This is a genomic window from Bacteroidales bacterium (assembly GCA_013314715.1).
Classification (GTDB): domain Bacteria; phylum Bacteroidota; class Bacteroidia; order Bacteroidales; family GWA2-32-17; genus Ch61.
The window spans coordinates 1-53,519 of sequence record JABUFC010000023.1; the positions used below are offsets into that span (position 1 = coordinate 1).

Annotated in this window: 46 protein-coding genes and 1 tRNA gene; 24 read left to right on the top strand and 23 right to left on the bottom strand. The window is 33.7% G+C overall.

Annotated features, from left to right (window positions below):
- Positions 1-1,101, top strand: a 1,101-nt coding sequence (locus HPY79_06785; GenBank protein ID NSW45500.1) for a glycosyltransferase, incomplete at its 5' end; no start/stop codon positions are given.
- Positions 1,094-1,681: a D-sedoheptulose 7-phosphate isomerase gene (locus HPY79_06790; protein ID NSW45501.1), complete on the top strand. Its 588-nt coding sequence runs from the start codon at positions 1,094-1,096 to the stop codon at positions 1,679-1,681. The genes HPY79_06785 and HPY79_06790, both read left to right, overlap by 8 nt.
- 83 nt (positions 1,682-1,764) lie before the next feature.
- On the opposite strand, the gene HPY79_06795 is transcribed toward HPY79_06790, so the two are convergent.
- The 8 genes from HPY79_06795 to HPY79_06830 all read right to left on the bottom strand — a co-directional run bounded on the left by HPY79_06795 (position 1,765) and on the right by HPY79_06830 (position 11,465).
- Positions 1,765-3,174, bottom strand: coding sequence for an adenosylhomocysteinase (locus HPY79_06795; protein NSW45502.1), 1,410 nt, complete (start codon positions 3,172-3,174; stop codon positions 1,765-1,767).
- A 75-nt stretch (positions 3,175-3,249) separates the two neighbouring features.
- A complete protein-coding gene (locus HPY79_06800; protein ID NSW45503.1) occupies positions 3,250-6,144 on the bottom strand; it encodes a hypothetical protein in 2,895 nt (964 codons plus the stop codon).
- A gap of 2 nt (positions 6,145-6,146) precedes the next feature.
- A complete protein-coding gene (locus tag HPY79_06805; protein NSW45504.1) occupies positions 6,147-6,617 on the bottom strand; it encodes a T9SS type A sorting domain-containing protein in 471 nt (156 codons plus the stop codon).
- 85 nt (positions 6,618-6,702) lie between these two features.
- Complete coding sequence (locus tag HPY79_06810; GenBank protein ID NSW45505.1) at positions 6,703-7,209, bottom strand: hypothetical protein; 507 nt, start codon at positions 7,207-7,209, stop codon at positions 6,703-6,705.
- Positions 7,210-7,341: 132 nt separating this feature from the next.
- Positions 7,342-8,427 carry a redox-regulated ATPase YchF gene (gene ychF / locus HPY79_06815; protein ID NSW45506.1) on the bottom strand — a complete coding sequence of 362 codons (1,086 nt, stop codon included), beginning with the start codon at positions 8,425-8,427 and terminating at the stop codon, positions 7,342-7,344.
- 38 nt (positions 8,428-8,465) lie between these two features.
- Complete coding sequence (locus tag HPY79_06820; protein ID NSW45507.1) at positions 8,466-9,719, bottom strand: ABC transporter permease; 1,254 nt, start codon at positions 9,717-9,719, stop codon at positions 8,466-8,468.
- 211 nt (positions 9,720-9,930) lie between these two features.
- Positions 9,931-11,133 (bottom strand): pyridoxal phosphate-dependent aminotransferase, encoded by a 1,203-nt coding sequence (locus tag HPY79_06825; GenBank protein ID NSW45508.1) that lies wholly within the window; start codon positions 11,131-11,133, stop codon positions 9,931-9,933.
- Between the two features lie 26 nt (positions 11,134-11,159).
- Positions 11,160-11,465 carry a DUF1573 domain-containing protein gene (locus HPY79_06830; GenBank protein ID NSW45509.1) on the bottom strand — a complete coding sequence of 102 codons (306 nt, stop codon included), beginning with the start codon at positions 11,463-11,465 and terminating at the stop codon, positions 11,160-11,162.
- 309 nt (positions 11,466-11,774) lie between these two features.
- Between HPY79_06830 and HPY79_06835 the strand changes: the two genes are divergently transcribed.
- Entirely contained in the window at positions 11,775-14,780 is a 3,006-nt protein-coding gene (locus HPY79_06835; protein NSW45510.1) for a phosphoenolpyruvate synthase, read from the top strand.
- Here the strand turns inward: HPY79_06835 and HPY79_06840 are convergent.
- Complete coding sequence (locus HPY79_06840; protein ID NSW45511.1) at positions 14,764-15,873, bottom strand: Crp/Fnr family transcriptional regulator; 1,110 nt, start codon at positions 15,871-15,873, stop codon at positions 14,764-14,766. The genes HPY79_06835 and HPY79_06840 overlap by 17 nt on opposite strands.
- A gap of 240 nt (positions 15,874-16,113) precedes the next feature.
- Here HPY79_06840 and gdhA point away from each other — a divergent pair, with 240 nt between their 5' ends.
- From gdhA to HPY79_06875, 7 genes are all read left to right on the top strand, one after another.
- A complete protein-coding gene (gene gdhA / locus HPY79_06845) occupies positions 16,114-17,451 on the top strand; it encodes an NADP-specific glutamate dehydrogenase (GenBank protein ID NSW45512.1) in 1,338 nt (445 codons plus the stop codon).
- 278 nt (positions 17,452-17,729) lie between these two features.
- On the top strand, positions 17,730-19,070 hold the full coding sequence (locus HPY79_06850) for a Na(+)-translocating NADH-quinone reductase subunit A (protein ID NSW45513.1): 1,341 nt from the start codon (positions 17,730-17,732) through the stop codon (positions 19,068-19,070).
- 16 nt (positions 19,071-19,086) lie between these two features.
- Complete coding sequence (locus tag HPY79_06855) at positions 19,087-20,253, top strand: NADH:ubiquinone reductase (Na(+)-transporting) subunit B (protein NSW45514.1); 1,167 nt, start codon at positions 19,087-19,089, stop codon at positions 20,251-20,253.
- An 11-nt stretch (positions 20,254-20,264) separates the two neighbouring features.
- Positions 20,265-20,960, top strand: coding sequence for an NADH:ubiquinone reductase (Na(+)-transporting) subunit C (nqrC, locus tag HPY79_06860; protein ID NSW45515.1), 696 nt, complete (start codon positions 20,265-20,267; stop codon positions 20,958-20,960).
- A 5-nt stretch (positions 20,961-20,965) separates the two neighbouring features.
- Positions 20,966-21,616: an NADH:ubiquinone reductase (Na(+)-transporting) subunit D gene (locus HPY79_06865; protein NSW45516.1), complete on the top strand. Its 651-nt coding sequence runs from the start codon at positions 20,966-20,968 to the stop codon at positions 21,614-21,616.
- An 8-nt stretch (positions 21,617-21,624) separates the two neighbouring features.
- On the top strand, positions 21,625-22,242 hold the full coding sequence (gene nqrE / locus HPY79_06870; GenBank protein ID NSW45517.1) for an NADH:ubiquinone reductase (Na(+)-transporting) subunit E: 618 nt from the start codon (positions 21,625-21,627) through the stop codon (positions 22,240-22,242).
- A gap of 13 nt (positions 22,243-22,255) precedes the next feature.
- On the top strand, positions 22,256-23,515 hold the full coding sequence (locus HPY79_06875; GenBank protein NSW45518.1) for an NADH:ubiquinone reductase (Na(+)-transporting) subunit F: 1,260 nt from the start codon (positions 22,256-22,258) through the stop codon (positions 23,513-23,515).
- Here the strand turns inward: HPY79_06875 and HPY79_06880 are convergent.
- The 11 genes from HPY79_06880 to HPY79_06930 all read right to left on the bottom strand — a co-directional run bounded on the left by HPY79_06880 (position 23,512) and on the right by HPY79_06930 (position 34,069).
- Complete coding sequence (locus tag HPY79_06880) at positions 23,512-24,012, bottom strand: hypothetical protein (GenBank protein ID NSW45519.1); 501 nt, start codon at positions 24,010-24,012, stop codon at positions 23,512-23,514. The two genes, HPY79_06875 and HPY79_06880, sit on opposite strands and share 4 nt — an antisense overlap.
- Positions 24,013-24,014: 2 nt before the next feature.
- Positions 24,015-24,668 (bottom strand): uracil phosphoribosyltransferase, encoded by a 654-nt coding sequence (gene upp / locus HPY79_06885; GenBank protein ID NSW45520.1) that lies wholly within the window; start codon positions 24,666-24,668, stop codon positions 24,015-24,017.
- Between the two features lie 4 nt (positions 24,669-24,672).
- The gene (locus tag HPY79_06890) at positions 24,673-25,605 is read right to left on the bottom strand and encodes a hypothetical protein (GenBank protein NSW45521.1); all 933 of its coding nucleotides are present in this window, start codon (positions 25,603-25,605) and stop codon (positions 24,673-24,675) included.
- A complete protein-coding gene (locus HPY79_06895) occupies positions 25,602-26,900 on the bottom strand; it encodes a hypothetical protein (GenBank protein ID NSW45522.1) in 1,299 nt (432 codons plus the stop codon). Before HPY79_06895 ends, HPY79_06890 begins: the two co-directional genes overlap by 4 nt.
- Positions 26,900-27,592 (bottom strand): DNA repair protein RadC, encoded by a 693-nt coding sequence (gene radC, locus HPY79_06900; GenBank protein ID NSW45523.1) that lies wholly within the window; start codon positions 27,590-27,592, stop codon positions 26,900-26,902. The genes HPY79_06895 and radC overlap by 1 nt, the downstream gene beginning before the upstream one ends.
- Before the next feature lie 69 nt (positions 27,593-27,661).
- A complete protein-coding gene (locus tag HPY79_06905; protein NSW45524.1) occupies positions 27,662-27,916 on the bottom strand; it encodes a 30S ribosomal protein S20 in 255 nt (84 codons plus the stop codon).
- Positions 27,917-27,936: 20 nt separating this feature from the next.
- Positions 27,937-28,008, bottom strand: a tRNA-Glu gene (locus tag HPY79_06910).
- Between the two features lie 41 nt (positions 28,009-28,049).
- Positions 28,050-29,183: a hypothetical protein gene (locus tag HPY79_06915; GenBank protein ID NSW45525.1), complete on the bottom strand. Its 1,134-nt coding sequence runs from the start codon at positions 29,181-29,183 to the stop codon at positions 28,050-28,052.
- Positions 29,184-29,293: 110 nt separating this feature from the next.
- Positions 29,294-30,700 (bottom strand): alpha-amylase, encoded by a 1,407-nt coding sequence (locus tag HPY79_06920; protein ID NSW45526.1) that lies wholly within the window; start codon positions 30,698-30,700, stop codon positions 29,294-29,296.
- A 117-nt stretch (positions 30,701-30,817) separates the two neighbouring features.
- The gene (locus tag HPY79_06925) at positions 30,818-32,095 is read right to left on the bottom strand and encodes a glycosyltransferase family 4 protein (GenBank protein NSW45527.1); all 1,278 of its coding nucleotides are present in this window, start codon (positions 32,093-32,095) and stop codon (positions 30,818-30,820) included.
- Positions 32,096-32,116: 21 nt separating this feature from the next.
- Positions 32,117-34,069 (bottom strand): glycogen debranching enzyme N-terminal domain-containing protein, encoded by a 1,953-nt coding sequence (locus HPY79_06930; GenBank protein ID NSW45528.1) that lies wholly within the window; start codon positions 34,067-34,069, stop codon positions 32,117-32,119.
- 199 nt (positions 34,070-34,268) lie between these two features.
- Here HPY79_06930 and HPY79_06935 point away from each other — a divergent pair, with 199 nt between their 5' ends.
- The 5 genes from HPY79_06935 to HPY79_06955 all read left to right on the top strand — a co-directional run bounded on the left by HPY79_06935 (position 34,269) and on the right by HPY79_06955 (position 42,559).
- Positions 34,269-35,081, top strand: coding sequence for a DUF1571 domain-containing protein (locus tag HPY79_06935; protein ID NSW45529.1), 813 nt, complete (start codon positions 34,269-34,271; stop codon positions 35,079-35,081).
- Between the two features lie 22 nt (positions 35,082-35,103).
- The gene (locus HPY79_06940) at positions 35,104-35,523 is read left to right on the top strand and encodes a DUF2147 domain-containing protein (protein NSW45530.1); all 420 of its coding nucleotides are present in this window, start codon (positions 35,104-35,106) and stop codon (positions 35,521-35,523) included.
- Between the two features lie 191 nt (positions 35,524-35,714).
- The gene (locus tag HPY79_06945; protein NSW45531.1) at positions 35,715-38,177 is read left to right on the top strand and encodes a response regulator; all 2,463 of its coding nucleotides are present in this window, start codon (positions 35,715-35,717) and stop codon (positions 38,175-38,177) included.
- A gap of 2 nt (positions 38,178-38,179) precedes the next feature.
- Positions 38,180-38,695 carry a gamma carbonic anhydrase family protein gene (locus HPY79_06950; protein NSW45532.1) on the top strand — a complete coding sequence of 172 codons (516 nt, stop codon included), beginning with the start codon at positions 38,180-38,182 and terminating at the stop codon, positions 38,693-38,695.
- Positions 38,696-38,884: 189 nt separating this feature from the next.
- Entirely contained in the window at positions 38,885-42,559 is a 3,675-nt protein-coding gene (locus HPY79_06955) for a hypothetical protein (protein NSW45533.1), read from the top strand.
- Positions 42,560-42,860: 301 nt separating this feature from the next.
- Here the strand turns inward: HPY79_06955 and HPY79_06960 are convergent, their stop codons facing one another.
- Positions 42,861-43,298, bottom strand: coding sequence for a YbjN domain-containing protein (locus HPY79_06960; GenBank protein ID NSW45534.1), 438 nt, complete (start codon positions 43,296-43,298; stop codon positions 42,861-42,863).
- A 99-nt stretch (positions 43,299-43,397) separates the two neighbouring features.
- Between HPY79_06960 and HPY79_06965 the strand changes: the two genes are divergently transcribed.
- From HPY79_06965 to amrS, 4 genes are read left to right on the top strand one after another with little or no spacing between them, the layout of a single operon-like run.
- Positions 43,398-43,817: a hypothetical protein gene (locus tag HPY79_06965; protein ID NSW45535.1), complete on the top strand. Its 420-nt coding sequence runs from the start codon at positions 43,398-43,400 to the stop codon at positions 43,815-43,817.
- Position 43,818: 1 nt separating this feature from the next.
- Positions 43,819-44,352 carry a hypothetical protein gene (locus HPY79_06970; protein NSW45536.1) on the top strand — a complete coding sequence of 178 codons (534 nt, stop codon included), beginning with the start codon at positions 43,819-43,821 and terminating at the stop codon, positions 44,350-44,352.
- A 1-nt stretch (position 44,353) separates the two neighbouring features.
- On the top strand, positions 44,354-45,469 hold the full coding sequence (locus HPY79_06975) for a serine hydrolase (protein ID NSW45537.1): 1,116 nt from the start codon (positions 44,354-44,356) through the stop codon (positions 45,467-45,469).
- Positions 45,469-46,467, top strand: coding sequence for an AmmeMemoRadiSam system radical SAM enzyme (gene amrS, locus HPY79_06980; protein NSW45538.1), 999 nt, complete (start codon positions 45,469-45,471; stop codon positions 46,465-46,467). Before HPY79_06975 ends, amrS begins: the two co-directional genes overlap by 1 nt.
- An 80-nt stretch (positions 46,468-46,547) precedes the next feature.
- On the opposite strand, the gene HPY79_06985 is transcribed toward amrS, so the two are convergent.
- Positions 46,548-47,336 carry a hypothetical protein gene (locus tag HPY79_06985; protein NSW45539.1) on the bottom strand — a complete coding sequence of 263 codons (789 nt, stop codon included), beginning with the start codon at positions 47,334-47,336 and terminating at the stop codon, positions 46,548-46,550.
- Between the two features lie 155 nt (positions 47,337-47,491).
- Between HPY79_06985 and HPY79_06990 the strand changes: the two genes are divergently transcribed.
- From HPY79_06990 to HPY79_07010, 5 genes are read left to right on the top strand one after another with little or no spacing between them, the layout of a single operon-like run.
- On the top strand, positions 47,492-48,526 hold the full coding sequence (locus HPY79_06990) for an ABC transporter substrate-binding protein (GenBank protein ID NSW45540.1): 1,035 nt from the start codon (positions 47,492-47,494) through the stop codon (positions 48,524-48,526).
- Between the two features lie 29 nt (positions 48,527-48,555).
- Positions 48,556-50,424 carry a tetratricopeptide repeat protein gene (locus HPY79_06995; GenBank protein NSW45541.1) on the top strand — a complete coding sequence of 623 codons (1,869 nt, stop codon included), beginning with the start codon at positions 48,556-48,558 and terminating at the stop codon, positions 50,422-50,424.
- Positions 50,400-51,323: a DMT family transporter gene (locus HPY79_07000; protein NSW45542.1), complete on the top strand. Its 924-nt coding sequence runs from the start codon at positions 50,400-50,402 to the stop codon at positions 51,321-51,323. The genes HPY79_06995 and HPY79_07000 overlap by 25 nt, the downstream gene beginning before the upstream one ends.
- Positions 51,307-51,861: a crossover junction endodeoxyribonuclease RuvC gene (gene ruvC / locus HPY79_07005; GenBank protein ID NSW45543.1), complete on the top strand. Its 555-nt coding sequence runs from the start codon at positions 51,307-51,309 to the stop codon at positions 51,859-51,861. Before HPY79_07000 ends, ruvC begins: the two co-directional genes overlap by 17 nt.
- On the top strand, positions 51,858-52,322 hold the full coding sequence (locus tag HPY79_07010; GenBank protein ID NSW45544.1) for a type I restriction enzyme HsdR N-terminal domain-containing protein: 465 nt from the start codon (positions 51,858-51,860) through the stop codon (positions 52,320-52,322). Before ruvC ends, HPY79_07010 begins: the two co-directional genes overlap by 4 nt.
- Before the next feature lie 15 nt (positions 52,323-52,337).
- On the opposite strand, the gene rsgA is transcribed toward HPY79_07010, so the two are convergent.
- Positions 52,338-53,255: a ribosome small subunit-dependent GTPase A gene (gene rsgA / locus HPY79_07015; GenBank protein ID NSW45545.1), complete on the bottom strand. Its 918-nt coding sequence runs from the start codon at positions 53,253-53,255 to the stop codon at positions 52,338-52,340.
- Between the last annotated feature and the right edge of the window lie 264 nt (positions 53,256-53,519).

The following is a 53,519-nucleotide window of genomic DNA, read 5'->3' on the forward strand; positions in this document are numbered from 1 at the left end:
AACGAACGTTTAGCTCAGGAGTTTATCTCGTCGGGTGTAAAGGTAACCATATATACCTTCACGCTTCAATATCCAAATTTCTTATTTCCTGGCAAAACACAATATGTTGAAAACACTAAACCTCCTGCTTTTCCTGTTTTACGGCGAATAAACTCTATAAATCCTCTAAATTGGATTAAGGTAGGAAGAGAATTAAAAAGAATGAAGCCTGATATGGTTATTGTGCGTTATTGGATTCCTTTTTTAGCACCATCTTTAGGCACCATTATAAGGCGTATAAAGAAAAATAAAGCGACCAAAGTTATTGCACTGGTCGATAATTTTATTCCTCACGAAAAACGATTAGGCGACAAACTATTTTCGCACTATTTTATGAAAGCTGTTGATGGTTGTGTGGTTATGTCGCACAGTGTTAAAGCCGATATCGAAAAGGTATATAAGTCGAAACCTATCGAATACTGTCCACACCCTTTGTTCGACCATTATGGAAAAATTGTTCCTAAAGCAGAAGCCAAAAAAGCATTAAAGCTAAATCCCGATAAAAACTATATTTTATTTTTTGGTCTAGTTCGTGATTACAAAGGCTTAGATTTGTTGATAGAAGCAGTTAGTTTAACCAAATCGGCCATGGTCGATTTTGATGTTCTGGTTGCAGGTGAGTTTTATTCGGACGAAGAGAAGTATTATGCTTTAATGGAAAAATACGAGGTACGTGATCGTTTTCAGGTTTATGCTCAATTTATTCCGGACGATTTAGTTCCTTATTTTTTCTGTGCTGCCGATGTAGTTGTACAACCCTATAAAGATGCTACTCAAAGCGGTGTTACACAAGTCGCATACCATTTTAATAAGCCTATGATAGTTACCAATGTAGGTGGCTTGCCCGAAATGGTTCATCATAAAAAGGTGGGGTTTGTGGTTCCGCCCAATGCACCTGCCATTGCTCAAGCCATTGTTAAGTTTTATGCCGAAAATAGAGAAAAAGATTTTTCGGCCATGGCAGCCATCGAAAAAAATAAATATTCATGGAAACGAATGGAAGAAACAATATACATTTTGCATAGTAAACTTCATTATCAAAAGAAAACCTATAATGGATAAAAAAAAACTCATACAACAACGCATTCAATCGAGTATTGATGTTAAAAATTCTATTTTAAATAATGATATTATATTGAATACGATAAACGCTATTGCTCAATTGATAATTCGTTCGTTTAAGCAAGGGAATAGTGTTTGGCTATGTGGTAATGGAGGTAGTGCTGCAGATGCACAGCATATAGCAGCCGAACTTTCGGGACGATATTATTTTGATAGACCCCCTTTACCGGCCGAGGCATTGCATGTTAATACTTCGTATTTAACCGCAGTTGCCAACGATTATGGATACGATGATATTTATGCACGTTATATTATGGCAGTGGGAAAAAAGGGCGATGTGTTGATAGGCATTTCTACATCTGGCAATTCAAAAAATGTTGTTAATGCGTTTAAACAGGCAAAAGAACAAGGTTTAGTGTTGGTTGCATTAACAGGTGAAAAAAGTTCACAATTAGAAGTTTTGAGCGATTATTGCATAAAAGTGCCGTCATTAGATACACCTCGTATTCAGGAAACGCATATTCTTATTGGTCATATTTTATGCGAATTAGTAGAATCGGACTTGTTTAATACGAAATAATTTGAATTTTTTATTGTTATTTCATAAAAAAAGAGCTGTACATTTGTATTGCACAGCTCTTGGTATTAAAAGAAAAACGAGTATTAATATCTATAATGGTCGGCTTTATATGGACCTTCGACCGGCACACCAATATATTGTGCTTGTTTATCAGTAAGCTTGGTTAATTTTACGCCTATGTGTTCTAAATGTAAGCGAGCCACTTCTTCGTCTAAATGTTTAGGTAAGCGATAAACACCAATTTTATATTGATTTTTGTAAAAATCGATTTGTGCTAATGTTTGATTGGTAAACGAATTACTCATTACAAACGAAGGATGACCTGTAGCACAACCTAAGTTTACTAATCGTCCTTCGGCTAGTAAAATAATGGAATGTCCGTCGGGGAATATATATTGATCAACTTGTGGCTTAATGTTTACTTTTTTAATTCCGGGATAATTTTCGAGACGACTGACTTGAATTTCGTTATCGAAGTGTCCGATATTGCATACAATAGATTCATTTTTCATTTGAAGCATGTGTTCAAGTGTAATAACGTCGCAGTTGCCTGTTGCCGTAACAAATATATTACCTTCTTTTAATGCTTCTTCCATAGTAGTAACTTCAAAGCCTTCCATAGCAGCTTGTAGGGCGCAAATAGGGTCAATTTCGGTAACTATAACGCGAGCACCATAGCTACGCATAGAGCGAGCCGACCCCTTTCCAACATCGCCATAACCGGCTACTACAACCACTTTCCCAGCTAACATAATGTCGGTTGCACGTTTAATACCATCGGCTAACGATTCGCGGCAGCCATAAAGGTTGTCGAATTTAGACTTGGTAACCGAATCGTTTACATTGATGGCAGGGAATAAGAGCTCGTTTTTCTCAAACATTTGATACAAACGATGAACACCGGTAGTTGTTTCTTCGCTAACACCTTTTATGTTTTGAACCATTTTGTGCCATTTATTCGGCTCATTTTTTAGCGTTTCTTTGAGCAAGGCTTTTATTATTTTTTCTTCGTCTGAAGTTGAAGGAGTATCGAGGAACGAAGGGTCGTTTTCGGCTTTGTAACCCCAGTGTATAAGCAAGGTAGCGTCGCCACCATCGTCAACAATCGAAGTAGGACCTTGACCGTCGGGAAATGAAAGGGCTTGGAGCGTGCACCACCAGTATTCTTCAAGTGTTTCGCCTTTCCATGCAAAAACTGGAATACCGGCTTTAGCAATAGCAGCTGCAGCGTGGTCTTGGGTTGAGAAAATATTGCAACTTGCCCAACGTACGTCGGCGCCTAATTCAACTAAGGTTTCAATTAAAACGGCAGTTTGAATAGTCATATGCAACGAGCCTGTAATGCGAGCTCCTTTTAATGGTTTTTGAGTTCCATATTTTTTACGAAGCGACATTAAACCAGGCATTTCGGTTTCGGCTAATTTTATTTCTTTTCTTCCCCAGTCGGCAAGTGAAAGGTCTTTAACTTTGTAAGTCATGATTTCTGAAGTTATCATAAAACATTTTTTTGCAAAGTTACAGCAATATTTTTTAAAAGCAAAAGCAATACAAAGAAGTTAGCGAAAATGTTATTGTGCTATTTCGGTAACTTTTATAGTCATTACTCCGCTAAACCCATAGACGTTGCTATCACCATTTGAGTAGTTGAAATAGCACGTTCCGCTTCCTGCTGTTTCTCTTCTGTATTTAAAACCATAAGTATATGTTGTGCCTGCAGTAAGTCCGGTATCTTTAGCAATCATATAAACTTGGTTTCGATCGTTCCAGTCATATCCATTTCCAGGACGACCTACAAATGAAACCTGCTGTCTGTTGCCATTAACAGGTCCTACTCCAATAGGAACTTCTGTTCCTCCAATATTTCTTATAATCTGCATGTCGAAAATGGTATTACTGGCCATATACGCATTGATAGGAAATGTATATTCAATTAGAATTATACTATTATTGAATTTTGGTGTGAAGTCAATACGGTAATCAGTACTGGCTTCGGTATAGTCAGTTACATCAAGCGAGCTAGTTGTTTCAGTTGTTTTAACAATCATTTGAACTATAGTTCCGGGTGCATAAATACTTCCGCTTACTTTTACGTTACCGTTTACTTCGAGTTTTTCGGTTGGATTGGTTGTTCCGATACCCACATTACCTTCAACTAGCATTCCATTAGAAGGGGCAGCATTGGTGACTGCGTAAGTGCTTCCAATACTTACACCGCCAAGCACACTTAATCGGCTGGAAGGGTTATTACTGGGAGAGTAGCCTAGTAGCGTATTGCCTGATTGACAAATTCGGATAATATCTCCTTGTCCTTGATTTCCAATACCAATATCCCCATTCCAAGTCATGTGCATGTACATTTTTTTATTACCGGGCTGATAATAGAAGCCTATATATGGACTGTTATTTTCGTTAAAAAGGGCAACAGAGGTATAAGGTGGGTTAATGCCCCCTGTTGTATAGCCGGTGGCTCCTGTGGTTGTGCTAGTTCTTCCTGCATAGATTGCTTTTCGCACGTGGGCAAATTCTGTAATATCTAGTTGAGCTTCGGGAGTTATTGTACCTATTCCCACCATCCCGTTGTAAAGGGTAATGATATTGGCTCCATTATTTGCCAGATGAAATCGTTCGTTAGTACTGCTGATGGTAGACTCTACATTGGTGTTCTGAAGCATGATACAATCGTTTGTCTCCATGCCAAGATGTACCGAAAGCCCGGTGCCGAATGTAGTGTGTCTTACTGATAAGGATACTCCCGGTGATGTTGTACCTATACCAACATTACCAGTTGAAAAATCACCGTAGATAAGGGGTGGGTTTGCTTCGCTGTTTGCTATGTATAGTTTATTTGAACCCGTCTCGTTAAAACCAGCTTTATAACCAATAAAAACATTACCCGAACCACTTACATTTTTATTGCCAGCTGCCCATCCAATGGCTGTATTATTATTTCCGCTTGTATTAGAAAAAAGTGAGGCATATCCAACCGATGTATTATTATTACCGATAGTATTATTGTAAAGAGCTACACTTCCATTAGCGGTATTCCACACTCCTGTTGTATTATAATGAAGTGCAACCCTACCGGTAGCCGTATTTTCACTTCCTGTTGTATTGTAAAATAATGCATCATAACCTATTGCTGTATTTGCTGCTCCACTTGTGTTTTTATTCAATGAAGCATAACCAAGAGCTGTATTTGATGATCCTATAGTATTTTCATACATAGAATAATTGCCTATTGAGATATTTTCATGACCTGTTGTATTTAAAAAAAGAGATTGATATCCGTAAGCAGTATTGTTGATACCAGAAGTATTTGAGCTACCTGCCTGATAACCAAAAAAAGAATTAAAAAGATTTTGATCAATTTTGCCAGCAATTTGATTGTTAACCTTGAAACGTAAGGGAACATTATCAATAGTGCCTATAAAATTTGTTGTATCATTCGTTCCTGAATTACCATTTAGCAACCATGCATTTATTACTGGCAATTTTACAAAACCTCCATTGCTTAAATAAATGGTGTCGTTGCTGATGCTAAGTACCTGTATTTCGTTGGTTACAGAGCCGTCAACCTCGGAGGTCAGATAACTGGCATCGTTGGTAAATGCACTTACATTTGTAGGTGCGCCATTAAGGTCGCTGTAATTACCGCTGAAACCCGCCGGAAGTTTTACAAAACCTCCATTGCTTAAATAAATGGTGTCGTTGCTGATGCTAAGTGCCTGTATTTCGTTGGTTACAGAGCCGTCAACCTCGGAGGTCAGATAACCGGCATCGTTGGTAAATGCACTTACATTCGTAGGTGCGCCATTAAGGTCGCTGTAATTACCGCTGAAAGCCGCCGGAAGTTTTACAAAACCTCCAATGCTTAAATAAATGGTATCGTTGCTAATGCTAAGTGCTTGAATTTCGTTGGTTATAGAGCCATCTACTTCAACATCCAGTTTATTGTTCCAATTTGTAATATCAGTTGTTGTAATGTTTCCAGCTGGTGATAAATTAAAAATAGGATCGTTTTCAGTAAATCCACTGGTTAGCGTTTCGGCTGTTTTGGCATGCAAAGCATAGGGCACACTTAGCAACTGGCTTGTTCCTGAAATAGTGTAATTTATGCCACCTGTAATGTCTGTTTCTGTCTTAATAAAATAAGGACCTGCAGACCAATCAATTCCTGCAAAAGTTCCTGTAACAATTGTTCCAGAACCAATTTCAATACTTATTAAACCATTGGCATTGGTTGTAGGAGTTTGGGTTTCAACATAAACCGGCGTCCCCGTTGCAGAACCTTGTAAAATGCTTATTTGTATGCCAATGGTTGTATTGGGCATGAGCTGATCATTGTTATTTCTAATAACTGCTTGATAGCTCATTTTTTGCGGTGTTTGCGCAATTACGAATGAACTGAAAAGAAGATTTGTTAATATAATAATCAACATCGTTCTAAATTTGTACGTTTTCATATTTATTGATTTTTAATTATTTTAAATGTTTTTCTGGTTGTCGTTCCGTCTTCTATTTTCAGATAATAAGTCGCAGCAGAATAGTGTGAAAAATCAATTTGCATTTCTTGTTGGTTAACATTTGTTTCGCTGATTTGTTTTCCGTTAGCGTCAAATATTTTTAAAATATATCCTGAAATTTTGGTGTTTTCAAAATTTATTTGCAATAATTGCGATGTTGGGTTGGGAAAAACAGAAACATGAATAGGATTTTGAACCGATTTGGCTAAGTCTATTACCGAAATTTCATAGGGTTGTTGAACTCCTTCAGCCACTGAACCTGACGATGAAGAATGAGTTAAGTATGGGGTTTGACCTATGGAATAGCTTACAGAACCATTCCCACTGATATCCCCTCCTGCTGCAACGGTGGATTCTTGTGCAGTTAATAATGTGTAATTAACGAATGTAATTATAAGGATAAAATGTTTCATGATGAATAAATTTTAAACTATGATTGAATTTATAATAGGTTGATTTCTTATTTTTTGTAAAAATGGGCATAATGAGAAAAAAATACTATATGGCAATGGCTAAGATAGTAACAAAAAGAACCACGCCTAAAACGGTTCCAATAACAGCACCGGCAACATTAGCTTTTTTAGCTACTGTAGCAGGTTGTTCGGTAACTTGAGCTTTTTGAACAACGCCAACTTTTAGTAGTTCAACATCTTCGGGCTTTATTTGTCTAAAATTTTTATAATTTGCCGGGAATCCTGTTACGGTAGCAGTAATTTGATTCCCTTTTATTTCGGTTTCAAATTTAGGTTCGATAAGTATGTCAGCATTCGATTTTTTTATGGCGTCGGTGATGGCATCTTGTTTTACTTGTTCGATAGAACCCGATTGAAACGAGGTTGCTGTTCCGCTAACCCTTGTCTCCTTTACATCTAAATCAACCACAACAGGCAAATGAATTACGCCCGGACCATAAATGTCCATGGTTTTATTTGTATTTGTTTTAAGCGTTGTACAAGAAGACAAAATAATTGAAATAAAAATTAAAAAAAGTAATTGTTTTTTCATAGTTTGTTGTATTTTGTTAAGTAAGGAATTGAAATTTATGTAAATGTAAATCAAAAAAATATAAAAACAAAAAAAATACAATAAATGATTGATCAAAAAAAATGTTATATAACCAAAAACAATAAAATTTGTTTATACATTGAATCGGATATGTAATATATCACCATCTTCGACTATATAATTTTTGCCTTCAATAAAAAACTTACCTTTTTCTTTACAAGCAGCTTCACTTCCGAGGGTAATAAAATCGTTGTATTTCATGACTTCGGCACGAATAAATCCTCGTTCTAAGTCGCTATGAATAACTCCAGCTGCTTGAGGAGCTGTCATGCCGTCTTTTATTGTCCATGCTTTTATTTCTTTAGGTCCAACAGTAAAAAATGTTTTTAGTTTAAGCATAGCAAAAGCCATTTGTACTAAGCGGTAAGAACCGGGTTCTTTAAGTCCGGCATCAGCAAGAAACATGGCACGATCTTCTTCGTTATCGAGTTCGGCTATTTCGGCTTCTAATTGAGCACCTACTACTAAACAATACTCTTTTTTATCGCTTAAATAATCCTGAAGTGCTTTCGAATAAGCATTGCCATTAATAACCGAATGGCTATCGACATTAGCGACGTATAAAACCGGTTTTGCAGAAAGTAGAAACAAATCGGCGATAGCTTCTTTTGCTATTTCAGTTAATTCAATGTTTCTAACTGGAATAAAGTTTTCTAACGAAGATTTAATTTCTTGTAGCGCTTCTATTTGTTGTTTAGCATCTTTATTGCCACCTTTAAGTAATTTTTCGAGTCGTTGTATTTTTTTTTCGATCGATTCTGCATCGCGTGTTTGTAATTCTATCTCAATATTTTCAACGTCACGAATAGGGTCAATACTACCGTCGGGATGAGGAACCATTGGGTTATCAAAACAACGTACTACATGAATAAAAGCATCACTGTTGCGGATTTCATTTAAAAATTTACGTGCACTTTCGCTACCGGAGTTTCCTCTAGCTAGTCCAGGAATATCGACTAGATTTACGGTTGCATGTACAATTTTTTCGGTTTTTTGAAATTTTTCTAATTCGTATAAACGGGCATCGGGGACTTGAATAATACCTAAATTGGCTTTATCAGAATATTGAGATGTTTCGGCTTTAGCTCCTGAAAGGCTATTGAATAGGGTAGTTTTACCGCTTCCTTGAATACCAATAATTCCACATTGAAGTGCCATATGTTTTTTGTTGCAAAATTAAAAAATAATTGAATATACTACTCATATCTTAATGCCTCGATGGGATCGAGTTTGGCAGCTTTATTTGCTGGTATATAACCCGAAACAATGCTAACTATAAAGCAAAGCAATACTCCCCCTATTATCCATAACCAAGGTATTACAAAGGGGCCATCAATAGCTATGGCAATAATATTGCCCACTAAAACGCCTAATACAATTCCCAAAAGTCCGCCTAATTGTCCAATATAAATAGCTTCGAATAAGAACTGTTGTCTAATAACAGAAGGTGTGGCTCCCATTGCTTTGCGTGTGCCTATTTCGCGTGTGCGTTCGGTAACCGATACCAGCATAATGTTCATTAAGCCAATGGAAGCTCCTATGAGTGTAATAATTCCAATCAATGTGGCGGCAATAGTTACATACTTGATATTGTCCATAAGCATATTAACAAGGCTATCGCTTTTAGAGATTTCAAAATTGTTTTCATCACCGGCTTTAAGTTTTCTTATAACTCTAAATAGTCCTTCTGCTTCAGCTATTGCTTCGTCTAAATATTGTGGATTTTGTGGCATAACATTAATGGTAAAAGTATTGTTACCATTGGTAAATTGGATGCGAGCGTTTTGAAGTGGGACAAAGCAAATTTTATCGCCTCCTCCGCCAAAATTAGATCCTTTACTTTTAAGTATTCCAATAATAGTATATCGTCCGTTACCAATTAGTATTTTTTTTCCAATAGGATTTTCATTATTCGGAAACATGGTGGTTTGAATTTCTTTTCCAATGATAACTACAAACGAACCTAATGTTGCTTCCTGAAAAGAAAAGTTACGACCTTGTTCTATTTCATATCCTGATACTGCAAAATAATTTTCGTCAACTCCAAATAAAGCAATATTGGGATTACTTTTTTTTGATTTATATTTAATAACGGCTTGTTGTGAACCTCGCATCGATATAGATATGGTAGACGGGAATGGATATTTTTTTTTAAATTCAATAGCCTCACGAAACGAAATATCTTTATATTCGATTCTATCTCTATTGCTACCACCTTGTTTTATAGACCAACTTGTAATTCGGAAAGTGTTGGAACCTAAATTTGAAAAGTTAGAATTGAGCGAACTACGTATTGCATCGATAGCAGTTAATATTCCCACCAGTGCCATTATTCCTATAGCTATTATAAGAATAGTAAGAATCGCCCTTAATTTGTTAACTTTTAGGCTTTGCGAAGCAACTTTTAGATTTTCGGAAAATTGTGTTCCAAGTTTTCTTAAATAAAACATTTTAAAAAAATAATGAGCTAAGGTATAAATAATAATTCAAATCTAAGCAACCTTTTATTTTTTGTCTACGTCTTAGTATTGGTTGTCCCCAATAACCATCATTCACTAAATCAAATCGAAAAACTTAGGGAGCTTTTGTGAGCTCCCTTTGTTATGGAATATAGTTTTTATGCTTGGTTTTAATTCACACAAAAATTAAATAAAATCGATATTATACATTAGTTCTTCCAGGGTAAACTTTTAAAGCTTCTGCTAATACTTCCATTGCATTCTGTAAATCTTCTTTTTTAAGTACGTATGCTAATCGGCATTCGTTTTTGCCTAATGTGGGGTTGGAGTAAAAGCCACTTGCAGGGGCCATCATAACGGTTTGCTTTTTATATTCGAAACTGGTAAGCAACCATTCGCAAAATTTATCAGAATCGTCAATGGGGAAAGAAGCCACAGCATAAAAAGCACCTTTGGGCATAGGGCAATATACACCCGGTATTTGATTGAGCATATTAACCATTAAATTGCGACGTTCGATATATTCTTGATAAACTTCGTCGAAATACCATTTGGGTGTATCGATTGCCGCTTCGGCAGCAATTTGTCCATAAGTAGGAGGGCAAAGGCGAGCTTGTGCAAATTTCATAGCCGTTTGCATTACTTTTTTGTTGCGACTAATAAGTGCGCCAACGCGTACTCCACACATGCTATAACGTTTAGAAACACTATCGAGCAATACTACATTTTCTTCTAAGCCTTTAAGATTCATGGCCGAAAAATGTTTCATGCCATCGTAGCAAAATTCTCTATAAACTTCGTCGGCAAATAAATAAAGATCGTATTTTTTAATTAAAATGGCAAGTTGTTCTAATTCTTCTTTTGAATATAAATATCCGGTAGGATTGTTGGGATTGCATATTACAACGCCCTTAGTTTTTGGTGTGATGATTTTTTCAAACTCTTCTATTGGAGGTAGTGCAAAATTGTTTTTAATAGACGAAACAATGGGTTTAACAACAACGCCCGATTGAATAGCAAAACCATTGTAATTGGCATAATAAGGTTCGGGTACGATAATTTCGTCGCCCGGATTTAGGCATGTCATAAAAGCAAACAATACTGCTTCGCTGCCGCCGTTGGTAATGATAATATCATCGCTGCTTATTTCGATCCCTACACTATGATAATAAGTAGCTAATTTTTTGCGATACGATATATTGCCAGCCGAATGACTATATTCTATTACTTGTAAGTTGTTTTCTTTTACTGCTTTTAGTGCTACTTCAGGTGTTTTAATGTCGGGTTGCCCAATGTTTAAATGGTAAACTTTAATTCCACGTTGTTTTGCTTGTTCTGCAAAAGGAACTAACTTCCGTATAGGCGATGCAGGCATCATTTTACCTTTTTCTGAAATACTTGGCATATAAATAATTTTTAATGGTTTATATTTTATTCTTTCTTTTTTACCTTGCCTTGAATAGTTAAAATAACTGGTGAATTTTGAGCATTTGAAATAACTGTAATAGTTTTAGCAAAATTGCCAGTGAGTGTAGTGTTGTAACGAACTTTTATTTTTCCTTTTTCATTTTTTTTGATGGGTTCTTTAGGCCAATCGGCCACAGTACAACCGCACGATGGCTCGCAGTGTGTAATTATTAAAGGAGTTTTACCAGCGTTTTTAAATTCGAAATAATAGGTGGCATCGCTTCCATATTCTAAAGTGCCAAAATCGTAAATTGTTTTTTCGAACAGCAAATATGGCTGATGCTTTTTTTTAACAATACTATCATGTTGGGCATGTAAAAAGCAACTTGTGAATAAAATGAATATGAAAAGTAAAGCCTTCACTACATTTATTTTGCTGCTAAGTTATAGCTTTTTTAAACAAGTAAAAATGTTAAAAAGCAAATAAATGTTTTGGAGTCTTTGTATCAGTAAACAAATTATATTTTAATAGTTTAAAAATAAATTTTGTAATATATTTTGAATAAAAGCACCAGACCGAGTGGTCATTTTATTCTTTTACGAAAATATTTATTTTTGGTACTTTCAAAAGATTTACTTATGCTTAATTATCATCAAATTATTGAGTCGAAAAAGTACACATTTATCGATACTTCGTTTGAAAAACTAATGCAAAAGCGTATTTACAAGGCTTTGCTCATTTGCAACTATTACGATGCTTTTATGCTCGAGGAAGACGGACGCATTGACGAACGTTTATTTAACGAGTACACACAACACAGCTTGCGTTACCCTCCACTAATAATACAAGCTCATACCATTGAAGAAGCCGAAACCATACTCGAAGAAGATACCATAGATTTAATTATCACAATGTTGAATGTAGGCTCGGTAGATGCTTTTAAATTAGCAAAGTTGATAAAATCAAAATACCCTTATAAACCTATTGTTATTCTTACTCCTTTTTCTCGCGAAGTAACTCTTCGCCTGCAAAAAGAAGATATGAGCGCTATCGACTATGTTTTTTGTTGGTTAGGGAATGCCGATTTGTTATTGGCTATTATAAAGTTGATTGAAGATAAAATGAATTTAAAGCACGATGTCGAAGAATCGGGAGTACAAGCTATTTTATTAGTCGAAGACTCAATTCGTTATTATTCATCGTATTTGCCACATATCTATAAAATATTATTTCAGCAGTCGAAGCGTTCAGTATTAGAAGGTCTGAATGAGCACCAACGAATGATGCTTATGCGTGGCCGTCCCAAAATTATTTTAGCTACAAATTACAACGAAGCCGAACAGTTATTTTTAAAATATAAAGAAAACTTAATAGGCGTTATTAGCGATATTAGCTTTAATAAAGATGGAATTAAAGACTCCGAAGCCGGTATAAAGCTCTTTAATAGAGTACGCGCTGAAGATAAACATATGCCCTTCTTATTGCAATCGAGCGATGTACAATACGAATCGGTTGCTCAAAAACTTGGAATAGCTTTTATTAACAAGTATTCTAAAACGCTCTCCATTGAGTTAAGAAATTATATTATAAGGCAATTAGCTTTTGGCGATTTTGTTTTTCGTAATCCTGCCAATGGTGAAGAAATTTGCAGAGCTACCGATTTAAAATCGTTACAAGAAAAAGTGTTAAAGGTTCCCGACCAAACCATAGAATATCATGTAAAACAAAATCATTTTTCTAAATGGCTTAATGCAAGAGCGCTGTTCCCTATCGCACGTATGTTAAAATATGTGTCTTACGAAGACTTCTCTTCAGTGGATGAAGTGCGAACATTTTTGTATGATATCATTGATACATATAGGCAATATAGAGGGAGAGGTGTTATTGCTAAGTTCGATGGAAAAAATATTGATGAGTATCTCACTTTTAGTCGTATTGGTGATGGATCTTTAGGAGGCAAAGCAAGAGGCTTAGCTTTTGTCGATCTGCTTATAAAAAAGTACGAATTATTCGATAAATGGCCCAATGTAATTATTAGTATTCCCCGAACAGTTGTTATTAGTTCCGATGTGTTTGATGAATTTATGGAAACACATGATTTATATAAAATTGCCTTAAGAAATGACTTGACAGATGAAGAAATTTTGCAGGCGTTTGTACAAGCACGTTTACCAAGTAATGTATTGCAAGATCTTTATGCTTTTGTTTCTCTAGTACAAGGACCTATTGCAGTTCGATCTTCGAGTAAACTCGAAGATTCACATTATCAGCCTTTTGCAGGTGTTTATAATACCTATATGGTTCCTAAAATAGAAAACGATGCTAAATCTACTTTACGTTTGCTTACCGAAGCTATTAAAAGTGTTTATGCTTCGGTGTTTTTTAAAGCAAGTAAAGCCTATATGACTGCAACTTCTAATGTTATTGACGAGGAAAAAATGAGTGTAATTTTGCAAGAAGTAGTAGGAAAAACATACGAAGGAAAGTATTTTTATCCAACCCTATCGGGCGTAGGAAGATCTATAAATTTTTATCCTATATACCCCGAAACTTCAGAAGATTCTATTGTTACTATAGCTTATGGATTAGGTAAATACATTGTCGATGGAGCACAGGCTTTACGTTTTTGTCCTAAATACCCCAAAAAAACGTTGCAACTATCTACACCCGAACTTACTTTACGCGATACACAAAAATATATGTATGCGCTCGATTTAAATCCTCAAAGTTTTGTTCCTTCAACAGATGATGGCATTAATTTAGCAAAGCTTACTGTTAAAGAAGTTGAAAAACATAGTGCGTTTAAGTATGCGGCTTCTACTTACGATTATCAAAATAATATTGTAAGGGAAGGAATTCACGAAGGTGGAAAAAAACTAATAACTTTTGCCAACATTTTATTTTATAACACATTCCCACTAGCCGAAATAGTTCAACATTTAATGCAAGTTTCTCAAAAAGAAATGGGAAACCCTGTTGAAATAGAATTTGCTGTTAATTTAGATGTTGAGAAAGGAGAACCAGCTCGTTTTTATTTCTTACAGGTTCGCCCTATTGTAGAAAATAAAGAAATAATTCATGTCGATTTAGATAAGATTGATAAAAATGATACATTAATTGTTAGCCAATCGGCACTGGGTAATGGTTTGATAGATAATTTATACGATATTGTATTTGTTAAGCCTAAGTCGTTCAATCCGGCAAAAAATAATGACATTGCAAGAGAGTTAGAAAAGATAAACGAACAATTTATCCGCGAAAATAAAAATTATATTTTAATAGGTCCTGGTCGCTGGGGTTCGAGCGATCCTTGGTTAGGTATCCCAGTAAAATGGGCTCAAATTTCAGCAGCACGGTTGATTATAGAATCGGGTTTAGAAAATTACCGCATCGATCCAAGTCAGGGGACTCACTTTTTTCAAAACTTAACTTCATTTCGGGTTGGATATTTCACCATCAACCCGTATATGAATGATGGATATTACGATGTTGATTTTTTAATGAATAGTAAAGCGGTTTTTGAAGACGAATATATAAAACATGTACGTTTTTATAATCCTTGTGTTGTTATGATTGATGGAAAATCTAATCATGGAGTTGTTTTTAAACCCAAAGAAGAATTAACAACTAACCGTGCTGACTAAGTTTTATTAATTTGGTTTTATTAACAATTTCTATTTCGTTCCGATTAAGAGCAATAATCTGATTGTTTTTTAAGTCGCTTAAAAGTCTTACTGTGTTTTCGGTACTTATTGCCGATAGCTCAGCAAGATCTTTGCGAGAGATTATGCTTTCAATAGTTGTCGATTCGAATACTTTTTCGCTAAGATACAATAATGAGTCGGCTAACTTGCCAAGTGCTTGTTTATTAGCAATACTGTTGAGTCGTTTTAAAATAAAAGTGTAGTTCTCCGAATAAGAAAAGAGCACTTTTTGTGCAAAAAGATTGTTGTGTAAAATTAAATTTTTAAATAAGTTTTTGTTTATTAAATAAACTTTTGCTTGTGTTAAGGCTGTTGCAGTAAAACTATAATTAGAGTTATCAAAAATGGAAGATAAACCAATAATTTCAAATGGTTTTATTATTTTAAAAATAAAATGATGATCGATAAAATGCTCTAAATATAATTTCACATATCCTTCGGCTACAAGCAAAAGATAATTTGCAGATGTGTGCTGTTTACATAGTGTTTCGTTTTTTTTAAAGTAGATATGTTTTTGTAAAATTTGATCGATTTCGTTTGATTCTAACGAAAATTGTTTAAGCCAGTTTATTAAAGTTGTTGAATCCTCGTTTTCGAGTGGAATGGTTTTGCTATTAAAGTTTTTTTCAAACTTTTCTCTAAGATTTCTATAGTTAATATATGAAGCAATTTTAACAACTAAATTATTTACGAGATTTTGTTCTTCGGGTAAGAAAATGGGATGTCTTTCGTCTTTAACAGGTTTAATATAATATACATCTAATTCAACAAAAGTACCATCTATAATTGTTTTGCCGAATAATTTTAATTCAGTCTTGTTAAATGTAGAATAAGAATAAACGTCTTCGTTAATAAGTATTTGGCAACGACTAATATCGTTGTGTTGCATGCTTTTTTCGACTAATGAACATATTTTATTCATTATTTCTGAAACAGGTAAAGAAAAATCCTTTAAAAGATTTTCTACATCATATAAGCAGTTCAATTCTTTTTGTCGTTCTATAAGATTTTTGCTAATTTCGTCGGTTGCCATATAAACAATCATTTGCACAAAGGTATTGATATATTTTCGAATTATAATTGATGAAAATCATATTGTTTTAAAGCAATATCTACACGAATAATTTCATAAAAAATATTTTGTAAAATACATAAAATCAGGTACATGTAATAGATGGGTGCTTTTTAACATAGTTTTAATATGATACTATTCATTTTTTTTAGAAAATATAAACAATAGTTTTGCATCACTAAACAATAAATTTTTAGTACAATGAATGTAGAAAAAATAATGAGTAACCTCGAAAAGAAACATCCTGGAGAGGTTGAGTATTTACAAGCCGTTCGCGAAGTTTTGGAATCAATTGAAGAAGTTTACAACCAAAACCCGCAATTTGAACAAGCAAAAATTATTGAACGCTTAGTAGAACCCGACAGAATTTTAACTTTTAAAGTGCCCTGGACCGACGATAAAGGTGAAGTTCATGTTAACTTAGGTTATCGTGTTCAGTTTAATAATGCAATTGGTCCTTACAAAGGGGGTTTACGTTTCCACCCTTCTGTTAACCTTAGTATTTTAAAATTCTTAGGTTTTGAGCAAATTTTTAAAAACTCTTTAACTACCCTTCCTATGGGTGGTGCCAAAGGTGGTAGCGATTTTGACCCCAAAGGAAAATCAAATGCAGAAGTTATGCGTTTCTGCCAAAGCTTTATGCTCGAACTTTGGAAAGTGATCGGTCCCGAAACAGATGTTCCTGCCGGTGACATTGGTGTTGGTGGTCGCGAAATAGGTTACTTATATGGAATGTATCGTAAGTTAGCTCGCGAAAACTCAGGCGTATTAACAGGTAAAGGATTAAATTGGGGTGGTTCACTTATTCGTCCCGAAGCAACGGGTTATGGCGTTGTGTATTTCTGCCAAGAACAATTAAAAACTAAGGGAATGGATTTAAAAGGTAAAACGGTTGCTATTTCTGGTTTTGGTAATGTTGCTTGGGGTGCCGCTTTAAAAGCTACTCAATTAGGAGCTAAAGTTGTTACTATCTCTGGTCCCGATGGATACATCTACGACAAAGATGGTATAAGCGGCGAAAAAATTGATTATATGCTCGAACTTCGTGCTTCAAACAACGACGTTGTTAAACCTTATGCATTCCAATTTAAAGGTGCAGAATTCCACGAAGGAAAACGTCCATGGGAAGTTAAATGTGACATTGCATTACCATGTGCTACACAAAACGAATTGAATGCTGAAGATGCTAATAACTTAGTTAAAAATGGTTGCATCTGTGTTACCGAAGGAGCTAATATGCCTTGTACACCCGAAGCAATCGAAATTTTCCATAAAAATAAAATTTTATTCTCACCTGGTAAAGCTTCGAATGCTGGTGGCGTTGCAACTAGTGGATTAGAAATGAGTCAAAATTCGATGAAACTTAGTTGGGGAGCCGAAGAAGTTGATCGTCGTTTACACGATATTATGATCAATATTCACAATCAATGTGTAAAATACGGCACCGAAAGCGACGGGTATGTAAATTATGTTAAAGGCGCTAACATTGCAGGTTTTATGAAAGTTGCTCAAGCTATGTTAGATCAAGGGCTTTATTAATAAATACTTGTTTTAAATTATGTTTAAAAACGGTTGCTTCAAGAGGCAACCGTTTTTTTTTACTATTTTAAAAACTATTAAATTTACCTATCTTATTATTAAGTCATTAATAACTTTAAAAAAAATTATTTAGAAGAACTAAAAGAGTAATTCAATACTTGAATTTGTTTTTTAAAAAAAATGTTCGCATATTTGCCTAAAATGTGATAATAATCATATTCGGTAAAATGTAATATATGTAAATAAATAAATATTTTTGCAAAGTAATATAAATGCTTATGTCCAAAACAATAAAATTACGCAAGGGTCTCGATATAAGGTTAAAAGGAAAAGCAGAGCAACAGTGGCTTAATGTTGTTCCATCGTCGTTATTTGCTATATGTCCTCAAGATTTTATAGGATTAGTTCCTAAGCCTTTATTAAAAGAAGGTGATGAGGTTAAAGCTGGTACACCTCTTTTTTACCATAAAGATATACCCGATATTGTAATTGCCTCGCCTGTAAGTGGAAAATTAAATCAAATAAAGCGAGGTGAAAAACGTAAAATATTAGCTTTTATCATTGAATCGGACGGAGCAATAACTTACAACGAGGGTGTTAATATCTCACAACTTTCGAGTGAAAGCTTAAGAGAAGCTCTCTTGAAAACAGGCTTATGGGCTTATATTAAACAACGACCTTATAATATTATTGCCAACCCCAATTCTAATCCTAAAGCTATTTTTATAAGCGGTTTCGATACTGCACCATTAGCTCCCGATTTAGAATTTATATTACAAGATGAAAATCAAGCTTTGCAAGCGGGTATCAATGTTTTGAAAAAGCTTGTTCAAGTTCCCATATATGTCGGGTTAAAAGCTAATAAAAAATCAGTTTTTGAATCAATTCAGGGCATTGAATTAAATTATTTCGATGGTCCTCATCCTGCTGGTAATGTAGGGGTTCACATTCATCACATTAACCCTATTAATAAAGGCGAAGTGGTTTGGACCCTTCAACCTGAAGATTTAGTTATTATAGGTCGCTATGCTCTTACTGGCAAATATGATGTTACTCGCAAAATAGCCGTAGTTGGTAGTCAAGTTCAACATCCTGCTTACGTTAAAACTATTCAGGGAGCTTCAATCGCATCGCTTACCTATAATAATATAATAGGAGAGAATAATCGCTATATCTCCGGTAATGTTTTAACGGGGTTGAATAAAGGTCAAGATGGTTTTTTAGGTTTTTATGACCGAATGATAAGCGTTATACCCGAAGGAAACAAATATGAATTTTTAGGATGGGCAATGCCTGGGTTTAATAAGTTTAGCATGTCTAAAACTTTCTTTTCGTGGTTAGCACCAAAAAAAGAATATGTAATAGACACCAACTATCATGGCGGCGAAAGAGCTTATGTAATGACAGGCCAGTATGAGAAAGTGGTTCCTATGGACATATTGCCACAACAGTTAGTTAAAGCAGCCATTATTAAAGATATAGATTTGTTAGAGAAACTTGGTATTTATGAGGTAGTAGAAGAAGATTTAGCTTTGTGCGAATTTGTTTGTACTTCAAAAATAGAAGTACAAACGATAATTCGCGAAGCATTAGATACAATACGTAGTGAAATGAGTTAATAAAAATACATTGATTATGAATGGACTCAGAAAATTTTTAGATAAGATAAAGCCTTCGTTTCAAAAAGGAGGTAAGTTTCATTTTTTGCATTCTACGTTTGATGCATTTGAAACTTTTTTATTTGTACCCAATAAAACGACTCAAAGAGGTGCTCATATTCGCGATAGCATTGATTTAAAGCGTACCATGTCTATTGTCATAATGGCACTTATTCCGGCATTGCTCTTTGGTATGTACAATGTGGGTTATCAGTATTTCAAAGCTATAGGTCAAGAAGCAGGTTTTGGCGAAATGTTTTGGTTTGGTTTTTTAAAGGTAATTCCAATTGTTATAGTTAGCTATGTGTCTGGATTAACGGTAGAATTTATTTTTGCTCAAGTTCGACACCACGAAGTTAACGAGGGTTTTTTGGTTTCGGGTATGCTCATCCCACTTATAATGCCCGTAAATATTCCTTTGTGGATGGTCTCGGTAGCTACCATTTTTGCCGTTATTTTTGGTAAAGAAGTTTTTGGTGGTACGGGTATGAATGTTTTTAATCCGGCTTTATTAGCACGTGCGTTTATTTTCTTTGCTTATCCTAAACATATTTCAGGCGATATGCCGTGGACTTATGGTTTAACAGAACATATTCAAACGGTTGATGGTTTTTCGGGTGCAACACCTTTAGCCAATGCAGCATCGTATGCAATAGATAAAATACCCGATAATTGGACACTTTTTATTGGTTTAATTCCTGGTTCTATAGGTGAGACTTCGAAAGCAGCCATTTTAATAGGAGCATTCATTCTTTTATTTACAGGAGTTGCTAATTGGCGAGTAATGCTTTCGGTTGTGTTGGGTGGTTTATTTATGGGCGGAATAATGAATTTGTTTGCTGTTAATCCTTATATGGAATTGTCGCCTATTACCCAACTTTTAATGGGTGGATTTATGTTTGGAGCGGTATTTATGGCTACCGATCCTGTTACAGCGGCTCAAACCAATACCGGAAAATATATTTTCGGATTTTTAGTAGGCGTATTGGCGTTACTTATTCGTGTCCTTAATCCTGCGTATCCCGAGGGTATGATGTTGGCTATATTATTAATGAATGCTTTTGCGCCTCTTATTGACCATTATGTGATTCAGGCAAACATTAAACGCAGAATGAAAAGAGTTAAGGTTTCTACAAACAAATAAAACTAAATATTATGCATAGCAATAGATATATTTTTATTTACTCGACCGTAAAGGTAATTATTGTTGCCATTTTATTAACAGTTGTTGCTATTGGTTTAAAACCCAAACAACAATACAATATTAAAGTAGAGAAAATGCAAAATATACTTGCTTCTGTAAACATTTTATCTACTACTAAAAATGCCGAAGAATTGTTCAATAAATACATTGTTGACCAAAAGGTTATAGATGTTAATGGCAACGAACAACCCAATTTAAAAGCCTTTGATATTAATGTTGAACAAGAAAGTAAGGTGCCAGCCGATAAAAGAAAATTGCCGATATACATTTGTAAAACCGATAAAGGTGAAACGAAATATATTCTTCCAACTTATGGTAAAGGTTTATGGGGGCCTATTTGGGGATATATTTCCGTTAATGATGACAAAAACACCGTTTATGGTTCTTTCTTCGACCATAAAGGGGAAACCCCTGGTTTAGGAGCCGAAATAGCAACTACAGCTTTTCAAGCTCAGTTTGCCGGCAAAAAACTTTTTGATGATAACGGAACCTTTGTTTCGATTAAAGCCGTTAAAGGAGGTGCTGATAAAAACGATGTTCACGGTGTTGATGCTATTTCGGGTGGAACCATTACAAGCAATGGTTTGACCAAAATGTTAATGGATGAATTAAAACCTTATGAAAACTTTTTGAAACAAAAAAATTAGGAATTATGAGCAACATAAAAGAAAAAGAACCTTTGTTCTCAGCTAAAATTGCTAAGACATTTTTAGGTCCATTAAATTTAAATAATCCAATAACCGTACAAATTTTAGGTATCTGCTCATCTTTGGCGGTAACGGTTCAGCTAAAGCCTGCTCTTATTATGGCATTGTCGGTAACGATTGTAACCGGTTTTTCTAATCTAATTATATCGATAATGCGAAATTCAATACCATCGCGCATACGTATTATTGTACAATTGGTAGTAATTGCTACCTTGGTTATAATTGTAGATCAGGCCTTAAAAGCTTATGTTTACGATGTAAGTAAAAAGCTTTCTGTTTTTGTTGGTCTTATTATTACTAACTGTATTTTAATGGGGCGTTTAGAAGCCTATGCTATGGCGAATAAACCTTGGCCTTCGTTTGTTGATGGAATTGGAAATGGTATTGGTTATGGTATGATACTGGTCATAGTTGCTTTTTTTAGAGAATTGTTGGGTTCAGGGAAAATACTTGGTATGAGTGTTATACCCGATTCATTTTATCAAGCAGGATACGAAAACAACGGTTTAATGATATTACCACCAATGGCACTTGTTACTATTGGTGTTATTATTTGGATTCATCGAAGTTGGAAAAAATCTCTAATCGAAAAATAATTTGAGCTATGGAACATTTTTTTAATATACTGGTAAAGTCGATTTTTATTGACAACATGATTTTTGCCTTTTTCTTAGGCATGTGTTCGTATTTGGCTGTTTCAAAGACTGTCAAAACAAGTATGGGGTTGGGTATTGCGGTTACATTTGTGCTTATTATCACAGCCCCTCTCAATTATCTTTTATATACTTATGTGTTAAAAGAAGGGGCTTTATCTTGGCTTGATCCAAGCTATGCTTCGGTAGATTTAAGCTATTTAAGCTTTATAATTTTTATTGCTACCATTGCAGCAATGACTCAGTTGGTAGAAATGGTGGTTGAAAAATATTCGCCATCGTTATACAATGCTTTGGGTATTTTCTTGCCACTTATAGCTGTTAACTGTGCTATTTTAGGGGTATCACTCTTTATGCAAGAACGCGAATACACTTCTATTAGCGATGTTTTTGCATTTGCTTTGGGTTCTGGTATTGGCTGGTGGTTAGCGATTATTGCATTAGCCGCTATTCGCGAAAAAATGCGTTATTCGAATGTGCCAGCACCATTACGTGGTATAGGTATTACATTTATACTTACCGGACTAATGGCTATTGCTTTTATGAGTTTTATGGGTATTCAATTATAAAATAACAACAACTATGATATTACTTGAAAGTTTAACATTAACGCTGATTATTGGAACCATTGCTTTTCTTATTGTTATCATTGCATTGGTCTTAATGTTATTGTATGCCAAATCTAAATTGACTCAATCGGGTCCAGTTAAAATAACCATAAATGAAGAAAAAGAAATTGAAACAACAGCAGGTAATTCACTTTTATCGACTCTCTCGAATAACAAGATTTTTCTTCCTTCGGCTTGTGGCGGTGGTGGCTCTTGTGGAATGTGTAAATGCCAAGTAATAGAAGGAGGTGGAGAGATATTACCAACTGAGGTCGGATTTTTTACACGAAAACAAATACAGCAAAATTGGCGTTTGGGTTGTCAGGTTAAGGTAAGAACCGATATGAAGATACATGTACCCGAAGAAGTTTTGGGTATAAAGAAATGGGAATGTGAAGTGATTTCTAATAAAAATGTAGCTACTTTTATTAAAGAATTTGTTGTTAAATTGCCTGAAGGAGAGCAACTTAATTTTCGTTCGGGAGGATATATTCAGATCGATGTTCCTAAATGCGAAGTTGATTTTAGCAAAGATATCGATGTAGAACCCGAATATCGCGATGAATGGGATAAATACAACATGTGGCGATTAAAGATGGTGAATAAAGAAGAAACTTTTAGAGCTTATTCGATGGCAAACCATCCTGCAGAAAATAACATTATTATGTTAAATGTTCGTATAGCTACACCACCGTGGGATAAAAAAAGTAATGCTTTCTTAAATGTAAATCCAGGTGTTTGCAGTTCATTTATTTTTAGCCGAAAACCTGGCGATAAAGTGATGATAAGCGGTCCTTATGGTGAATTTTTTATTAAGGATACTCAACGCGAAATGATGTTTATTGGAGGTGGGGCAGGGATGGCACCTATGCGTTCGCATATATTCGATCAGTTTTTAACCAAGAAAACAACACGTAAAGCAACTTTTTGGTATGGGGCACGATCAAAACGCGAAATATTTTACGAAGAGCACTTCCGTGAAATAGAAAAACAATTCCCTAATTTTAAATTTACTATTGCCTTATCTGAACCAAAGCCCGAAGATAATTGGACAGGTTTAACAGGATTTATTCATCAAGTTATATACGATCAATATTTGAGTAAACACGAAGCTCCCGAAGATATTGAATATTATTTATGTGGACCTCCTCAAATGAATGCAGCTGTGCAAAAAATGCTTGACGAACTCGGTGTGCCCAAAGAAATGATCGCCTTTGACGATTTTGGAGGTTAATATCGAAACGTTGTAAAATAAATAAGGCAACTTATTATTGTAGACCAAAAAACAACCGTTGAACTTAATATCAATATGATTTTAACACTTCGACCATAAAAGCGAACGGCTAAAAATGTGCCTAAAGGTATTGAGAGCAAAATAGGTGTTAATAATGCAATGCCAAGAATTCCTGCGTTCTGCTTTAGAAAAACATAACGACGTTTTCGACGAAAAGGGATATTTCTTTTGTCTTTAGGTTTTACAAACCAATATTTTATTTCTCTTAAACGTGCTCTTATTTTTGGATATTTATGCAAATATTTATGTATAAGCCAAAAGTAAAGCGTAATGACATGCTCCCAAAAGAATGAAAAGAAAATAATACCAGCAATTCCACCCGTCGAAGTTAAAATAATGGTTTGAATACATGTAAAATGTAATTTAATAGCAATAGGAAAGGCAAATATAAATTTGATTCCACTTACAAGTAAAAGTGATATTATTTTGGCAATCATAGCTAAATTTTACTTCCATATGCAAGGTCGCCCGCATCGCCAATGCCAGGTACAATATATGATTTTACAGTTAGTTCTTCGTCAACAGCAGCTGCCCAAATTGTTATATTTCGAGTATCAAGATTTTTTTGTAAGTTTTTAATGCCTTCTTTACTAGCAACCACTGTAACTATATGCATGTGCTTCGGCATTCCGTTGGTTAATAAAGCTTTGTAAGCTAAAATAATAGAAGAGCCTGTTGCTAACATTGGATCGCATAAAATAAGTGTACGTTGATCTAAGTTAGGACAAGAAATATATTCTAATTCGATGCGAAATGTTCCGTCTTTACTGTATTTTCTGAAAGCACTAATAAACGAATTATCGGCTGTGTCATAATAATTTAAAAGTCCTTGATGTAGTGGAAGCCCAGCCCTTAAAATAGTTGCTAATACAGGTTTTTCGGAAGGTACCGAAACCGTTGAAATGCCTAATGGTGTAACTACTTGTTTTTCTTCGTAGTTCAACGTTTTACTTATCTCATAAGCAAAAATTTCACCAATACGTTCAAGGTTTCGTCTAAAACGCATACTATCAGTTTGAATATTTTCGTCTCTAAGTTCTGCTACAAATTGATTAAGCAGACTATTTTCTTTTCCAAGTATATGGGTATTCATTATATTAAGGTTTTAGCCAACGTAAATAAAATGGTAAACGATTTAAAATAATTTGCTGGTATTTACCTGCAACTGCACCAAAGCTTTCGTAATATCTTGCTAATCCAGGAATCATGGAGCCTTCAAAGTCCAAAATTACGTTTTTTTCAGCATATCTTTTTATAAATTGATCAATTAAATAAAACATTGCTCTTTTTTCTTTCCCAGTTGGAGAACTCGCTGCAAATAAATAATAAGCTTTTTGATGAGAAAAAATAAAAAATGTTGCGGCTATAAGTTCATTATTTTCATCATAAACTTCATAAATTTCGCCAAATTTGTATTTTATTGCATTACTAATTATTTGCAACATCTTGTTATAGTCGTGTTTTTTTAATTGTGGAACTTTAATGCCAACATTTTTACGTATAAAATGAACAAAAGTTTGAGCACTAATAGTGTTAATTTTTAACCGAAGATTATGTTGTTGAGCTTTTACTAAATTACGTTTTGTATTGGTGTGATATTTATTATAAATGTAAGAATAGGTAGCAATTAAGTCTAACTCATAGTTTATTTTATGATGAATAACGATGTTATTGTCGTGAATAGATTCGATAAGATTGAGTTTGTTTGTATTTATATTGCAATAAGGATACAAGGTTGCTACTTGTTTAACATAATCTTCAATATTTGAAAGGTATTTAACATTGATCGAAAAGAATCCTAATTGTTGAGCAAAAAGGGGTTGAATAATTATTTTAGTTCCAAATATTTTTTTTATCGGAAGTGGAATTACGATTTCGTAATGATCACTTACCAAAGCTTCCCAATTAGGACTTACAATATCGAGATACCAAGCAAATGCATATAGGTTACCATTTACGGCATGGAGAATGCTTTTTTCCCATTGGACTTTATCTATTTCGTTATGTTTAAGGTGGATTAGTTTCATCATTTTGCAGCATCTAATATTTTTTCAAAGATTTCTTTCCAAGGCTGCCCATAAATATTGTCTTGTAATGTTTCGTTATGCCACAGCGAAACAAAAGTACCATTATATTTTTTTATTTCTTCGATATAATGAATTGATTTAATTAAAGCAGACTCAGGCGAAAGTTTATTGATAAGCCAAGTTCTATCCATAAAAGGAAATGGATAAATTTTGACATTTGTTTTAGTATTGTTAATAAGGTCAAAAAAGTAAAATGGAGTACAGGTGCCTGCTCTATAGCCATCTGCCTGAGTATATCCCATTGAAAAGTCGTATAAAATATTGTTTTCAGATAGGCTAACATATGAGTACGGAATATTAAAGCGTAAAAAGTGAAATCGATTATGTTCAATCTTTTTATTGATAATATGTTCAAGTGTTTCTTTTTCTAGTTTTATAGTTTTTTTTAATTCTGAGTTATACGAAAGGTGTAAACCTATCATAGACGACGAATTTAATTCTTTAACGGTTTTAATAAATAATGGGTGTTTACTCTTTAAGTTCCGATCGTATTGCGATGTTTTTCCTGTTAAAATAAAGAAAATAGGTTTATGTTGAAATTTAGCGCATTGATTTATGATATATGTGTATGTATCGTAGGGGTCTTTTATTTTTTTTGTTAAGTATTGCCATCGAAGGGTTACTAAATCAAAGCGTTTTTTTATAATAGCATTTCCAATGGCAAGTACAGAGTGAATAAGCTTTTTGCCTTTAAAAGCAAATAAATTGTCTATATCGAAAGTAAAAATAGAATGGTATTTTGATTTAGCAATTTCAAGGTTTGGAAATAACCATTTTAATTGATTTAAAAGTTTATCGGTCCATAAATTTACTAGTGGTGTTTGAAGTAGTTTATTTTTAAATAACCAAGAATAATGATAATCGAATCGGTCATGCTTGTCTTTTTGCTCAATAGTATATTCTTCGTAGCGACTAACAAGCCAAAAGCAGGCAGCAAAGACATCGAAAGGTGCTAATGATTGAGGGGAAGGACTTTTAAATAATGCTTTACCCCAAATGGTTTCGGCAGTTGATGGTAATACATGATTTAAGTTAGTTTCGAATAATAAATTCGAAGCATAAAGCCAAGCTCCTTGAAGTTCGATTTGTTGAGTATAAGATATTTTAGGTCCTTGATAGGCTTCGTATTCGAGTTTATTTTCTGTTAGTTTAAAATGAACTTTAGCAACATCTAAAAATAGATATTCAACTATAAAAGTTAAGCGTGGGGTAATATGGTGAGTATAAATTAGCAACATTATATCATTCCGTTATCGGCAAAGCTAAAATAATCTATTTGGGTAATAATTAAATGGTCGAGTAATTTTATTTGCATTATTTCAGAAGCTTTGTTGAGTTTATCGGTAATTTGTATATCTTGATCACTAGGTTTTAAATTGCCCGATGGATGGTTATGGGCTAAGATAATAGCACTTGCTTCGTCAATAATGGCTTGTTTCAAAATAAGCTTTATATCTATGACGGTGCCTGTTTTTCCTCCTTTACTCAGTGAATAATAACCTTTAAGTTTATTTGCATTGTTTAGGGTAATATACCATGATTCTTCTTGAGTGCTATCGCCAATAATCGATTTAAAAAAGGTATAAACTTCTTTGCTTGACGAAAAACTTGGAAGTTGTAAAGATGTTTGAAGTTGACGTCTATTACCAAGTTCTAATGCTGCTTTTATTGTAACAGCCTTAGCAAATCCAAGCCCATTGATAGATTTTAATTTATTTATATCAAATTGAGCTAATATATTTAGGTCTTCGTTGGCTGTTTTTAACAAATTTCTTGCAACTTCAATCGCATTTGCATTGGCTGTTCCCGTTCTTAATAAAATAGCGATTAGTTCGGCATTGCTTAATGCTCTAACTCCTTTTTTTAGGAGTTTTTCGCGTGGACGATCTTCTTCTGCCCAATTTTTAATAGAATTATTTAATTTATCCATATATAAAATAAAAAAGCCTCCCAAATTTAGGAAGACTTTTTTAATATATATCAATTTTAACGGAAAAGCTTAGGCTAAACTTTGAACGTGCTTTGCAAGTCCTGATTTTAAGTTAGAAGCTTTATTTTTATGAATAACATGTTTTTTAGCAAGTTTGTCGAGCATAGAAACTACTTTGGGCAATAGTTCTAAGGCTTCTTTTTTGTCTTTAGTGTTGCGTAATTTTTTTATCGCATTACGGGTTGTTTTTGCATAATAACGATTTTCAATACGACGAGCTTCGCTTTGACGAATACGTTTTTCGGATGATTTATGATTTGCCATTTTTGTTTTTTTTTTTGTTGCAGCCCGTAGGGGAATCGAACCCCTGTTTCAAGAATGAAAATCTTGCGTCCTAACCCCTAGACGAACGGGCCATTGTATTAACCCTTAAATTGGGAGTGCAAAGGTATAGTTTTTAATTTTTATTTCCAAATTTTTTCTGCTTTTTTTTGCTATTTTTTTTCTTTTCAAATCTATCTGCACTTTCGTTGTTTAGTTCAGATGTAAAGTCAATCGATGTGGTTTGGGGTGTAATTTCTTTTGTAAAAAAGTTATTGATATCGGGTTTTATACCTTTATCGTTTTGTGCAATAATGCTTTTTACTTGTTCGAGCGAAAGTGCCAGAAGATCTGACATTGTTTCTTTCGATTTGGAATACCAAAACATCGCTCTAAATATGTCAATTTTTTGGCAATATAATTCGCCATCCATTATATAGAGTGTTTCGTAAGTTTCGGGAAAATATTTTCGGGCATCGACATATACATCGAGTTCATAATTTAAGCAACATTTAAGCTTACTGCATTGGCCTGTTAATTTTTGTGGGTTGGGAGTGAGTTCTTGCAAGCGAGCAGCAGTAGTTGGTACCGAAACAAAATCGCTCATCCACGTTGAGCAACAAAGTTCTCGACCACACGAGCCAATGCCGCCAATGCGGCCTGCTTCTTGGCGAGCGCCTATTTGCTTCATTTCAATTTTAACTCTGAATTCGGCAGCAAGTACTTTAATGAGTTCGCGGAAATCGACTCTATCGTCGGCTATATAGTAAAATATAGCTTTCGATTTATCGCCTTGGTATTCAACATCACCTATTTTCATGTCGAGGCCTAATGAACGGGCTATTTGTCGAGAGCGAATCATGGTTGAGTGTTCGAGTGATATGGCTTGATACCACTTTTCTAAGTCAGCAGGCTTAGCTTTGCGGTAAATTTTTTTCTGCACGTTATCGTGAGCTATTTCTTTTACTCGCATTTGTTCGTAAACAATTTCGCCTAATGCGTTTACAATACCTATATCGTGCCCAATTTGAGCTTCTACAGCAACAATATCACCTTTTTTTAGCGGTATTTTATTGGCATTATGAAAAATATCTTTACGGGAGTTTTTAAAACGTATTTCTACAAAATCGGGTATAAATGGCGAAGTCGGAATGTCTTCCAAATAATTATAAACGTCAAGTTTAGCACAATTGTGCAGCAATGAGCAGGTGGTTTCTTCGCCATTTTTTTTAAGGATACAACCGCGTGAATAACAAGTATTTGATTCCATTGTGGTGCTTTTGTGTTTTAACCTACAAAGTTAGATGAAATTTGTGAAATATTTATATAACTTTTGAAAGTATTGATTTATGAAGCTAATAAACAATTTACAATTTAGGCTTATTTCTTTTTACTAGACGTTTTGCTTGTTTTTGTTTTTTTGCGTGTAGTGCTTTTTTTTTTCTTTGCTTGTGTTGTCTTGCGTTTAGTGGTTTTACGTTTAGTAGTTGGAGTATCGAATTCTTCGGGATAAACAAGCTCTGTACCTGGTTGAACAATGATAGAAGGTTTAAATTTAGATTTTTCTTTTTCAAGAGGTTTAATTAGTGTTTCGTTTTGTCCTGTAATTTGGTTAATGCGAATTTCAAAGTCACTTATAACATTCATATAATTAATGTATGCTTCATAGGGTGTATCATAATGATTAAAGTATTTATGTACATCGCCATCGCTAAACCATTTTGTACACATATAATAGAAATGGTCGCTGGTTTGTAAATATAGCCAGTCGTTATATATTTGTGGATTTTGGCTTTGTCGAACTTTGGGTAAAAGTTTATAGAGTGCATTAAAGGCGTCGTCTTGGAGTTCATTGCCAAGCCAAGCAGTTAAATCGCGTTCTTCATCTGCCCACGATATGGGATAGGGGACATGTATGGGAGCTACAGGATCTAATAAATCAAACGCTTCGCTTGGGGTTATGAATTGATAGTTCGAATGAGCAAAAACAGCCTTTGGGAGATGTCTCATAAATTCAAATATTCCGGTTTCGGCCCATTGATGTTCGCCAAAAGTTTCATAATCCATAAATAAGTTTACAATTTCCTGACGACTATCAATTGCATTAAGCCAAGATACGTATTTTTCTGTTGTCAAAGGCCATTCGGTCCATGCTTTATTAGAGAATCTAAAAGCAATGTCGTCGCTTAGTTGATAGTTTTTTAATAAAAGTTTAAGGCGAGGTTCTAGTGCGTTGCAATACAAATAATTGGGCGACTTCCAGCCCAGTATATGTTTGGCGCCTTCGGTAAGTTGACCTTTAAAGCCAAGTTCATAAACCATTTGGCCTATTTGGTCGCTATAAATAAGCTCCGTGTTTCTAAACGATGTTGGTTTAACACCGAATAAACGTTCTACTTTTTCAGAGTGTAAACGAACTTGATTAAAAAATTCTTCTTTATCACGAAGAGCAGATAAGCTATGCGAATATGTTTCACCAAGTATTTCAACACATCCAGTAGCTACTAAGCGTCTAAAACTTTCGAGTACATCAGGAGCATAACGTTCAAATTGGTCTAAGGCTGTACCGCTAATAGAATATGCTATTTTAAAACGCGTTCCATATTCTTGAATTAAGTCGTACATAAGCTGATTGGTTGGCAAATAGCATTTTTCTGCTACTTTACGCATAATGCTTTGGTTAGCAAAATCGTCAAAGTAATAATGGTTATTGCCTATTTCAAAAAAACGATAACGACGTAAGCGAAAAGGTTGGTGTACTTGAAAATAAAAACAAATTGCTCTCATTTTTTATTTATTTTTTTGGTTAATGAAAAAATGTGAAAGTAAAAATTAAACAGATATTTTATCTCCATTATGAATAATAACGAACTATTATGTTTATGCTTATTTATCATGTGAATTTTAATTGATAGAGTTATAAATTTCGATTATTTTTTGGGCACTATTATCCCATTTAAGATTATCTACTTCTTCACGTCCATATTTACGGAACATTTTTGAAATGCCTTCGTAATGGGTTAATCCATAAATAGCATCGGCAAGGGCATCGACATCCCAGAAGTCAACTTTTAAAGCGTATCGCAACACTTCAGATACTCCACTTTGTTTAGAGATGATAACCGGAACGTTGGATCGCATAGCTTCGAGGGGTGATATTCCAAAGGGTTCGCTTACCGAAGGCATGACATAAACATCGCTTATGCTAAATAATCGATATACTTCTTCGCCTTTTAAAAAGCCTGCAAATTGAAATTTGTGACCCATTCTATAATATGCAACACGTCGAACCATTCGATTTAACATATCGCCGCTACCCGCCATTACAAATCGGATATTAGGGTCGCGTTGAAATACTTTATAAGCTGCTTCTACAAAATAATCAGGACCTTTTTGAAAGGTAATTCTTCCTAAAAAAGTAACAAGTTTTTCAGGGAATCCTTTATTTTGATTTATTTCGTTGATGTTGACGGGTTCAACGGCGTTATGAACTGTAAATACTTTTTCAGCTGGAATACCATATCGTTCTATTACGTATTGACGAGTAAGATTACTTACAGTTATGACTCTGTCGGCTGCTTCCATCCCTTTTCGCTCAATATCGTAAACATATTGGTTAATGTTTTCACCGCTTCGATCGAATTCGGTGGCGTGTACATGAACTACCAATGGTTTGCCAGATACTTTTTTAGCTGCCATTCCAGCCGGATATGTGAGCCAATCGTGTGCGTGAATTACATCGTGTGGGTGTTCTTTAGCTAAAACAGATGCAATAAGGGCATATCGACTAACTTCGGCATAGAGGCTTTCGCCATATTTTCCCGAAAATTGATATTTTGCTCTAAATACTTTTTCATCAAAATGAGTATTGACGGTAGTTTCTTCGCCAATGAGTTTTAAAAAATCTTCTGGACCAACATAAGGAATAAGACTACTACCTATTTCATAGTATTTTACATTGTTCCAATATTCTTCGTAGTTGAAGTTTCGTTCATTAATTTCAACATCGCTAGCGCTTAAAAGATAAGCATGTTTATGATCTTCTCCGCCAAATAAGCGGGGGACAATAAAAATAACATTTATGTTTTGCTTTGCTAATCCTTTAACAAGTCCGTAACAAGCGGTGCCAAGACCTCCGGTGATATGAGGTGGGAATTCCCATCCAAACATTAGTACTTTCATAGCTTTGGGTTTTGTGTATATTTATTCATCTTTAAATTGGTCAATCATCATTTTAATACGAAGTAGTTCGGCAACGCTCCATGCTTGCGAAACAGCTCCATTAGGATTGTGTGGTGGGTCGCCGTCGTATATTTCACTTATAGTGCCAATACCATGTACAACCATTTCTTCTTCAAATCCTTGATATAAGCGTTCAATAAGCGATAATGCAGACTTTCCATGTATTCTAAACATTCCTTCAGCAAATGCTCCTAATAACCAAGGCCAGACCGTACCTTGATGGTAAGCTCTATCTCGCTCTGCTTGGTTTCCGCCATAAAAACCTTTATAGTCGGGATGATTAGGCGATAATGTTCGCAATCCTTTAGGTGTTAATAGTTCACGTTGAACGGTTTCAAGAATATTGCGTTTTATCTGCGGATCGTCGATAGGACTGTAAGGAAGCGATGTGGCAAACACCTGATTGGGACGAACACTCCAATCTTTGTATTCATAGGTAACTACATCGGCTAAATAGCCACGTGTATTATCGTAAAACATTTCGTGGAATGATTGCTTGATTTTATCAGGAATGTCAATCCATTCTAATATGAATTTTCTGTCTTGAGCTATTTTGGCAAGTGTTAAGCTATACATAATGGCGTTATACCAAAGTGCATTAATCTCAACAGCAAAACCGATTCTTGGAGTTACAGGTTTGCCTTCAACAATGGCATCCATCCATGTAAGTGCCATACCTGGTTTGCCTTGCCAAAGTAAACCATTTTCGTGCATTTTGATATTAAACTCCGTGCCTTCGCGAAAGGCAGTTAGTATTTTTTTTATAACTTTACCATATTCTTTCCAGGCACGTTTATAGCAATGTGCAAATTCGCAATATTGTTGTAAGGCCCAAAAAAACCAGAGTGGGGCATCAACACTGTTGTAACATGCATTGTCGCCAGTTCCTGCATTGGGGAAGAAAGGACCTTTCATTTCGCTAATCATGGTGTTCAAAACATCTCGAAACACATCTGTTTGTCCTTGCGATAAAGTGAGACCCGGAAGTGCTATAAAGGTATCGCGTCCCCACGAACCAAACCAAGGAAAACCTGCAATAATTTCGGTGCGTTTTTCTTTATATACAATAAATTGCTGGGCAGCATTGATTAAACAATTTTCGAAATTAGCTCGATTAATTCTGCATTTTATTTCTTTATCGAATTGACGGTTTAAGGAACGAGTTACCGCAGGTGAAGTGCCTGCTGAAAAAACAATAACTTCACCTTTTCGAATGGGCATTTCGAAATAGCCTGGAACAAATAAGTCTTCGTGATAGTCGTAACCGCGGTCCCTTTCTTCGATATATTCGATATTGTAATACCAATCGGGGACATGAACATAATCAACTTTTTTGGAAAATTGTAAATAGAGCGATGGGTAACCGTTGTATAGTTTTATTTTAATACCATTGTCAACTTCATTATATTTACTGTTAACATCTAAATTTGCTTTGCTTAAATTGTGAATGTTTCTAAACGCTAAAAAAGGTTTAAAACGTATTTTGGTGGGCGAGTGAGCATCGAGCAAAGTATAACGAATGAGTATTCGTTCTTCGGTGGTTACTAATATGAGTTCTTTTTTTAGGACAACGCCACCTACTCTGTAAATAAGATTCATGTTGGGCTCTAAGTCAAAATCGCGAATATATTTATGTCCTTTTGGCTCATATACTCCACCTTGGTAGCGATGAATACCTAAGTTAAAAGAGCTGTTGTGTTGTATAATGGTTTCATCAAGCGAAGAAAGTAATAAGTGTGTTCCACCATCTAAGTGTTCTATGGGACATGCTAATAAACCGTGATATTTACGCGTGTTGCAACCTATTAATGTTGTATAAGCGTATGAACCTGCTCTATTAGACCTAAGAACTTCACGCTTGAGTGAATATTCAAAATTTATGAGTTGAGTTTTGTCAAATTTAATATATCCCATAGCGGTTTTTAAAATTTTTGCAAATTTAATCTTTTTTTGGAAACATGAAGTTAAATTACCTTAAAAAACAATAAGAAGAAAATGTTTTAAAACAATGAATTTTTAAATATAAAAATATTTTTTGAAATAATAAATTATTGTTATGTTTGAGTTTTGAAAATATTAATTTTTGGTTAGAAAATTTTCTATATTGATTTTAATGCTGTTAGTATTTCATTTGTCGTTTTCTCAAACGGTAGATGAAATATTAGATAAAACATTTAAAAATATCGAATCTGCTAATACGCTGCGTTTGGTAATAATATCGCGCGAACGTTTTTTTAACAACTATAAAACAGATAAAGGGATTTACAAAATTTCGAGAAACCCCATTTTATATTATTATAAACAACTAATACCTAACTCTGGTGCTGAAGTTTTAGTGAATTCTGAAATATATCCGATGGCTTGGGTTAATGCAAATGAATGGATGATTCCAACTTTAAAGTTAAGTCCCTTTGGTGCACAACTTAGAGATACACGTCACCATAATCTTTATCATGCTGGTTTCGATTATTTTAAAAAAATATTATGTGTTTTAAAGGATAAATATTCTATAAATTGGGATAAGATAGTTTCGCTTGATATGAATGCAAAATTACAGGAATATGATTGTTACAAGCTCGAAATAATCAATCCTTATTACAAAATAATTAATTTTAAAATTCAACAGCCAACAACACCACAAGAATTAGCCCTTAAGTTAAATATTTGCGATTTTAGTATCTTAGAACTAAATCCGTCAATTGAAAACATTTTTAAAAAACTAACACCAGGGCAAGTGATTAAAATACCCAATGATTATGCTCAAAAAATTATAATTTATATTGACAAAAAATTAATGTTGCCACGTAAGATTCAGGTTTATGATACAAAAGGTCTTTGGGAAGAATATTTTTTTGAGTCAATTGAGGTAAATTCAAAATTTTGTAAAGAAGAATTTTCTAAAAACTATAAAGAATATGGATTTTAAAAGTTTTTCATGGATAAGCAGTATGATGCTTTTATTTTTATTTAAGGTTAACTTTGCTCAAGTTAAATCCGATGATATTTTAGGAAAATGGATGACAGAAAAAAAAGAAGCCGTTGTACAAATTTTTAAAACTAATGATAATAAATATGCTGGCAAAATAATATGGTTAGAAAAACCTTTAGAAAATGGTAAGCCCGTTGTTGATAAGAAAAATCCAAAACCAGAACTCCGATCAAGACCCATTATGGGTTTAGTATTTGTTGCTGGCTTTGAATTTCAAGATGGAGAATGGGTAAATGGTATTGTTTATGACGCTCAAACAGGTAATACTTACAAGGCTAAAATAATGTTAAAAGATAAGAATACGCTCGAATTAAGAGGTTATATTGGTTCGCCTATTTTTGGAAGATCGACCATATGGACAAGACGTAATGATAAATAGTTTAGTCACTTTTGTAGATTAGTAAAAAGTTCAATTTAATAATAAGCCCAATATTAATTTAAACATTGGCATTTTATAAATATTGATTGTGCAATTTTTTAGCTTAAAACGATTAGTAAATTTTAAATAATTTCTTTGTCAAAAATTTTTTTTTAAATATTTATTTTGTAATTTGGCACAAATAAATTTATATGGAATCAACTCATATTCACGATTGTAATACATTAGCTAAGCTTTTCGATATTCAAAATACGATAGCACAAGATTTATCTGTGGCAATGCCTTTAGAAACTGCCTTTGCTATTGTCATTAAACATTTTACATCGTTCGAAAACATATTAGGAGGGGCGTTTTATTCTATTCAAAACGATGGCTCGTTAATGCTCGAAAAATCAATTAATTTTAACGAAGAGCCTAAAAAACATAAACACTCATATGCATCGTTAAGTCCAGAAAATGCACTTGTTTATACGGGTGAAACCAAATTTATAAAATTACCTTCCGATTACGATTATTTTCATATTCAATCTTTTAATATTAATGCAACATGGTTCATTCTTTCACCTGTACGCCTCAATGGCGATATTATTGGAGCCTTAATTCTTTTAGGTAAAGATGAAGCGAACCCTTTTTTATTAAAAGCAGTAGAAAATGCAAGTTATAAGATAGGAGGAGTTATTGGTCGTATAGAATTCGAAAATGAGATTACTGAAAAGCAACAAAGTTTTGAGCGTATTTTTCAAAATATGCACGATATTTTAATTATTACCAATAAAGATGGGAAAATTATATATTTTAATCAACTCCTTCCGAGTAAAACAGGATATTTAGACGAAGAGCTTTATACATTAGAAATTAGTCAGTTATTTCCAGACGAATTAGCGTTCGATATAAAAAAACTTTTGAATGAAATAATTTCAAAAGAAAGTAAATTGATATTATATCCTTTACTTAATTCAAATCGTGAGATTATACCTGCCGAATCAATTGTGTCAAAAGTTGTTTGGAATGGAAGAAACATGTTTTTGTGGAATATCCGAGATTTAAAAGATAGAAAAGAGGCTCAAGAAGCGATTGCCATTGAAAAGAAAAAAGCCGAAATTGCCAATAATGCCAAAACCGCATTCTTAACAAATTTAAGTTATAGCTTACGCATTCCATTAAGTTCAGTTTTAGGAATGACCGAATTGTTGCTCAAAACCGATTTAAACAAAAATCAGTTTAATTATTTAAATATTATAACTCGATCGGCTGAACAACTTATGCTCATTGCTAATCAATTGCTCGATATTTCAATAATTGAAAAAGGTGAAATGACACTTGAAACGAAAACATTTAGCCTTAAAGATACCATTATTCAAGTTATTAACCAACAGTATTACAAAGCATATAATAAAGGTTTAGAAATCATATGCGATTATGTTTCTTACGGTCAGGACTTAGTTCTTAAAGGCGATTCGTTGCGATTATCACAGATACTTCAAAATTTGGTCGATAATGCAGTTAAATTTACTGATAATGGCAAAATTGAATTACACATTAACCCTACTCATTATTATGAAAATGGAGTAAGGATTCAATTTGTGGTTCGTGACACAGGACGTGGTATGACGACCGAAACTGTTAAAAGTATTTTAGAAGCTTGTAAACAAAAAAGTCCTGTTGCACGTCCCAATAATGGCGATTTCGGGTTAGGTCTTATTATTGCTTACAATTTGATAGCTTTAATGGGAGGAGAACTTAACATTTCAAGCGAATTACACCGAGGCACAACCATGTCATTCGAATTGCTATTAAATATTGGTCAAATACACGAATTACAGATTGGACAATCAGAAGATGCATTTAGTTCTAATACTTCTGTGCGTGAGCAAGTTAGGGTTATTGTTGCAGAAGATCAGCCTTTTAACCAGATGGTTGTAAAAAACATGCTCGAAGATTTTGGTTTTAAAGTTGACTGCGTTGATAATGGTCAACAACTAATTGATAAAATAATTAACCAACAATATGATGTTATTTTAATGGATATATATATGCCCATTATGGATGGCATTGCGGCTACAAAATATATACGAACTAAGCTTAATAAGCCTGTATGCGACACCCCTATTATTGCTATAACGGCTAATGCATATATAAACGAACATCAAAAATATCTCGAAGCAGGTGTAAACGATACCATTTCTAAGCCCTTTAAATCGCAATTGCTATACAGCAAAATAATGCATCATATTGGTTTAGCCAAAGCTCAAGCTATTAAAGACAACAGAATTTTAGAATTTGATATTTCAAAGTCGAATGTCGATAAATTTTATAATCTTGATTTATTATATAACATTACAAAAAATCAAAAAAACGCTATTATTAAAATGTTACAAGTCTTTATTGAAAAAACCCATATAGAATTAACTCAACTCGAAGAATATGTTCTTAATAAAGATTGGCAAAACGTTGCTGGCATTGCTCATAAAATGAAGCCATCGTTAGCATATCTTTCTATGAAGCAAGTAGAAGAATTAATACAACAAATTTATTATTTATCCAAAAATAATGAACAAACCGATCGTATTCCTAAACTTTTAGCTAATGCTAAAGCTATTTTAGATTTTGTAATTCATCAGTTGCAAGAAGAAATTAAACGGTTAAGTGAATAATTATGGCAATTATTGTATCGGTTAGAGATAAAACTCCTATTATAGGTGAAAATTGTTTTTTAGCTCCCAATGCTTCTATAATAGGTGACGTTGTTTTAGGCAATAATTGTAGTATTTGGTTTAATGCTGTTATTCGTGGCGATGTGCATTATATTCGAATAGGCAATAATTGTAACATTCAAGATGGAGCCATTATTCATTGTACCTATCAAAAATCGCCAACCAATATAGGCAACAATGTTTCTATAGCACATGCAGCAGTGGTCCATGGTTGTACTATTCACGATAATGTGCTTATTGGCATTGGAGCTATTATTCTCGACAATTGTGTGATTCATCGTAATAGCCTTATAGCTGCCGGTTCGCTTTTACTCGAAGGTACCGTAGTCGAAGAAGGAAGTGTTTATGCCGGTTCACCAGCAAAAAAAATTAAGGAAATTAGCCCCGAGTTGCTTAAGGGACAGGTAGAACGAATTGCACAAAGCTACTCTATGTATGCAAGTTGGTATTCGAAATAAGTTGTTTGATTAAACTAAGCGACCAAACAACTAATGACGGAAAAGTGAAGTGTTGAAATAATGCAGAAAAATGATGAGAATTTAATGTCCCATTCAATCACTTAATTTTATCAATTCGTCAAAAAAATAAAGCAAAAGACAAACTATCTCATAAATAGTTCGTATAATTGAATACCAAATCGAAAAAATATGCTTAAAATTATTATATTAGGACTTTTTATATTTGTGTTTTACATTTCTAAAAGTCAAACAAACACAACGGATAGCGTTGTTAAATCAGTTTTAACCACTCCTTCACATATAGATAATTCCAAAAGACCTTCTATGCAACCAAACGATAAAATTGAACAAATCCATCGTATTGACAAAGTTTATAGACCAGAAACCAATGTTGAAAATAAAAAAAATGAAAATCAGGATTGTGAGGAACCTGTATCAACTGAGACTTCGGTTGCTTTAAATCATGAGAAAACTTCACAGGAACGCATCGCTCAGTATAAAAAAATGATAATCGAATTAAAAGACGAAAAAAATAAATTGGAATTAAAGGGTGAAAATACAAGCGAAATAGATAGAAAGATTGAAAAATTACAAACTTTAATTTTACGTTTATCAAGTGATAATAAAAATATTTCAGATAAAAATAGCTCATTTGCTTTGAATGAGCATTTAGCAAATGATAAAAATGATTTTAATATTACAATAGAAAAAAGCACTAAAGCTGATCCTTGTGCGAGTATAACTGCTATGACTTTAGGGGTAACATATACAGGTACTCTAGCTGCTTCAGGTAGTGATTGGTCAACATATACCGATTGCTCTTATACTGAATCTGGCGATGAAGGGGTGTATTCATTTACCCCTTCTTCTACTGGAAATTATACCTTTTCGGGGACTGCAACATCAGGTGATCCTGATTTCTTTTTAATGAGTTCTTGTGGAAATACTGGAACCAACATTACAGGCTCTTGTTGGGATTATGGCGATAGAACAGTTTCGTTAGTAGCTGGAACCACTTATTATCTTGTAGTAGATAATTATTCTAGTTCGAGTAGTGCAGAATATTCTATCATTGTAAATAGTGCTGCTGCAGGACCTTCAAATGATGATTGCACAGGAGCTATAACTCTAACAGTTGGAGCCAGTTGTTCGTTTAGTTCATATACCAATGCTAATGCAACTGCAACTTCGGGTGTTCCAGCACCAGGGTGCGCAAATTATTTAGGAGGAGATGTTTGGTTTAAAGCGACAGTGCCTGCTTCGGGACATATAATTTTAGATATGGATGATAATGTTGTAACCGATGCTGGAATGGCAATTTATACCGGTACCTGTGGTTCATTATCGTTAGTTGAATGTGACGATGATGATAGTAATAATGGTTTAATGGCAATGATAGACAAAAGTGGCTTATCTTCTGGAACAACCATTTATATTCGTGTTTGGGAATATGGAAATGATAATAACGGTTCTTTTTATATCTGTGCTTATGATCCGGGAATAGGTGCATGTGGTAGTGTTACAAATATTGCATCATGTGGTACATCTACAACGGTTACTTCTGGTGGCGGTTCTGGGAATTGGAATAATCAGGAATGTGGTTCGGGAACTCCGGGCGCTGAAAAAATATTTTCATTTACACCAACAACTACTGCTGCGTATTATATTGTAGTTACTTCCGCTTCATCCTATATGACATATGCATATCAGACCGGAACATGTCAGTCTACAGGTTGGACTTGTATGGCAAGACCAAATGCACCAGGTACTTTTGGTCCTTTTAATTGGACAGCTGGAGTTACTTATTATATTTTAGTTGACGATGAAGATGCTTCTTCTTCTACCCATACTTTTTATATAAAATGTCCGGAAACACCTGGGACTTATTATCATCCTACTGAAGGTTTGCAGGGAACTTATTTAGGTTCATGTATGGTTAATACTTGTACAGGTACATATACAGATGATGGAGGGGCTGCTAATTATTCTCTAAATATAAACTCAATATATAGAACGTTTTGCCCTGATGCTACAGGAAAATGCATTAGAGCAACCTTTAACAGTATGGATATTGAAGAAAATGGAACAAGTTGCTATGATTATTTAATTGTAAGAAATGGTCCCACTCAGGGAAGCCCCATTCTATGGGCAGGCTGTAAAACATTAGCATCTACAAATAGTTTATTAGGAACATTCTCAAATCCTTTCACAGCATCAAACACAAGCGGTTGTTTAACATTTCAATTTTATAGCGATAATACTATTACTCGTCCTGGCTGGAATATTTCATTATCATGTGTGGATTGTGCAGCTTCACCAACAAATAATGATTGTATTTCAGCAACTTCTATTTGTGGAGCAACGAACGTAAATTCAGCAAGTCCAGGACCAGGTATTACTTCTACTTGCGGAGGTTGTAATTTAAGTGAAAATTATTCTAACTGGTATTATTTTGAAATTACTAACAGCGGACGATTGTACCTTGATATTAAACCTGAAGATTTTTTTGAAGATTATGATATGGCATTATATCAGGCAAGCAGCTGTGCAAATCTTGGAAATCCTGTTCGTTGTACTTATGCTATGACACCTCAATATTGTCAGCCAGTTTCTTCAGGAGCTTCATATTATATTTCAAGAGTAAGGTTTAATACTATTGACAATACTTCAACTTACTACAATGATTTTTATGCAAATTACACAACTTCGATTAGTTCTACTGTAACAGCCGGAAGTGCCTATAATCTTCAAGTTACTGTTGCCGGAACATCAATGTATGTTGTTGCTTGGTTTGATTGGAATAAAAATTTACAATTTGACTCAGGTGAGTATTACTCTCTTGGAAGTGGGAATAATACTACTTTATCAACATCAATAACAGTCCCAGTAACTGCAAGACCTGGAAAAACTGCATTCAGAGTTTATACAACTAGAAGTGGTGCTGTTCCAAACACAGATGCTTGTATTAGCTATGCTAATGGTGAGATTGAAGATTATGCAATTTTTATTTCTGATGGAACACATTGTTCAAATGGAGTTAAAGATGCAGATGAAATCGGAGTAGATTGTGGAGGTGCAGGATGTGTTCCATGTGATGCCTCATATTGGCCTACAAATACAGGAATGAATAGTACTTCAACTGATTATTCTGAAGATGTAACAGGCGATAGTTGGGTGCAAGGGATACCTGTAAATGCTGGTGAATCTTATTACTTAATGGTAAATAACTGGTCGCCCGGCGCTAATGGTTTTGACTTGATATGGAACTTTACTGAAGGTGGTGCCATGGATTGCTCTATTGTATTGCCGATTGAATTGCTTGATTTTAATGTGAAACTCATAGGACAATTTACAACATTGTATTGGGAAACAGCATCAGAAATTAATAATGATTATTTTACAATTATGAAATCAACTGATGCAATAATATACAAGCCCATTGGAACTATTAAAGGAGCAGGAAATTCTAATACAATTCAACGGTATACGTTTAACGATAATGAACCAATTACACAAACTACATATTACAGATTAAAACAAATCGATTTTGATGGAAAAGTAACTTATTCTGAAGTTAGAGTTGTGTTACCTGATTTGCAATCTTCTGTACAGCAGTTTAATGTATTTAACGATATAAATAACGAAAATCTAAACATTACACTTATTGGCTATCCCAATACAAAGTTAGACTATGCCATAGTTGATGTTATGGGGAGGATAATTAAGCAAGGTAAGATAAATATTGATGAGAATGCTTTAGGTGGATTGAAATTATCTACAAATGATATTGCTGCCGGTATATACAATATTGTAATTAGTGATGGAAGATATACAGTAAAGAAAAAATTTGTTATTGTAAAATAACTTTTAAGATCTTCTTAAGCAATGTTTCGATAATATGTTGGTAAATATGTATCTTAGTGTAGTATTCTTTAAGCTTGCATAATAGATAACCTCATCTCATCTTTGCAAAGCAATCGGCTTCAATAAAAGGATTATTCACTTCGTTCATGAAATCGTCTTGTCATAATGACGAGATTGCTTCGATCACTTTGTTCGCTTACAATGATGGGAAAAATAGTATAGCAATAATGAGATATAAGACTACTTCCTTTTTTACTTTATATAAGTAAGTAATCTATTTACTGTTATTGCTTTTATTTATTTAGCTGTTTATTCTACCACCTCCTCGAAGCGAAAATTTGTTTTTAAAATGATCGTCGTATTGATCGGCATAATTTCCAACGCGGTTAACCATAGCTGTAATTTCCTTTTCGCTTAAATCATCTAATTCGCGAATACTTTTTATATAAAGCCAATTGTTAAATTTTGTAATACCACAGCCAAAAAGTTTATGGTTAACTTCCAAGGCTTCGGTTAGTATTTCTTCTTTAGTACCTTCGGGCAATTCGTAAATAGGCGACATTACTTGTATGTATCCATAAGTTCCGTCTTCTACGGTATATATGTCGACCCATACCGGAGCTGAGCCTTTTTGTAAATTCCATTGACCTTCTTGTTCGCCACGGCAGGCTACTGGATCTACACCAAAATTTCGAATTACATTTTCGAACATTTCGTAATAAACATTAATACTTTGCATAAAAATGATGATTTGTTTAAATATTCAAAGATACAATTTTTTGAAAGAACATTTTATTTTTTATTACATTTATTGTATTTTTGCTTAAAATACATGGCGATGATTCATTTTAGTTCATTTTTTAAATTTATAGTATTTATCACTCTTATAGCATTTGTTGCTTGTAAGCCCGATGATCCAACTCCTGATACCGGCGATATTCGCGATAAACTTGTTTCGTCATGGAAATGTCAGGAAAACTCGGCAACGTACGGTTCACAAAATTATTATGTTGAAATAACCAAAGATACAGTATCGGGATTAATCATCATCGATAATTTTTTTAATTTAGGCTTGGGAAAATCAATAAAAGCCAATGTTAGTGGGCAAACGATCACTATTAATAATCAAATGTTAGATGGCAATCTTTTCAATGGTTCGGGAACGGTATCGTCAAATTTTAACTCTATAAGTTGGTCCTATACGTTCGACGAAGGCAATGGACCAGAAAATGTTTCGGCTGTTTATACCAAAATGTAAAATGAAAAGCATTGTTTTTATCGGGTTGCTTGTCTTTTTATATGCTTGCCAAGAACTGGGCGGTTATAAAACACTTACATGTCCTCGCAAATCAATCATTGACACAGCTATTACCGGCGTTTGGAAATTCGTTGGGAGCAAAGAATATAATCAATTTGAGCTAAAGACCAACCCTCATTCTTTAATCATTTTACCTTTTAATCGAAACGAATATGTTTTAATGTTTATGCCTGACAAAGACAGTACTGAAAATCTTTTGTTGTTCAAAGCGATGGAAAGTCGGCTATCGGGTAGGCGTATTGCAAATGTTCAAGCCTTATTTGATAAACTATCTGAAGGATATATTTACTACCCTTTTAAATTAAGGGGCGACACACTTTGTTTTTGGGGCTTTTACAACACCAAAGTCTCGAACGAAATTGACAACAAAAAAATGATTAAAAAATTCATTATTCAGCATTTTAACGATACCAACTATTTTTCGTCTGTGCGTAAATATGTTCGAGTAAAAACAAATCTACCCTTATCAAAATAATATGTTTAAACAATTTATTCCATTTTTTTTCATTATTGTTGCACTTCAGGGATGCTATGTTAATAAAGCACTTATTTATCAAACAGCCGGAATTTACGATTATAAGATTTTTAAAAACAATGTGGTAGAAACGTTACAGCCAATTCCTATACCGAGATCTGTTTATTACAATCAAAAAGAATATCCTGCAACCCTTTTGCCTATGTTGCAAGAGTTAAAGACTACGGCCTTTATGGTTATTAAAGACGATTCCATTCGCTATGAAAAATATTGGAACGAAGGCAGTGATAGCACACTCTCCAATTCCTTTTCTATGGCAAAAAGCATCGTTAGTTTGTTGATAGGCTTTGCTATTCAAGATGGTTATATAAAGTCGATCGATCAGTATGTATGCGAATATTTGCCCGATTTTGAAGATGGATGCAAAAAGCATGTTCGTATTCGTGATTTACTAACAATGAGCAGTGGTTTAGCATGGAACGAAAGCTATTTAAACCCTTTTGGATCAACAGCCAAGGCTTATTATGGTCGAAATTTATACAAACAAATGACAAAACTAAAAGTAGTGCAAGCACCCGGATTTAATTTCCGATATTTAAGTGCTAACACCCAGCTTTTAGGGTTGATACTTACCAAAACTACTGGTAAAACCTTAAGTCAATATCTTTCTGAAAAACTATGGAAACCATTGGGAGCTGAACACAATGCTTTGTGGAGTTTAGACAGAAAAGGTGGTTACGAAAAAGCATATTGTTGTTTCAATGCAACTGCTCGCGATTATGCAAAAATTGGCATATTAGGCTTGCACGAAGGAAAGTGGAATGGAAGTCAATTATTATTTTCTGATTATTTAAAACAAAGTTTTTCGCCTGCCTCCAATCTTAGCGATTATGCAGGTAATTGTGTTGATTTTTATGGCTTTCAGTGGTGGATTTTGAATTACAAAAATATGAAAATCAATATGGCATGTGGTCTTTACGGACAATACATCATTATGGTTCCGCAAAAAAACATGGTCATTGTTCGTTTGGGACATAAAACCTCCAAAGAATACAGAGGTCATTTTAATGCCGATGTTTATTCGTATATAGAAGCTGCATTGAGCATAGTTGAGTAATGAAAGAAGCACTTTTTTGGCAAGTAGAAGGGCAAAAAGTTCGTTGTTTACTTTGTCCACATAATTGTTTGATTTCAGAAGGCAAAGTAGGCAAATGTAAAGTACGCTTTAACAAAGATGGAAAGCTCTTTTCTCAAGCTTATGGAAATTTATGTGCATTGGCTTTGGATCCTATAGAAAAAAAGCCTCTTTATCATTTTTTACCAGGGACAAAAACCTTATCAATTGCTCACGAAGGATGTAATTTACAATGTAAAAATTGTCAAAATTTTAATATTTCACAAAAGCTTTCAAGTAATATTGTTGCTGAGCTTTGGCCTGAACAATTAGTTAAACTGGCTTTAAATAAAAAAATTCCAAGTATTTCATTTACATATACAGAACCTACTGTGTTTTATGAATACGTATTAGAAACCGCTAAGATTTCGCATTTATATGGTATAAAAAATATTTTAGTTTCGAATGGATATATAATGCCTCAAGCACTGCAACAATTATCAGCCTTTTTAGATGCGGTTAACATTGATGTTAAAGCTTTTGAAAATGAGGTGTATAAGCAATTAACTGGTGCTCAACTTCAACCCGTTTTAGATACCATATTGTATTTAGTAGAGCAACATATTCACGTAGAGCTTACATACTTAATGGTACCCGGTTTTTCAGATAATATTGAACAAATTCATGCTTTTTTAGAGTGGTTGCTTCGACATTCTTTAAACCATATACCGATTCATTTTTCTCGATTCTTTCCGACATATGAGCTCGAAAAATTACAACCAACTCCACTTGAGCATATTCAAAATGCATATTTTGAGGCTCAAAAAATGGGAATGAAATATGTTTATCAAGGAAATGTGAGACTTATGGATAATGCAACTTATTGTCCTCGTTGTAAGAATATTTTAATTTCACGAAAAGATTTTTACGAAGTTAATTATAGAGGAATTAAGAACGGTAAGTGTAATTCATGTTCATACAATATATACGGTGTTTTCTAAAAAATAAAACAATTTAATGTAAATAGCTTTATTTAATGAAAGTATTACAAAAATACGATTAAGATAAAATAAGGAATTGCTTATTTTTTCTTAAATTGATCCATTGTGTTATCGTAATTGATAAAATATTCTCCTTTTTTCAATCCAGAAATATCAACTTTTGATCCCACACCTTTAAGTATTCTATTGCCGTAATAATCGTATATTTCATACATGGTTTCACCGCTAAAAGTAATTTCGGTATCAAATTTCTTACTCGTAATTGTTATGGGTGGTTGAAGCGATTTAAACAAAACATCTTGGCTATAACGAGGTTTTTTAGTATAGTCAATTTGTTTTACTCTAAACTTGTTATTGCCAGAGTGAGGCGAAACTTTTACAGAATAGGTGTTCGTTCCAGATGTCCCTTTCCCTTCTACTTCATCTACTTTTATCCATTTATTCCATCGGTATTGTTCAACAATAAAAGGGAGCTTGCCCGATTCTCCGGTCGTTGTCCATTTTAAAGTACCATCTCGTGTAACTTCGATACTTGTAGTGTTAAAAGTACTTTTAGGTTTTAAAACTTCTGGATTTAATACTTTTGGAACGCAATTGTCTTTATGTTTAATAACGATAGTAACTTTATCGCCAATATTAAATTGATAAACACTTAAATCAATTTCAAAAGCGCTTGAATTAATTTCATCGGTAGAAACTTTACCATTAACAGTAACCTCATATACACAAAATCCAACTCCCGATGAAGCAAATGGATTCATAACATATAAATTTTTACCTTGGAAAATACCGTCTATAATAATATCTCCTGCAAACAAACTTGATTGCAAAAGAGTAATAATCAGCATACTAAACAAAACTCGTTTCATTGGCAAAACGTATTTACTTTTAAACAACGAATATAGGTTAAAATATAATTCAATGCAAAAAAAAATGAAAAAAAAATCAATATTTTTTTATTCATTGGCTAAAAACCTTTTAATATTTGAACAAAAATAGTTATTTTTGTAAAAACAAACAACCTATGAATAAAATTTTTTTTCTTGCAATTATTTTGGTTGCACTGATGCTTAACGCATGCAATAATAATGAAAACGATAATGTTTGTAAAAACAGCGAAGCATTTGGTACTTTATCGATTGGTGAATCGGGATATATAGAGCTTTTATATCCATTGTCGATAAATAGTTCTATTTCGAATCAGATAGTTTCACTTATTCACGAAGGATTGGTTAAATTTGATGCTGCATCATTAACTATAAAACCTGGATTGGCTGATCGGTGGGAAATTGATAAAGACGAAACCACCTATCGTTTCTTTTTAAATACAAATGCCTATTTCCATCCCGATAAATGTTTTAAAAATGGAAAGTCGCGTAAAGTTACTGCTCAAGATGTTTTATTTTCTTTAACTCGTTTGTGTACTCAGTCGCCTGAAAATAAAGCTTATGCTTTATTAGTTGAGCAAGTAAAGGGAGCAAAAGAATTTTACGATAGTAAAAAAACTACTGGCAATATTGAAGGCTTTATAGTAGAAAACGATAGCACGTTTGTAATTAAATTAACAAAACCAAATCCAATGTTTTTGCATTTTTTAGCCAATCCAGCTGCTTCTATTATTGCTAAAGAAGCATACGAAATGTATAACACCAGTTTAACCAATGGTATTGGCCCTTTTATGCTTCATTCTTTTCCGGAAAATAATAAACCTTTAGTATTAATTCGCAATCCTCATTATTTTAAGCTTGATAGAAAAGGCAACTGTTTACCATATTTAGACACTGTAAAAATTTATTTTGTAGGTTCAATGAAAGCTCAACTCGAAATGCTTAAAAATGGACAGCTCGATGTTGTGTTAAATATAGATAATGAAACATTTACTTCTTTTCTTGAAGAAAATGTAAAACTTTTTGAAGGAGAGAAAGCTGTTTTTAAAGCGATTGCCGATCAAAATCAAAGCCGTCAACATATTGTAAATAGTAAAGTTGAAAATTTTATTTTAAACGAACAAGGTATTTTTGATTTATCAGAGGTAAAGCTCAAAAAAGATAGTCTGTAAAAATAATAATTGATAAATGTTAGGTTAATATGAATCGTTGGTGGACGATTATTATTCTTTTTGAGCTTTTTGTATCAAGTGTATATGCTCAATCGACCGAAAAACAAGAACTTGCTTTTGAATATTTTCGAAATAAAGAATACGAAAAAGCAGCCGATTTGTTTAATGAATTATATCAAAATCAAGGGAATACCTATTATTTAACTTACTATATTTCGTCTTTGCTTCAAATTAAACAATTTAACGAAGCCGAAAAAATGCTTAAAAAAGAAATTAAAAAGAAACCCGATGATTATAATTTGCGCATTATGTTGGGTCATGTATATAAGCAGTCGGGTAATTTTGATGCAATGAAAAAAATTTATGATGATGTTTTAAAGTCGCTTAATACAAATCAATCTCAAATATTTCAGGCAGCCAATGCTTTTATAATGTATCAGGAATATTCGCAGGCTGAAGCTGTTTATTTAAAAGGTCAAAAAATGCTGAAAGGGGCTTATAGTTTTCATTTAGAGCTTGCATCACTTTATCAAATTCAAAAAATGTACGAAAAAATGATGGATGAATACATTGCACTTCTATTGGAAAATCCACAAATGATTCAAACGGTTCAAAATCGTTTGCAACAATCGGTATATACAAGTGAAGACAAAGCACTTACAACAAAATTGCAAGAAAAATTAATTCTTCAGACCCAAAAAAATCCCGATGCAACCATAATGAGTGAGCTCTTAATTTGGTTATATATTCAGCAAATGCAATTTAGTAAAGCATTAACGTTTGCTATTGCACTCGATAAACGGAATAAAGAAGATGGTAGCAGAGTTTATACTTTAGCACAAACAGCTTTTGATAACAAAGATTATACAACAGCATTAAAGGCTTATCAGTATATTATTGAAAAAGGAACACGGGGGGCGTGGTATTTCGAAGCTAAAAACGAATATTTAGTTACCTTATATGAGCAAACTATAAATAGTGAATATGTTGATAAAAATAAAATTATTGAACTCGAAAATTTATTACAACAACATATTGAGCAAAATGGTATAAACAAAAATACTTTCTCGGCATTTATGGCTTTAATAAAAGTCAAAGCTTTTTATTTAAACAAAACCGATGAAAGTATCGACATGCTTAGAAAAGTTATAACCGGAACTTCTTTATTTTCCCTTCCACAATTAAATGAAGCAAAACTATTGCTGGGCGATTTAACTTTAATGAAAAATGATATATGGGAAGCAACTATTTTATATACTCAGGTAGAAAAAAATAATGGGAATGAACCTATTGCTGCCGAAGCAAAATTTAAAAAGGCCTTATTGGCTTACTATAGTGGCGATTTTTTATGGGCACAAGCACAAATGGATGTTTTAAAGGCATCAACTTCTAAATTAATTGCAAACGATGCATTAGCTTTATCGCAGTTCATAAGTGATAACATAGAGAATGATTCTACACAACGGACCCTTAAAACCTTTTCAAATAGCGATTTTTATTCGTTTAAACACCAAGATAGCTTAGCATTGTTATGTTTAGATTCAATTATGGAAAATAAAGATGCATACTCATTATATGATGATGCCTTACTTCGAAAGGGAGATCTTTTAATAAAATTAAATAAGATAGAACAGGCGATTGTTTTATATGATTCCATTTTAAATCGTTTTAATACTGAAGTAACTGCACCACAAGCTGCTTATAAGTTGTCCAATATTTATCAATATAGACTTCAAGATATTGAAAAGGCCAAATATTATTTGGAAATAATTTTTACAAAATACCCAGGTAGCTTTTTTGCTGATGAAGCACGAAAACGTTATCGAATCTTAAGGGGAGATTTAAACGAAAAAAATAATCAGGATATAAACGATTGGGTACCAACAGTAACACCATGACGAACAATCAAAAAGCAACTGCTTTAGCCTTAGGGGCTGTTTTAATGTGGAGCACTGTTGCGACGGCTTTTAAAATTGCATTAAGTGGAATGAACTATTATCAACTTTTGCTCATAGCAACTTGGGTGAGTACGTTAGTACTAGCCTTATTTCTTATTACAAAAAATGAATTAGTGACTTCGTTTAAGTTAAGTCGAAAACAATATTTATTATCTATGTTAATGGGTGCCTTAAATCCGTTTGCCTATTATTTAATATTATTAAAAGCTTATAGTTTATTGCCGGCTTATATGGCTCAGCCATTGAATTATACCTGGCCAGTAGTTTTAGTGTTTTTCTCCGCTTTTTTTCTGAAACAAAAACTAACATGGCTATCGGTTTTTGCTTTAATTGTTTCATTTTTTGGTGTTTGGCTCATCTCTAACGGAAATGATGCAATAGAAACATTGTCTACATTTTGGGGGGTATTATTGGCAACAAGTAGTAGTTTAGTTTGGTCGGCATATTGGGTTTTGAATTTAAAAGATCAGCGTTCGCCAACACAAAAGTTGTTTGTAAATTTTTTGTTTGGTTCAATATATATATATTTGTTTTGCTTATGGGCAGGTTTTCCTGCTTTTAAATTTACAACTTCATTTATAGCTGCTATTTATATTGGTATTTTTGAGATGGGAATAACTTTTATATTATGGATGATGGCTTTACAAATGGCAACCAGAACCGATAAAATTAGTATTTATATCTTTTTATCGCCCTTTATATCGTTAATTTTTATTACTACTATTTTAGGCGAAAAGATAACTATTTATGCATTCTTAGGTTTTATATTTATTGCCTTAGGAATTTTGATGTCTAAATGGAAAGAAATTACTACTTTTGAACGTGGCAAACAACGATAAAATAATATTAGGCATTGATCCTGGAACACTTATTATGGGCTATGGTTTAATATGCCTTCAAGCCACAAAAACAAGCTTAATAACTTTAGGTGTTATAGAGTTACGCAAATATCCCGACCATTTCGAACGGTTACAACATATTTTTAGCAGAGTAGATATGCTAATTCGTGAGTTTAAACCACAAGAGCTTGCGATAGAAGCACCATTCTATGGGAAAAATGTACAGTCGATGCTGAAACTAGGTAGGGCTCAAGGAATTGCTATGGCTGCAGCATTGTCGCATCAGATGAAAGTGTTTGAATATTCCCCACGAAAAATAAAACAGAGCTTAACGGGCAACGGAAATGCATCTAAAGAACAAGTAGCAGCCATGATTCAGAAAATATTGCACTTTGAAGATATGCCCAAATATTTAGATGCTACCGATGCGCTTGCTGTTGCTGTTTGTCATTCTTATCAGAATTTGTTGAGCGATAACGAAAAGAAACCACGATCGTGGAAAGATTTTATTCAAAAGAATAAAGATCGATTGGCATGAATTACCAGAAATTATATCCTATATTAAATTTTCCGAATGTTGAATTATTTGTCGAGCAGAGAGACGATAAGTGGTTTATTTATGATGTTATTCGCAAAAAATATATTGTTTTAACACCTGAAGAATGGGTTCGCCAACATTTAATACATTATTTAATAAACTATTTGAATTATCCCGCATCTTTGATACAAGTAGAGTACGGTTTTTTTATTAAGAATAAAGCTTATAGGGTCGATTTAGCAACCTTTTCGAGGCAAGCAAAGCCTTTGTTATTATGTGAGTGTAAGGCGCCAACTATTAAACTTACTAATAAAACAATAAGTCAGGCCGCAATGTACAACTATCGAGAACAAGCACCTTATATATTTATTACAAACGGTATAAGTCATTATTGTTTTTTTTATAATGGTACCGAATGGATAAAACAAAATAAAATACCCGATTTTAAAGACTTTATGTAATATTATAAATAATAATCAACGATGTTTATCGTTTTCATCAAAAAACATACTTAAATAATTTCGGTAACGCGTTTCATGAATCATGCCATTTATTACACCATCTTTTACAGCACAATAAGGCTCGTTGGTATGTGTGCAATTGTAATATTTGCATTGCGAAGTTAGTTTAAAAATTTCGGGGAAGTAATGAAACAATTCTTCTTTTTTAATGTCAATAAAGCTAAAACCTTTAATGCCAGGTGTGTCAATAACATATCCGCCTATGGTAAGAGGAAACATTTGCGAGAATGTTGTGGTGTGTTTCCCTTTAAAGTGAACAAGCGAAATATCTTGAACTTTCAAATTTAATGATGGTTCAATTCTATTGATTATAGAAGACTTGCCTACACCTGAATTACCTGCTATGAGGTTTAATTTATTTTGCATGTGTATTTTTAGCTTTTCTATTCCTTCGCCGCTTATAGTTGATATTTTAAAAATGGGGTAACCCGCTTTTTGATATATGTGTTCAAATTCTGTTACTTGTTCGCTTAGCTCTGCATATAAATCGCACTTGTTTAAAATAATAGCAGCCGGAACTCGATAAGCCTCGGCACTAACTAAAAAACGATCGATAAATTCCAGATTGGTTTCTGGGAATAACAAAGTTACAACCAAGTATGCACAATCGATATTGGCAGCTAATACATGTTTTTGCTTAGACAAATTGACCGACTTTCGAACGATATAATTTTTCCGCTCGTAAATGTCAACTATAATGCCACTACCATCAGATATGAGATTGATTTCTACCCAATCGCCAACAACTACAGGATTTGTGCTTTTAGATTCTTGTAAACGTAATTTGCCTTTCAGAACACAATCGATTTGTCTGTTCTCATTAACAATAACCGTGTATTGATTGCCAACAACTTTTACTACTAAACCTTTCATATGCAAACGTAAAAAAATATATTTTAAATGCCAAATCAATGCTTTCCAAAATAATTTAAAAAATAATAACTGTTGATAATCAATAATATGAGCCCTTTGCAAAACTAAAAAACGTACTCGTTTATTGTGATAAAAATTTCAAACTTATTTTAATTATTTGTATTGCTTTTTATCTATTACATTAGAACAATCTAAATGATAAAAAAAAAGCAATGTGTAACTCTCACGTCATGGCAAGCGAACGCATCCCCTTACCGTCATTAC

What these genes read in the sequence shown, in the direction of transcription:
- HPY79_06890 (NSW45521.1), bottom strand. Translation starts at nt 25,605, where the DNA reads ATGATGAAACTAATCCACCTTAAACATAACGAAATAGATAAAGTCCAA.
- HPY79_06915 (NSW45525.1), bottom strand. Translation starts at nt 29,183, where the DNA reads ATGGAATCAAATACTTGTTATTCACGCGGTTGTATCCTTAAAAAAAAT.
- HPY79_06810 (NSW45505.1), bottom strand. Translation starts at nt 7,209, where the DNA reads ATGAAAAAACAATTACTTTTTTTAATTTTTATTTCAATTATTTTGTCT.
- HPY79_06850 (NSW45513.1), top strand. Translation starts at nt 17,730, where the DNA reads ATGTCCAAAACAATAAAATTACGCAAGGGTCTCGATATAAGGTTAAAA.
- nqrC (NSW45515.1), top strand. Translation starts at nt 20,265, where the DNA reads ATGCATAGCAATAGATATATTTTTATTTACTCGACCGTAAAGGTAATT.
- HPY79_06995 (NSW45541.1), top strand. Translation starts at nt 48,556, where the DNA reads ATGAATCGTTGGTGGACGATTATTATTCTTTTTGAGCTTTTTGTATCA.
- HPY79_06955 (NSW45533.1), top strand. Translation starts at nt 38,885, where the DNA reads ATGCTTAAAATTATTATATTAGGACTTTTTATATTTGTGTTTTACATT.
- HPY79_06875 (NSW45518.1), top strand. Translation starts at nt 22,256, where the DNA reads ATGATATTACTTGAAAGTTTAACATTAACGCTGATTATTGGAACCATT.
- HPY79_06820 (NSW45507.1), bottom strand. Translation starts at nt 9,719, where the DNA reads ATGTTTTATTTAAGAAAACTTGGAACACAATTTTCCGAAAATCTAAAA.
- HPY79_06965 (NSW45535.1), top strand. Translation starts at nt 43,398, where the DNA reads ATGATTCATTTTAGTTCATTTTTTAAATTTATAGTATTTATCACTCTT.
- HPY79_06805 (NSW45504.1), bottom strand. Translation starts at nt 6,617, where the DNA reads ATGAAACATTTTATCCTTATAATTACATTCGTTAATTACACATTATTA.
- HPY79_06960 (NSW45534.1), bottom strand. Translation starts at nt 43,298, where the DNA reads ATGCAAAGTATTAATGTTTATTACGAAATGTTCGAAAATGTAATTCGA.
- HPY79_06945 (NSW45531.1), top strand. Translation starts at nt 35,715, where the DNA reads ATGGAATCAACTCATATTCACGATTGTAATACATTAGCTAAGCTTTTC.
- upp (NSW45520.1), bottom strand. Translation starts at nt 24,668, where the DNA reads ATGAATACCCATATACTTGGAAAAGAAAATAGTCTGCTTAATCAATTT.
- HPY79_06985 (NSW45539.1), bottom strand. Translation starts at nt 47,336, where the DNA reads ATGAAACGAGTTTTGTTTAGTATGCTGATTATTACTCTTTTGCAATCA.
- HPY79_06970 (NSW45536.1), top strand. Translation starts at nt 43,819, where the DNA reads ATGAAAAGCATTGTTTTTATCGGGTTGCTTGTCTTTTTATATGCTTGC.
- HPY79_06825 (NSW45508.1), bottom strand. Translation starts at nt 11,133, where the DNA reads ATGCCAAGTATTTCAGAAAAAGGTAAAATGATGCCTGCATCGCCTATA.
- gdhA (NSW45512.1), top strand. Translation starts at nt 16,114, where the DNA reads ATGAATGTAGAAAAAATAATGAGTAACCTCGAAAAGAAACATCCTGGA.
- HPY79_06905 (NSW45524.1), bottom strand. Translation starts at nt 27,916, where the DNA reads ATGGCAAATCATAAATCATCCGAAAAACGTATTCGTCAAAGCGAAGCT.
- nqrE (NSW45517.1), top strand. Translation starts at nt 21,625, where the DNA reads ATGGAACATTTTTTTAATATACTGGTAAAGTCGATTTTTATTGACAAC.
- HPY79_06880 (NSW45519.1), bottom strand. Translation starts at nt 24,012, where the DNA reads ATGATTGCCAAAATAATATCACTTTTACTTGTAAGTGGAATCAAATTT.
- HPY79_06975 (NSW45537.1), top strand. Translation starts at nt 44,354, where the DNA reads ATGTTTAAACAATTTATTCCATTTTTTTTCATTATTGTTGCACTTCAG.
- HPY79_06940 (NSW45530.1), top strand. Translation starts at nt 35,104, where the DNA reads ATGATGCTTTTATTTTTATTTAAGGTTAACTTTGCTCAAGTTAAATCC.
- ychF (NSW45506.1), bottom strand. Translation starts at nt 8,427, where the DNA reads ATGGCACTTCAATGTGGAATTATTGGTATTCAAGGAAGCGGTAAAACT.
- HPY79_06950 (NSW45532.1), top strand. Translation starts at nt 38,180, where the DNA reads ATGGCAATTATTGTATCGGTTAGAGATAAAACTCCTATTATAGGTGAA.
- rsgA (NSW45545.1), bottom strand. Translation starts at nt 53,255, where the DNA reads ATGAAAGGTTTAGTAGTAAAAGTTGTTGGCAATCAATACACGGTTATT.
- HPY79_06935 (NSW45529.1), top strand. Translation starts at nt 34,269, where the DNA reads ATGCTGTTAGTATTTCATTTGTCGTTTTCTCAAACGGTAGATGAAATA.
- HPY79_06895 (NSW45522.1), bottom strand. Translation starts at nt 26,900, where the DNA reads ATGTTGCTAATTTATACTCACCATATTACCCCACGCTTAACTTTTATA.
- HPY79_06800 (NSW45503.1), bottom strand. Translation starts at nt 6,144, where the DNA reads ATGAAAACGTACAAATTTAGAACGATGTTGATTATTATATTAACAAAT.
- radC (NSW45523.1), bottom strand. Translation starts at nt 27,592, where the DNA reads ATGGATAAATTAAATAATTCTATTAAAAATTGGGCAGAAGAAGATCGT.
- HPY79_06790 (NSW45501.1), top strand. Translation starts at nt 1,094, where the DNA reads ATGGATAAAAAAAAACTCATACAACAACGCATTCAATCGAGTATTGAT.
- HPY79_06835 (NSW45510.1), top strand. Translation starts at nt 11,775, where the DNA reads ATGCTTAATTATCATCAAATTATTGAGTCGAAAAAGTACACATTTATC.
- HPY79_06920 (NSW45526.1), bottom strand. Translation starts at nt 30,700, where the DNA reads ATGAGAGCAATTTGTTTTTATTTTCAAGTACACCAACCTTTTCGCTTA.
- HPY79_06855 (NSW45514.1), top strand. Translation starts at nt 19,087, where the DNA reads ATGAATGGACTCAGAAAATTTTTAGATAAGATAAAGCCTTCGTTTCAA.
- HPY79_06930 (NSW45528.1), bottom strand. Translation starts at nt 34,069, where the DNA reads ATGGGATATATTAAATTTGACAAAACTCAACTCATAAATTTTGAATAT.
- HPY79_06990 (NSW45540.1), top strand. Translation starts at nt 47,492, where the DNA reads ATGAATAAAATTTTTTTTCTTGCAATTATTTTGGTTGCACTGATGCTT.
- amrS (NSW45538.1), top strand. Translation starts at nt 45,469, where the DNA reads ATGAAAGAAGCACTTTTTTGGCAAGTAGAAGGGCAAAAAGTTCGTTGT.
- HPY79_07010 (NSW45544.1), top strand. Translation starts at nt 51,858, where the DNA reads ATGAATTACCAGAAATTATATCCTATATTAAATTTTCCGAATGTTGAA.
- HPY79_06925 (NSW45527.1), bottom strand. Translation starts at nt 32,095, where the DNA reads ATGAAAGTACTAATGTTTGGATGGGAATTCCCACCTCATATCACCGGA.
- HPY79_06840 (NSW45511.1), bottom strand. Translation starts at nt 15,873, where the DNA reads ATGGCAACCGACGAAATTAGCAAAAATCTTATAGAACGACAAAAAGAA.
- HPY79_06865 (NSW45516.1), top strand. Translation starts at nt 20,966, where the DNA reads ATGAGCAACATAAAAGAAAAAGAACCTTTGTTCTCAGCTAAAATTGCT.